This window comes from Pseudonocardia xinjiangensis (assembly GCF_050948425.1).
In the GTDB taxonomy this organism is placed as follows: domain Bacteria; phylum Actinomycetota; class Actinomycetes; order Mycobacteriales; family Pseudonocardiaceae; genus Pseudonocardia; species Pseudonocardia xinjiangensis.
On sequence record NZ_CP192009.1, the window covers coordinates 6936864 to 6990541 of the forward strand.

Below are 53678 nucleotides of genomic sequence, written 5' to 3' on the forward strand. Positions count from 1 at the left end.
AGCGCCTCGGTGAGCACACCGCACACGGTGCGCCGCCCCGGCTGGATCGCCCACCCGGAGAAGTCGGTGCCGTCGTAGGAGAGGTCTAGCCGGAACCTCCGCGAGTCGCCCGTCTCGCGCCCGCGAGTCGCCCCTTCTCCGGCGTCGAGCCGGCCTGGAACGCCCGCGAGCCCGCCGTCACGGAGGACGGCGGGCTCGACGGGGTGGTGCGGGTGCTGCGGAACTATCAGGACTCCTCGGTGGAGTCGTCCTCACGCTGCGACCGGGGCAGCTCGAACCCGGCGGCCTCGGCGGCCTCCGGGGTGGCGAACCAGACCTCGGGCACAGTGCTGTCGTAGGACGGCGACCCGGGCACGTGGTACAGCTTCGAGTTCTCGTTGCCCTTGATCGAGAACCCCTCCGGGGCCTCCGATGCGTCGTCCAGCGGGGCGTGGCTGCCCTCGCCGTACGGCGCGTCGGCGGTGGAGGTGCTCTCCTCCGCGTCGGTGGCCGTGGCCGTGGTGGTGGCCTCGGTCTCCTCGGCGGTCTCCTCGGCCGGAGCCGCGGCCGGGGTGGCCCGCTGCTGCGAGGACGCGACGCGGCGGGCGCGCTCGGCCTCGTCGGTGACCGTCTTCTGCTGGACCAGCTCGATCACGGCCATGGGGGCGTTGTCGCCCTTGCGCGGCAGCGTCTTGGTGATCCGGGTGTAGCCGCCCTCGCGGTCGGCGAAGAACGGGCCGATGTCGGCGATGAGCCGGTGCACGACCGTCTTGTCGCGGATCACCTTCTGGATCTCGCGACGGTTGTGCAGGTCGCCGCGCTTGGCCTTGGTGATCAGGCGCTCGGCGTAGGGCCGGAGCCGCCGTGCCTTGGCCTCGGTGGTGGTGATCCGGCCGTGCTCGAACAGCGCGGTGGCCAGGTTGGCCAGGATCAGCCGCTGGTGCGCCGGCGACCCGCCGAGACGGGGCCCCTTGGTGGGCTGAGGCATGGCTACAGCTGCTCCGTTTCTGCGTAGTCCTGGCCGTCGTCCCCGAAGGTCTCGGGGTCGAACCCGTCGGAGCCGTACTCGGCGGCCGCGGCCGACGGGTCGAATCCGGGCGGGCTGTCCTTGAGCGCGAGCCCGAGGCCGACGAGCTTCATCTTGACCTCGTCGATGGACTTCGCACCGAAGTTGCGGATGTCGAGCAGGTCGGCCTCACTGCGGCCCACCAGCTCACCCACGGTGTGGATGCCCTCGCGCTTGAGGCAGTTGTACGAGCGGACCGTGAGGTCCAGCTCCTCGATCGGCATCGCGAAGGCCGCGATGGTGTCGGCCTCCTGCGGCGACGGGCCGATCTCGATGCCCTCGGCGTCGACGTTGAGCTCGCGGGCGAGCCCGAACAGCTCGACGAGGGTCTTGCCGGCCGAGGCCAGCGCGTCCCGCGGGGTGATCGAGGGCTTGGTCTCGACGTCGAGCACCAGCTTGTCGAAGTCGGTGCGCTGCTCGACGCGGGTGGCCTCGACCTTGTAGGTCACCTTGAGGACCGGCGAGTAGATCGAGTCGACCGGGATGCGGCCGATCTCGGCGCCGGTGGCCTTGTTCTGCATGGCCGGGACGTAGCCACGGCCCCGCTCGACGACGAGCTCCACCTCGAGGCGGCCCTTGTCGTTCAGCGTGGCGATGTGCAGGTCCGGGTTGTGCACGGTGACGCCGGCCGGGGGCACGATGTCGCCTGCCGTGACCGGGCCGGGGCCCTGCTTGCGCAGGTACATCGTGACCGGCTCGTCCTCCTCGGAGCTCACGACGAGCTCCTTGAGGTTGAGGATGATGTCGGTGACGTCCTCCTTTACCCCGGGCACGGTCGTGAACTCGTGCAGCACGCCGTCGATGCGGATGCTGGTGACCGCGGATCCCGGGATGGAGGAGAGCAGGGTGCGCCGGAGCGAGTTGCCCAGCGTGTATCCGAAGCCCGGCTCCAGCGGCTCGATGACGAACCGGGAGCGGGTGTCGACGACCGAGTCCTCGGTCAGGGTGGGGCGCTGAGAGATCAGCATGGGTGGGTGCCTCCTTCAGGCCTGCGGCAACCGCTATTTGATGCCGCAGCAAGCCCCGGCCCCTCCCTACGGGACCGGGGGTGTCGAGCCGCTACTCGCGGACTACTTCGAGTAGAGCTCGACGATCAGCTGCTCGGTGACCTGCGTGTCGATCTGCGCACGCTCGGGCAGCTGGTGGACCAGGATGCGCAGGGTCGAGGGAACGACCTGCAGCCAGCCAGGGATCGGGCGGTCGCCCACGAGCTCCTTGGCGATGATGAACGGGTCGGTGCCCAGCGACTTCGGCTTGACGTCGATGACGTCGTACTGCGAGACGCGGTAGCTGGGGATGTCGACCTTGTGACCGTTGACGATGAAGTGGCCGTGGTTGACCAGCTGCCGCGCCATCCGCCGGGTGCGGGCGAGCCCGGCCCGGTAGACGACGTTGTCGAGACGCGTCTCGAGGATCTGCAGCAGGTTGTCGCCGGTCTTGCCCTGGCGACGGTTGGCCTCTTCGTAGTAGCGCCGGAACTGCTTCTCCAGCACGCCGTAGGCGAAGCGGGCCTTCTGCTTCTCCTGCATCTGCAGGAGGTACTCCGTCTCCTTGATCCGGATCCGGCCGTGCTGGCCGGGCGGGTAGGGACGGCGCTCGAACGCCTGGTCGCCGCCGACGAGGTCGACCTTCAGCCGGCGGGACTTGCGGGTCATGGGTCCGGTGTAACGAGCCATGTCTTGTTACTCCCTTTCCCTAGACCCGGCGCCGCTTGGGCGGCCGGCAGCCGTTGTGCGGCTGCGGGGTGACGTCGGAGATGGTGCCGACCTCGAGGCCGGCTGCCTGCAGCGAACGGATCGCGGTCTCACGCCCGGAGCCGGGGCCCTTGACGAAGACGTCGACCTTCTTCATGCCGTGCTCGGCGGCCTTGCGGGCGCAGTTCTCTGCGGCCATCTGCGCGGCGAACGGCGTGGACTTGCGCGAGCCCTTGAAACCGACGTGGCCTGCGGAGGCCCACGCGATCACGGCACCGGTCGGGTCGGTGATCGACACGATGGTGTTGTTGAAGGTGCTCTTGATGTGCGCGTGTCCGTGCGCGACGTTCTTCTTCTCCTTGCGGCGGACCTTCTTCGGTCCGGACGCGGAGCGGGTGCGGGGCGGCATTACTTCTTACCTGCCTTCTTCTTGCCGGCGACCGTCTTCTTCGGTCCCTTGCGGCCGCGGGCGTTGGTCTTGGTGCGCTGGCCGCGCACCGGCAGGCCCCGGCGGTGCCGGATCCCCTGGTAGCAGCCGATCTCGATCTTGCGACGGATGTCGGCCTGCACCTCGCGGCGCAGATCACCCTCGACGCGGTAGTTGTTCTCGATGTACTCGCGGAGGGCGGTGAGGTCCTCGTCGGTCAGGTCCTTCGACCGCAGGTCTCGGTCGATACCGGTGGCCTCGAGGATCTGGAGGGACCGGGTGCGCCCGATCCCGAAGATGTAGGTGAGCGCGATCTCCATCCGCTTGTCGCGGGGAAGGTCGACGCCGGCAAGACGTGCCATTCGGCGGGGTACTCCTCTGTTCTCATTGAGCCAGGTCTGCCCGACGCCCGTCCCGGACCGTTGTCGTCCGGGCCCCGGCCTGGTTCCGGGGGTGGACCGGGCCCGTGTGGCCCGGCAGGTGCGTCGGGTTCCTCTGTGTTGCCGTGGTGCTGTGGTGCTCCAGGGGTGACGCCGTCTGCGACGGCGGACACCCGTGATCAGCCCTGGCGCTGCTTGTGGCGCAGGTTCGAGGAGCAGATCACCATGACCCGCCCGTGACGGCGGATCACCTTGCAGTTGTCGCAGATCTTCTTGACGCTCGGCTGGACCTTCACGTCCGTCGCTCTCTCAGTTGTCGGTGCTGTTTCGACGTGACATCACGAGCTCCGTCACTGTCGGTCGTGACGGCGCAGGCTCCGTCACTTGTAGCGGTAGACGATGCGGCCGCGGGTCAGGTCGTACGGCGACAGCTCGACCACAACGCGGTCCTCGGGGAGGATCCGGATGTAGTGCTGGCGCATCTTGCCGCTGATGTGGGCAAGAACCCGGTGTCCGTTCTCGAGCTCCACGCGAAACATCGCGTTCGGCAAGGGCTCAACCACCCGGCCCTCGACCTCGATCGCCCCGTCCTTCTTGGCCATATCCTCCGCGTTCCGTGACAGGTGTGCGTACTCTCGGTTCCGTGCATGGGCACGTCGTTGCTCCGGGACCGTGGGGTGCGGGAGGCACGACGGAACCGGCGCCTATGGCGCGCCGAACTCCCAGTGTACGACCGTTGCGGACGGGCCCGCACATGGGGTACGCGCCGCGCCGCCACCGGCACCCGTTCAGGGCTGCCGGCGCCGCTCCCGCAGCCAGGTGGACAGCAGTACCAGCCCCCACGGGCCGACCACCCAGAGCCACCACGGGTACACGAACGACGCGGTGGCGACGCAGCTCATCGCCCAGATCGCGATCGTCGTGACGCTCGCGCCCGCCCAGCCGATCACGGCGCCGTGCCGGTCCCGGTCGAGCAACGCGTCCTGATCCCGGAGGGCAGGTGCCGGGGCGGCCGGAACCACCGTAGGGGGTGACGGCGGGCCGCCCGGGAGGTCGGCGGTGAGCGCGCGGAGATCCCCGTAGGTGCGCGCCGCCAGCGTGGCGGTGATGCGCTCGTCGAACTCCGCGGGATCGAGCCTGCCCTCGGCATGGGCCGCGCGCAGCCGGTCGAGCACGTGCTCACGGTCGGCGTCGCCCGCCCGCATGTTCTCGGGGCGCACGTAGGGCGAGCCGGGCTCTGCCGTCTCCTCCACGGTCCCATGGTGCTCCGCCGGACCCGGTGTGGCCACCGGTCGAGCGGCCCCGGACGGTGCGATCCCGGCAAATGACGCGCTCCGGGCACGGAGGGCCGGTTATCGTCGCGGTTCCGCCCGTTTCGAGCCGGTGTTGCCCTGAAGTCCGGTTCACGTTGTTCCCTGGAACGGTGATGACCGAACAGCCCACAGGATCCGCCGCCCCGGCCGGCCGACTGCCCCGCCCACTGCGTCCCTTCCGCCACCGCGAGTACCGCCTGCTGGTGACGTCGATGGCCGCCTCCCTGTTCGCGAGCGGCCTCTGGCTCGTCGCGATCGTCTACCAGGTCATCTCGATGGGAGGTGGCCCGTCCGAGCTGTCCGTCGTCGCTGCCGCGTCGAGCGTCGGGATGCTGGTCAGCGTGCTGATCGGCGGCGTGGCCGCCGACCGGCTGCCCAAGCGGGCCGTCATGATCGGGGTGGAGGTCGTCCGGATCGCCTCGGCAGGCGGGGCAGGCGCGCTCGCGGTCACCGGCGCGCTGCAGCTGTGGCACCTCGCCGCGATCGCGTTCGTCATGGGTGCGGCCGAGGCCTTCTTCTACCCCGCCTACTCGGCGATCCTGCCCACCCTGCTCCCCCCGGAGGAGCTGCTCGCCGCCAACGGCGTGGAGGGCACCCTGCGGCCGATCGCCCAGCAGGCCCTCGGTCCGGCGCTGGCCGGGGTGCTGGTCGGCGCGTTCGTCCCCGGGATGTCGATCCTGGTCGCGGCCGGGATCTACACGCTCGCCCTCGTCGCGCTGCTCGCCATGCGCGTGGCACCGGTCGCCACGAGCACGGCGGCGCCCAGCTCCGTGCTCGCCGATCTGGCCGAGGGCTTCCGCTACCTCTTCCGCACCGCCTGGCTCTTCGCCTCGCTGGCCTTCGCCTCGTTCTACGTACTGGTGCTCATCGGCCCGATCGAGGTGCTGCTGCCGTTCGCGGTGCGCGACCAGACCGGCGGCGGTGCGAGCAGCTTCGCGCTCGTCCTGGCCGCGTTCGGGATCGGCGGGGCACTCGGGTCGATCATCGTGTCCTCGTGGCGGCTCCCCCGCCGCTACCTGACGGCGATGATCCTGCTGTGGGGCGCCGGAGCGGCCCCGCTGATGCTGATCGGCATCACGCCGCACCTGTGGGTCATGGCCGCGGCGAGCTTCGCGGTCGGGTTCACCGGCGCGATGGCGATGGTCATCTGGGGCACGCTCCTGCAGCGCCGGGTCCCCCCGCACCTGCTGGGACGCGTGTCCAGCCTGGACTTCTTCGTGTCACTCGCCCTGATGCCGGTGTCGATGGCGCTCGCCGGGCCGGTCGGGGAGTGGCTCGGCGTCCCGATGACGTTCGTGCTCGCCGGTGCGATCCCCGTGTTCCTCGCGGTGGCGGCGATCGTCGGGTGGCGGCTGCCTGCCGACGAGATCGCCCATCCCCTCGACAGCCCCGCGGTCACGGCGTGAACACGCCGCAGGGGGCGTCGCGGACCCGAGCGGCGCAACCGGGGCGGCGCAGAACAGCCAGATGTGTCCAAAAGTCGCAAGACGGCGCAGAATCTCCCGCGCGGACGTCGACCGAAAGGAGGACGTCGGCATCTACTGCATCGACAACCGCGGCGATGGCGCCGCGGAGGGCGCGAGGAGAACTGATGGTCGCGATGCTGCGGAGCAGGAGCACCCGGTGCGGCGGGGCGCCCGGGGGAGGTGTCGCATGACGCTCACGGAGGCGCGGTCGCGCATGAACCCCCGCTCGGTGCTGATCTGGACCGTGGTGGCCCTGATCGGCGCCGTGGCCTGGGGCGTGCTGGCACTCTCCCGCGGGGAGGAGATCTCCGCGATCTGGCTGGTGGCGGCCGCGCTGGGGTCCTACGCCATCGCCTACCGGTTCTATGCGCGGTTCATCGTCAAGAAGGTGCTGCAGGTCGACGACAGCCGGGCGACACCCGCCGAGCGGCTGGACAACGGCACCGACTTCCAGCCCATGGACCGCCGGGTGCTGTTCGGTCACCACTTCGCGGCGATCGCCGGGGCGGGCCCGCTGGTCGGGCCCGTGCTCGCAGCTCAGATGGGGTACCTGCCCGGCACGATCTGGATCATCGTCGGCGTCATCTTCGCCGGCGCCGTGCAGGACATGGTCACCCTGTTCTTCTCGATGCGCCGCGACGGTAAGAGCCTGGGTCAGATGGCCCGTGACGAGATCGGCCCGATCGGCGGCATCGCGGCACTGATCGCCGTCTTCGCGATCATGATCATCCTGCTCGCCGTGCTCGCGCTGGTCGTGGTCAACGCTCTGGCGAAGTCGCCGTGGGGCACGTTCTCCATCGCCATGACGATCCCGATCGCCCTGTTCATGGGCTACTACATGCGCGTGATCCGGCCGGGGCGGGTGGTCGAGACCAGCCTGATCGGGGTCGCGCTCCTCCTGCTCGCCATCGTCGCGGGCGGCTGGGTGCAGGACTCGAGCTGGGCGGACGCGTTCACCCTCGACCCGCGCACCCTGGTGATCTGCCTGGTGATCTACGGCTTCGCCGCGTCGGTGCTGCCGGTGTGGATGCTGCTCGCGCCGCGCGACTACCTCTCGACGTTCATGAAGATCGGTACGATCGTCCTGCTGGCCCTCGGCGTGCTGATCACCGCACCGGTGCTGCAGAACCCGGCGGTCACCGAGTTCGCGATCAACGGCAACGGGCCCGTGTTCGCCGGGTCGCTCTTCCCGTTCGTGTTCATCACGATCGCCTGTGGCGCGCTCTCCGGGTTCCACGCTCTCATCGCCTCGGGCACCACGCCCAAGCTGATCCAGAAGGAGTCGCAGGTCCGGCTCATCGGCTACGGCGCGATGCTCATGGAGTCCTTCGTGGCGATCATGGCGCTGATCGCGGCGAGCATCCTCGACCCGGGCCTGTACTACGCGATGAACGCCCCCGCGGGGCTGCTCGGGACCACGGTGGAGTCGGCGTCGCAGGCGGTCAACAACCTCGGCTTCACGATCACGCCGGAGGCGCTCGCGGCGGCTGCCGCGTCCGTGCAGGAGAGCACCCTGGTCGCCAGGACGGGCGGCGCACCCACCCTGGCCGTCGGGATGTCGGAGATCTTCTCCGGCGCGTTCGGCGGCGACGCGCTCAAGGCGTTCTGGTACCACTTCGCGATCATGTTCGAGGCGCTGTTCATCCTCACCACGGTGGACGCGGGCACCCGGGTCGGGCGCTACATGCTCCAGGACACCCTCGGCAACGTGTACAAGCCGATGGCCAACGTGAACTGGAAGCCCGGCATGTGGTTCACCAGCGCCGTGGTCGTGGGCGCGTGGGGCTACTTCCTCTACGCCGGCGTCACCGACCCGCTGGGCGGGATCAACCAGCTCTTCCCGCTGTTCGGCATCGCCAACCAGCTGCTGGCCGCTGTGGCGCTGACGGTCTGCACGACACTGCTGATCAAGAGTGGGCGCGTGAAGTGGGCCTGGGTCACGGGCATCCCGCTGGCGTGGGACGCGGCGGTGACGCTCACGGCGAGCTACCAGAAGGTGTTCTCCCCCGACCCGACGCTGGGGTTCTTCGCGCAGCGGGACAAGTACGCCGCGGCGCTGGAGCAGGGGCAGGTGCTCGCACCGGCCAAGAACCTCGGGGAGATGCAGACCGTCGTCACCAACTCCACGGTCGACGGCGTGCTCGCCGCCCTGTTCGCGATCCTGATCATCATCGTGATCGCCAACGCGCTGGTCGTCTGGTACCGGGCACTGACCTCGCCGGAGCCGCTGCCCAGCACGGAGGCGCCCGCCGTCCCGTCGCAGATCGTGGCGCCGTCGGGGCTCATCGCCACGTCCGACGAGAAGCGCGCACTCGCCGGCACGGGAGACCGGACGTGACCACCATCGGGAAGGGCGCGATCTGGCAGGGGGTGCGCTGGTACCTGCGCGAGCTCACCGGGGAGTCGCAGTACGAGCGCTACCTCGAGCGGCACGCCAATGAGCACCCGGGCACGGCCCCGCTGTCGCGGCGGGAGTTCGAACGGCGCCGCATCGACGCCAAGGACGCCACCCCGGGCAGCCGCTGCTGCTGAGAGCAGCCGGCCCCCACTGCAGGAAAGCCACGTTCAGGCAACGTCGTTGCGTGAACGTGGCTTTCCTGCAACCAGGGGCCTCGCGCGGAGCTACAAAGCCTTCAGCTCCTCCGTCACCGCGGCGACGCTCTTCTTCGCGTCGCCGAAGAGCATCGAGGTGTTCTCGGCGTAGAAGAGCGGGTTGTCGATGCCGGCGAAGCCGCTGCTCATCGAGCGCTTCAGCACGATGACCGAGCGGCTCTCGTCGACGTTGAGGATCGGCATCCCGTGGATCGGCGAGCTCGGGTCGGTGCGCGCCGCGGGGTTGGTGACGTCGTTGGCCCCGATCACCAGCGTGACGTCGGTGCGGGAGAACTCGCCGTTGATGTCGTCCATCTCCTTGAGCGCGTCGTAGGAGACGTCGGCCTCGGCGAGCAGCACGTTCATGTGCCCCGGCATCCGGCCCGCCACCGGGTGGATGGCGTACTTGACCTCCACGCCCTTGGCCTCCAGCAGCTTGGCCATGTCCTTCACGGCGTGCTGGGCCTGCGCCACCGCCATCCCGTAGCCGGGCACGACGATCACCTGGGACGCGTACGCCATCTGGATCGCCGCGTCCGCGGCACTGGTGGACTTGACGGTGCGGTCGATGCCGTCGTCCGCACCGGGCAGCGTGGTGGTGCCACCGAACCCGCCGGCGACGATCGCCGGGATCGAGCGGTTCATGGCGGTGGCCATCAGGTTGGTGAGGATGGAACCCGACGCGCCCACGATCATGCCGGCCACGATCATGGCGGTGTTGTTCAGGGCGAGCCCCGCCGCCGCGGCCGACAGCCCGGTCAGGGCGTTGAGCAGCGAGATCACCACCGGCATGTCGGCGCCGCCGATCGGCAGCACCACCAGCACGCCGAGCACGGCCGCGAGCACCAGCAGCCCGATGATCCAGATCTGGGGCGCTCCGCCCATCCCGCCCACCACGGCGCACGCCACGGCGGCCAGCAGCAGGATCCCGTTGACGAACTGCTGCGCCTTGCCCAGGCCGATCGGGCGGCCCGGCAGGATCTCCTGCAGCTTCCCGAACGCGATCAGCGAGCCCCAGAACGAGATCGACCCGACGATGGCCGCGAACATGGACGCCACGACCACGTAGCCGGGCTCGTCGAGGAAGCCGGTGGAGGTGCGGAACTCCGACCAGGCGATCAGTGCCACCGCGCCGCCGCCGACGCCGTTGAACAGCGCCACCATCTGCGGCATCGCGGTCATCTTGACCGTGCGCGCCGACGGCACGCCCAGCGCAGCGCCGATCACGAGGCCCACGATGATCAGCACCCAGTTGTGCCGGACCTCCAGCAGGGTGGCCACCACCGCGATCGTCATACCGACCGCGGCGATCAGGTTGCCACGCACCGCCGTCTTCGGGCCGGTGAGGCCCATCAGGCCGTAGATGAACAGCGCGAACGCGATGATGTACAGAATCGGGACGAGCGTGTCCATCAGTGGCCCTTCCCGTTCGTGGCGACCTTGTCGGCGTCGGGCGCCTGCCGGGCCTCCGGCTTGGCCTTGAACATGCCCAGCATCCGGTCGGTCACCAGGAAGCCACCGATCACGTTGATCATGCCGAACGCGATGGCGATGACCAGCAGGATCTGGTCGATCACCGACGGGTTCTCCAGGTGGCCGAGCACGATCAGGCCGCCCAGCAGCACGATGCCGTGGATCGCGTTGGTGCCCGACATCAGCGGGGTGTGCAAGGTGTTGGGCACCTTCGAGATCACGGCGAAGCCGACGAAGCCGGCCAGCACCAGGATCGCGAGGTTCGCCAGCAGTCCGGTCTCCATCACGCATCTCCCCCGTTCACGGTGGCATCAGCCACATCGCGGGTGACGCAGGACTTTGCGAGCACCTCGTCGTTCCAGTCCGGTGCCAGGGCAACCGCACCGTCGTCGTCCTTCAGCATCAGCTCCAGCAACGCGGACACGTTGCGGGAGTACAGCTCCGACGCGTGCTCGGGCATCGTCGCGGGCAGGTTCAGCGGCGACGCGATGGTGACGTCGTGCTTGACGACGGTCTCGCCCGGCTCGGTCAGCTCGCAGTTGCCGCCGCTCTCCCCGGCCAGGTCCACGACGACGCTGCCGGGCCGCATGCCCTGCACCGCCGTGGCCGTGACGAGCGTGGGCGCCTTCCGCCCGGGGACGTTGGCGGTGGTGATCACGATGTCGAACCCGGTGATCGCCTCCTCCAGCCGCTTCTGCTGCTCGGCCCGCTCGTCCTCGGTCAGCTCACGCGCGTAGCCGCCCTCGCCGACCGCCTCGATACCGAGATCCAGCCACTGCGCACCGAGCGACCGCACCTGGTCGGCCACCTCGGGGCGCACGTCGTAGCCGGTGGTCCGCGCGCCCAGGCGCTTCGCCGTGGCGAGCGCCTGCAGCCCCGCGACTCCGACGCCCAGCACCAGCGCCGTGGCCGGCTTCACGGTGCCCGCCGCCGTGGTGAGCATCGGGAAGAACCGGGTGGACTTCTCCGCGGCCAGCAGCACCGCCTTGTAGCCCGCCACGTTCCCCTGCGACGACAGCGCGTCCATCGACTGGGCCCGCGAGATCCGCGGGATCGCCTCCATCGCGAACGCCTGCACGCCGGCGGCCTTCAGCGACGCGATCGTCTCGGCTGCGGTCAGCGGCGCGAGGAACCCGATGAGCGTGGTGCCCGGCCGTAGCCGTCCCACCTCCTCGGCCGTGGGGGGCGCCACCTTCACCACGGCGTCGGCCGACCACGGGTCACCGATCGTCGCTCCGGCCGCGATGTACAGCTCATCGGGAATCAGCGCGCCCAGGCCGGCACCGGCCTCGACGACGATCTCCACACCCCGCGACCGGAGTTTCTCGACGACCTTCGGCACCAGGGCGACACGGCGCTCACCGGCGGCAGACTCGCGAGGCACCCCCACGGTCGTGCGCCGCGGTACTGTGGATTCTGTATTCACAACACCGGAGCCTAGCCCAGGGATCGGGTAATCAGGAGATACCTGTGACGGGGTACGTACCGATTCGCGTCGATCGACCGATTCAGAGGCCCCGAGCGGTGCCGATAGCACCGGCCCGGCTGCCCCGGGAACACCGAACGTCACCCGTTCGGGGGTGAGGCCGACCGCGGATTCTCCGGCTCGTGAGAGCCCGAGGAGGAGCGACCCGTCCGCCGACGTCGCCGCCAACCGGCCTTCTCAGAGGCCTGGGTTCAGCTCAGCGGGAGCGTGAGGATGCGTGGCCCGTCGTCGGTGATGGCGACGGTGTGCTCCCAGTGCACGGCCCGGCCCCCGTCGGCGGTGACCACCGTCCAGCCGTCCTCGAGCTCACGGGTCTCCGGGTCGCCTGCCGTCAGCATCGGCTCCACGGCCAACGCCATCCCGGGCACCAGCCGCGGGCCCTGCCCCGGGTCGCCGAAGTTGGGCAGGAACGGATCCATGTGCATCGAGGTGCCGATGCCGTGGCCGCCGTACTCGGCGACGATCCCGTAGTCGACGCCGTCGCGCTTGGCCGCCTGCTCGGAGGCCACCTGGACCGCGTGCGAGATGTCGGACAGCCGGCCGCCCGGGCGCACGGCGTCGATACCGGCGTACAGCGCGGCCTCACAGGCCGCCGACAGGGCGCGATCCGCGTCGGAGACCGACCCGACCTGGATCGTCACCGCCGCGTCGCCGTGCCAGCCGTCGAGGATGGCGCCGCAGTCCACCGAGACGAGGTCGCCGTCGGCGAGCACCTGCGTGGCCGACGGGATGCCGTGCACGATCTGCTCGTTCACCGAGGCGCAGATCGAGGCGGGGTAGCCGTGGTACCCCAGGAACGAGGGAACCGCACCGGCGTCGCGGATGGTGTGCTCGGCCAGCGCGTCCAGCTCACCGGTGCTGACACCCGGTCGGGCCAGCTCGATGACGGCCGCGAGCGTGCCGGCGACCAGCGCGCCGGCGGCACGCATGGCCTCCAGCTCCCCCGGCGTCTTCAGCTCGATGTCCCGGCCCCGCCAGCGGTCCAGGATCCCCCGGACGCCGCTGCGTCCCCCGCTCATTGCGAACCTCTCATCTGGCGCGGAGCGCCTGGGCAACGCGATCGGTGATCTCCTCGACCGAGCCGACGGCGTCGACGCTCACGAGCCGGTCGCTGTAGTGGTCGAGGAGCGGCGCCGTCTCGTCGCGGTAGACCTGCTGACGGCGGCGGATGATGTCCTCGGTGTCGTCGTCGCGGCCCCGGCCCATGAGCCGGCGCACCAGCTCGTCCTCGGGCACCTGGAACTCCACCACGGCGTCGATCTGCTCGCCCCGCTCCTCCAGGAGCTCGCCGAGCGACGACGCCTGGCTCCGGGTACGGGGGAAGCCGTCGAGGATGAACCCCTTGGCCGCGTCGTCGTGGGTGAGCCGCTCGCGCACCATCGCGACGGTGACCGCATCCGGAACGAGCTCGCCCGCGTCCATGTACCGCTTCGCCTCGCGCCCGAGGTCGGTTTCTTCCTTCAGATTCGCCCGGAAGAGATCACCGGTGGAGATGTGGGGTACGTCCAGCCGCTCGGCGAGACGCACCGCCTGGGTGCCCTTCCCCGCTCCCGGCGGACCAACCAGAACGAGACGCACGCGACCGACCTCCTGAACTCGAACCCCACCACGACAAACCGATCGCCGACGCTAGCGAAGGAACCCGTCGTACCTACGCTGCATGAGCTGGCTCTCGATCTGTTTGACCGTGTCGAGCCCCACTCCGACCATGATCAGCACCGCCGTGCCACCGAACGGGAAGTTCTGGTTCTGGCCGCTGCCGGTGATGCCGAGGAAGAAGTTCGGCAGCACGGCGATGATGCCCAGGTACAACGAACCGGGGAGCGTGATGCGCGAGAGCACGTAGTTCAGGTACTCGGCAGTCGGCCGGCCGGGCCGGATGCCGGGAATGAAGCCACCGAACTTCTTCATCTCGTCGGCCCGCTCTTCGGGGTTGAACGTGATGCCGACGTAGAAGTACGTGAAGAAGATGATGAGAGCGATGTACAGAACGATGTGCACCCAGCTGGACTGGTCCACCAGGTACGTCTGCACGAACTGCTGGAAGCCGCCGCCGGTGCTCCCGGCCAACCGCGAGACGAGGTCGGGGAGGTAGAGCAGCGACGATCCGAAGATCACCGGGATGACACCGGCCTGGTTGACCTTGAGCGGCAGGTATGTGGAGGTGCCGCCGTACATGCGACGGCCGACCATGCGCTTCGCGTACTGGACGGGAATGCGGCGCTGGCCCTGCTCGACGAAGACCACGCTGGCGATGATCGCGAGACCGAAGACGCATACGCCGATGAAGACCAGTGCGCCGTTGCTCATGATGTTGGCGCCCTCGGCCGGGATCCGGGCCGCGATCGAGGCGAAGATGAGCAGCGACATCCCGTTGCCGACACCGCGCTCGGTGACCTGCTCACCGAGCCACATGATGACCGCGGTGCCCGCCGTCATGACGACGACGATGATCGAGAGCTGGTAGACGCTGGAGTCGGGGATGACCGGCAGGGAGCAGTTCGCGAACAGCTGCCCGCGATCGGCCAGTGCCACGATGCCCGTGGCCTGCAGGATGGCCAGCGCAATCGTCAGGTAGCGGGTGTACTGGGTCAGCTTGTTCTGACCCGACTGCCCTTCCTTCTTCAGCTGCTCGAACCGCGGGATGACAACGGTGAGCAGCTGGATGATGATGCTCGCGGTGATGTACGGCATGATGCCGAGCGCGAAGATCGACAGCTGCAGGAGCGCGCCGCCGGAGAACAGGTTGATCAGGGAGTAGACGCCGGAGTTCTCACTGCCCTCGACCTGCCGGATGCATTCCTGCACGTTGGGGTAGGACACCCCGGGCGACGGAATGGTGGCACCGAGGCGGTACACAGCCACGATCCCGAGGGTGAAGAGAATCTTCTTGCGGAGATCCGGCGTGGTCAGTGCCGACCGAAAAGCGCTGAGCACTCGGTGATCCTCCTGTACTGGTGGCCCGCTCCGGCGCGGACCCGCCCGGGCGGACAGCGCCCGCGAGCGTGGCGCGCACCCGGCCTGACGTGGAACCGGGCGGAGACGACTCTAACAGCGGCCGTGTCGCCCCCACGGCGCGGACCGGCGCAATGGCGCCGGTCCGCACCGAACGGGCACCGAACTACAGCTCGGTGACGGTGCCGCCGGCGGCCGTGATCTTGTCGCGGGCGCTACCGGAGAAGGCGTGCGCGCTCACCGTGAGCGTGACACCGTCGATGTCTCCGTTGCCCAGCACCTTGACCGGCTGGTTGCGCCGGACAGCGCCGGCCTCGACCAGCTCGTCCGGGCCCACCGTGCCACCGGAGGGGAACAGCTGGGCGAGGTCGCCCACGTTCACCACCTGGTACTCGACGCGGAAGCGGTTCTTGAACCCCTTGAGCTTGGGCAGCCGCATGTGCAGCGGCATCTGCCCACCCTCGAAACCGACGGGCACGTTCTTACGGGCCTTGCTGCCCTTGGTGCCCCGGCCTGCGGTCTTGCCCTTGCTGCCCTCACCGCGTCCGACCCGGGTCTTCGCGGTCTTGGACCCGGGAGCCGGGCGCAGGTGGTGGATCTTGATCGTGCTCATCAGGAGCCGACCTCCTCAACCGTCACCAGGTGGCGGACGGTGTGGATCATGCCGCGGATCTGCGGGGTGTCTGCCCGCTCCACCGACTGGCGGATCTTGCGCAGCCCCAGCGACTTGAGCGTGGCACGCTGGTTCGCCTTGACCCCGATGGTGCTGCGCACCTGGGTCACGACGAGCTTCGTGTCACTGGTCGGGGTGCTCTGCGCGGTGGCATCGCTCGACGTCGCAGCCATCACGACCTCGCACCCTGCGCCGCGGCGGCACGCGCACGCAGCATCTGGGCAGGCGCGACGTCCTCGAGCGGCAGACCGCGACGGGCCGCCACCTCCTCCGGGCGCTGGATCATCTTCAACGCGGCGATCGTGGCGTGCACGACGTTGATCGCGTTGTCACTGCCCAGCGACTTGGAGAGGACGTCGTGGATGCCGGCGCACTCCAGGACGGCGCGCACCGGACCACCGGCGATGACACCGGTACCGGGGCTGGCCGGACGCAGCAGCACGACGCCGGCAGCGGCCTCGCCCTGCACGCGGTGCACGATCGTGCCGCCGATGCGGGGGACGCGGAAGAAGTTCTTCTTCGCCTCCTCCACGCCCTTGGCGATCGCGGCCGGCACCTCCTTGGCCTTGCCGTAGCCGACGCCCACCAGGCCGTCGCCGTCGCCGACGATCATCAGCGCGGTGAAGCTGAAGCGCCGACCGCCCTTGACGACCTTGGCCACGCGGTTGATCGTGACCAGTCGCTCGATGTACGGGGTCTTGTCCTGGCCGCCCCCGCCGCGGCCTCCGTCGCGGCGGTCCCGGCGGTCGCCGCTGTTGCTGCGCTCGCCACCGGGCCCGGTGCTAGGGCCCCCGCCGTCACGCCGTGCGCGTCCCGGCATCAGAGGTTTCCTTCCGCTGTGTTGATTGTCCGACCGTGCAAGCAGGTCGTCTGTGTTCCATCCATCAGAACTCGAGCCCGCCTTCGCGAGCGGCGTCGGCCAGGGCCGCGATCCGGCCGTGGTAGCCGTAGCCACCCCGGTCGAACACCACGGTGGTGACACCGGCCTCGCGGGCGCGGGCGGCCACGAGCTCGCCGACCTTGGCCGCGCGGGCCTTCTTGTCGCCGTCGATGGCCCTGACGTCGGCCTCCATCGTCGACGCCGAGGCCAGCGTGTGACCGGCCAGGTCGTCGATGAGCTGCACGACGATGTGCCGTGCGCTCCGGTTGACCGCGAGGCGCGGACGCTCTGCGCTGCCGCTGACCTTCTTGCGCAGCCGGGCGTGCCGACGGGTGCGCGCGGTACGGCGCTTGCTCGACACCTGGGAAGCGGTGCGCTTCCTGGCGTTGGCGGAAATCGTCTCGGCCATGGTCACTTACCCGTCTTTCCGACCTTGCGGCGGATGACCTCGCCGGCGTAGCGCACGCCCTTGCCCTTGTACGGGTCGGGCTTGCGCAACTTGCGGATTTTGGCGCTGACCTCGCCGACCAGCTGCTTGTCGATGCCGGACACGGAGAACCGAGTGGGCGTGTCCACCTTGAAGGTGATGCCCTCCGGCGCCTCGATCGTGATGGGGTGGCTGTACCCGAGCGCGAACTCCAGCGAGGAGCCCTTCAGCGCAACGCGGTAACCGACGCCGTAGATCTCCATCTTCTTCTCGTAGCCGTTGGTGACACCGACGACGAGGTTGTTGACGAGGGTGCGGGACAGGCCGTGCATGGCCTTGTTCCGGCGCTCGTCGTCCGGTCGCTTGACGACGACCGTGCCGGTCTCGTCGCGCTCGATCGTGATCGGCTCGATCACGGTGTGTGACAGGGTGCCCTTGGGCCCCTTGACGGTCACCGTGCGGCCGTCGATGTTCACGTCGACGCCGGACGGAACGGCGATGGGCAGCTTCCCGATGCGGGACATGGTGTTAACCCCTCACCAGACGTAGGCGAGGACTTCTCCGCCCACGCCGTTCTTGTGCGCTTGCCGCTCGGTCTGGAGGCCGTTCGACGTCGAGATGATCGCGACGCCGAGGCCACCCAGGACCCGTGGCAGGTTGGTGGACTTCGCGTAGACCCGCAGCCCGGGCTTGGACACCCGGCGCAGGCCCGCGATGCTGCGCTCACGGTTGCGGCCGTACTTCAGCTCGATGACCAGCGACTTGCCGACCTCGGCGTCCTCGACGGTGTGCGACGCGATGTAGCCCTCCCGCTGGAGGATCTCGGCGATCGACACCTTGAGCTTGGAATGCGGCATGACCACGCGGTCGTGGTACGCCGAGTTGGCGTTGCGCAGACGCGTGAGCATGTCTGCGATCGGATCGGTCATCGTCATAGTGACGTCACTACTTTCCCGCCTGGTTCCCCGGAAGGCCTGTGGCGATTGTGGTGCACTTCGTGCTTGCGACTACTACCAGCTGCTCTTGTGCACGCCCGGCAGCTCGCCGGCGTGCGCCATCTCGCGCACGCAGATGCGGCACAGGCCGAACTTGCGCAGCACGGCACGCGGCCGGCCGCACCTCTGGCAACGGGTGTAGCCACGGACCTTGAACTTGGGCTTGGCCGCCGCCTTGATGATGAGCGCCTTCTTGGCCATCTCACGCCTCCCTGAAGGGGAAGCCGAGCCGGCGAAGCAGCGCCCGGCCTTCCTCGTCGGTCGTGGCCGTTGTGACGACCGTGATGTCCATGCCACGCGGCCGGTCGATCGAGTCGGGGTCGATCTCGTGGAACATCGACTGCTCGTTCAGACCGAACGTGTAATTGCCCCGCCCGTCGAACTGGTTGGGCGACAGGCCGCGGAAGTCGCGGATGCGGGGCAGCGCGATGGTCAGCAGCCGGTCGAGGAACTCCCACATGCGGTCGTTCCGCAGCGTCACCTTCGCCCCGATGGGCATGCCCTCACGCAGCTTGAACTGCGCGATGGACTTGGTGGCCCGGCGGACCTGCGGCTTCTGGCCGGTGATCGTGGCCAGGTCGCGGACCGCGCCGTCGATGAGCTTCGCGTCGCGGGCGGCGTCGCCGACACCCATGTTGACGACGACCTTCACCAGGCCCGGAATCTGCATGACGTTGCCGTAGGAGAACTCCTCGCGGAGCTGACCGGCGATCTCGTCGGAGTAGCGCTGCTTGAGACGCGGTGCCACTCGTTCAGTCGTGGTCATCAGATCTCCTTCCCGGAACGCCGGGAGACGCGGACACGCTTGCCCTCGTCGGTGGTCTTCTTGCCCACCCGCGTCGGCTTGCCGTCACCGTCGACCAGCATCACGTTGGAGACGTGGATCGCCGCCTCCTGGGTGACGATTCCGCCGGACTGCGCGCCACGCTGGTTCTGGCTGATCCGGGTGTGCTTCTTGATCCGGTTCACGCCTTCGACCAGCACACGGTCGCGGTCGGGGTAGGCCTGGATGACCTTGCCCTTCGCGCCCTTGTCCTTGCCGGCGATCACCTGAACGGTGTCGCCCTTCTTGATCTTCATGTCAGAGCACCTCCGGCGCGAGGGAGATGATCTTCATGAACCGCTTGTCGCGAAGCTCGCGACCGACGGGTCCGAAGATGCGGGTCCCCCGCGGCTCGCCGTCCGGCTTGATCAGCACGGCGGCGTTCTCGTCGAACCGGATGTAGGAACCGTCCGGCCGGCGCCGCTCCTTCACGGTGCGCACGATGACGGCCTTGACGACGTCACCGCGCTTCACCCCGGCAGCGGGGATCGCGTCCTTCACGGTGGCCACGATGACATCGCCGATTCCGGCGTAGCGCCGACCCGATCCGCCCAGCACCCGGATGCAGAGGATCTCCTTGGCACCGGTGTTGTCGGCGACGCGCAGCCGCGACTCCTGCTGGATCACTTCGCCTTCTCCAGGATCTCGACCAGCCGCCAGCGCTTGGTGGCCGACAGCGGTCGGGTCTCCATCAGCCGGACGCGGTCGCCGACGCCGGCCGTGTTGGCCTCGTCGTGCGCCTTGACCTTGCTCGTCCGGCGGATGACCTTGCCGTACATCGGGTGCTTCACGCGGTCCTCGAGGGACACCACGATCGTCTTGTCCATCTTGTCGGACACGACAAGGCCCTCTCGGACCTTGCGCTCCGCCCGCTCCACCGTCTTCGGCGGCGTCTTGCCTGCGTCACTCATGCCGCGCCCTCGTTGTCGTCACTCGGGGCGGCAGAGAGGCCCAGCTCGCGCTCGCGCATGATCGTGTAGATCCGCGCGATGTCGTGCCGGACGGTACGCAGCCGCCGGTTGTTGTCCAGCTGCCCGGTGGCCATCTGGAAGCGGAGGTTGAACAGCTCCTCCTTGGCCTCCCGCACGCGAAGCGTGAGCTCCTCGTCCGTGAGCTCGCGGAGCTCGGCGGCAGTCGTCGTCGAGGCGGCCATCAGATGTCACCACCCTCACGGGTCACGATCCGGCACTTCATCGGCAGCTTGTGGATCGCGCGGCGCAGGGCCTCGCGAGCGGTCTGCTCGTTGGGGTAGCTCATCTCGAACAGCACGCGGCCGGGCTTCACGTTGGCCACCCACTTCTCCGGCGAACCCTTGCCGGAACCCATGCGGGTCTCGGCCGGCTTCTTGGTGAGCGGGCGGTCCGGGAAGACGTTGATCCAGACCTTGCCACCACGGCGGATGTGCCGGTTGATGGCGATACGAGCCGACTCGATCTGCCGGTTGCTCACGTACGCAGGCTCGAGAGCCTGGATACCGAAGTCACCGAAGGTCACGCTGGTGCCGCCGGAGGCAGCGCCGGTGCGATGCGGCCGGTGCTGCTTGCGGTGCTTCACCTTGCGAGGAATCAGCATGGGTCAGCCCTCCCCACCGGTCTCGGCCGGAGTCTCGACCGTGGCGGTGGCGGTGGAGCCACCCGCCGACTGCTCGGCGGCGGCGCGCCCGGCCTCGGTGCTCGTGCCGGTGGTGCCCGACGCGCCCGAACGGCGGCGCTGCGGGCGCTCCCGGCGGGGAGCGCGATCGGCGCTGGGAGCCGCCGCGGCGACGCCCTCACGACGGCCGCCGACGATGTCACCCTTGTAGATCCACACCTTGACGCCGATGCGCCCGAACGTCGTGCGGGCCTCGAACAGGCCGTAGTCGATGTCGGCGCGCAGCGTGTGCAGCGGGACGCGACCCTCGCGGTAGAACTCCGAGCGCGACATCTCCGCACCGCCGAGGCGGCCGGAGCACTGCACGCGGATGCCCTTGACCTGCGGCGAGCGCATGGCCGACTGGATGGCCTTACGCATCGCGCGCCGGAAGGCGACGCGGTTGCTCAGCTGCTCCGCCACACCCTGGGCGACGAGCTGGGCGTCCGACTCGGCGTTCTTGACCTCGAGGATGTTGAGCTGGACCTGCTTCTTGGTCAGCTTCTCGAGCTGGCCGCGAATACGGTCGGCCTCGGCGCCACGGCGACCGATGACGATGCCGGGACGGGCGGTGTGGATGTCCACCCGCACGCGGTCCCGGGTGCGCTCGATCTCGACCTTGGAGATGCCGGCCCGCTCCATGCCCTTGGAGAGCATCTTGCGGATCTCGACGTCCTCCTTGACGTACTCGGCGTACTGCTTGTCGGCGTACCAGCGCGACTTCCAGTCGGTGGTGATACCGAGCCGGAACCCATGCGGGTTGATTTTCTGACCCATCAGCGGGTCCTCCCCTTCGCACCGCGTGCGCCACGGCCGGCCTTCGCCGGCTGCGACTCGACCTCGACGGTGATGTGGCTCGTGCGCTTGCGGATGCGGTACGCACGCCCCTGGGCGCGCGGCCGGATGCGCTTCAGCGTCGGCCCCTCGTCGGCGTAGGCCGCGGCCACCACGAGGGTGTCGCGGTCCAGATCGAGATTGTTCTCAGCGTTGGCAGCAGCGCTTGCGACCACCTTGAACAGCGGCTCGGCGGCGGCCTGCGGCGAGAACCGCAGAATGTCGAGAGCCTCCTGCACCGACCGGTCCTTGATCAGCGCGACGACGCGCCGGACCTTGGTCGGCGACATGTGTACGTACCGCGCCACCGCGCGCGCCCGAACCGGCTCGAGCGCGGTGGCAGGGCTCTGGCTGTCAGCCATGATTTCCTTTCACCCTTCCCTAGTCGCTACTCGAGCCGCTCAGCGCCTGCGCGCCTTGCGGTCGTCCTTGATATGGCCACGGAACGTCCGCGTGGGTGCGAACTCCCCCAGCTTGTGGCCGACCATCGAGTCCGACACGAACACCGGCACGTGCTTGCGGCCGTCGTGCACCGCAATCGTGTGGCCGATCATGTCGGGGATGATGGTGGACCGCCGGGACCAGGTCCGGATGACGGTCTTCTTGCCGGCCTCGTTGAGCACGTCCACCTTCTTGAGCAGGTGGTCGTCCACGAACGGGCCCTTCTTCAGGCTGCGCGGCATTGGTTACCTCCCTGCTCAGCGCTTCTTGCCGGTGCGACGGCGACGGACGATCATGGCGTCACTTGCCTTGCGGTGACGGGTGCGGCCCTCGGGCTTACCCGCCGGGTTGACCGGGTGGCGACCACCGGAGGTCTTACCCTCACCACCACCGTGCGGGTGGTCGACCGGGTTCATGGCGACACCGCGGACGGTCGGGCGCTTGCCCTTCCACCGCATGCGGCCTGCCTTGCCCCAGTTGATGTTGGAGTGCTCGGCGTTGCCCACCTCGCCGACGGTGGCGCGGCAGCGCACGTCGACGTTGCGGATCTCGCCGGACGGCATGCGCAGCTGCGCGTAGGGGCCGTCCTTGGCGACGAGCTGCACGCCCGAACCGGCCGAGCGGGCGATCTTCGCGCCACCGCCGGGGCGGAGCTCGATCGCGTGCACCACGGTGCCGGTGGGGATGTTGCGCAGCGGCAGGTTGTTGCCGACCTTGATGTCGGCCCGCGGACCGGCCTCGACCTTGTCGCCCTGCTTGAGCTTCGCCGGGGCGATGATGTAGCGCTTCTCGCCGTCGGCGTAGTGCAGCAGCGCGATCCGGCTGGTGCGGTTGGGGTCGTACTCGATGTGCGCGACCGTGGCCGGCACACCGTCCTTGTCGTTACGCCGGAAGTCGATCAGGCGGTAGGCGCGCTTGTGCCCGCCGCCCTGGTGCCGGGTGGTGACCCGCCCGTGCACGTTGCGGCCGCCCTTGCTGTGCAGCGGCCGGACCAGCGACTTCTCCGGCGTGGACCGGGTGATCTCGGCGAAGTCGGAGACGCTCGAGCCACGACGGCCCGGAGTCGTCGGCTTGTACTTGCGGATGCCCATCGGTCAGCCCCTCAGCTCGCCCGGCCACCGAAGACGTCGATCGAGCGGCTCTCCTCGGAGAGCGTCACGATCGCGCGCTTCGTGTCCTTGCGCTTGCCGTATCCGGTGCGGGAGCGCTTGCGCTTGCCCGGGCGGTTCAGCGTGTTGACGCTGAGTACCCTGACCCCGAACACCTTCTCCACGGCGATCTTGATCTGTGTCTTGTTCGCGTCCGGTCGGACGATGAAGGTGTACTGCCGCTCGTCGAGCAGCCCGTAGCTCTTCTCCGAGACCACCGGCGCGAGCAGGATGTCGCGCGGATCGGGGATCACTTGTCAGCCTCCTTGCGCTGCGACGACGGCTGCTGGAACCCAGCCGCCTCGGCCGCCTCGGCGGAGGCGAACCAGACCTCGGCCTCCGTGCGGGCGTAGAACGAGCTGCCCGGCACGTGGTAGAGCATCGAGTCGGCGTTGCCCTTGACCGGGAAACCCTCCGGCTGCGAGCCGTCGGCCAGCGGAGCGTGGCTCTGCGGTCCGTACGGTGCCTGCTCGTCGATGTCGGCGAGCTCGCTCTCGCGGGCCGAGGCCCGGGCACCGGACGCCCTGGTGGGCACCGCGATGGGACCGGCGAGGAAGGCGTCGAGCGCCTCCTGCGTGAAGACCACGACGTCGTTGACGAGCACGTCGTAGGTGTTCAGCTGGTCGGGCGCGATCACGTGGGCGGTGGGGAGGTTGCGCAGGCTGAGCCAGGTGACCTCGTCCTCACGCCCGACGACCACGAGGGCGCGGGTGTCGGCGTCGCCCGCCACTGCGGCCAGCGCGGTGCGCGCCGACTTCGTGGACGGGGTCTCCCCGGTGACCAGGGAGGTGACGACGTGCACCAGGCCGGCGCGGGCCCGGTCGGAGAGCGCGCCGCGCAGTGCGGCCGCCTTCATCTTCTTCGGGGTCTTCTGCGTGTAGTCACGCGGCGTGGGCCCGTGGACGACGCCACCGCCGGCGAACTGCGGGGCACGGGTGGAGCCCTGACGGGCCCGGCCGGTGCCCTTCTGGCGGTACGGCTTCTTGCCGCCGCCGCGGACCTCGCCACGGGTCTTCGTGTCGTGGGTGCCCTGCCGGGCGGCCGCGAGCTGGCCCACCACGACCTGGTGCATCAGCGGCACGTTGGCGGACACGTCGAAGACGTGCGCGGGGAGCTCGACGGTGCCGTCGGCCTTCCCCTCAGGGGTACGGATCTCGACACTGGTCATTACTTCGCACCACCCTTCGCGGCCGACTTGACGACGACGAGGCCGCCGCGGGGACCGGGGACCGCGCCCTTGATCAGCAGCAGGCCGTTGTCGGTGTCGACACGGTGCACCGTGAGGTTCTGCGTGGTGATGCGCGCGTTGCCCATACGGCCGGCCATCCGGACGCCCTTGAAGACGCGGCCCGGGGTGGCGCACCCGCCGATGGAACCCGGCGAGCGGTGCTTGCGCTGGGTGCCGTGGCTGGCGCCGAGGCCCTTGAAGCCGTGGCGCTTCATGACACCCGCGGTGCCCTTGCCCTTGCTGGTGCCCACGACGTCCACCACGGCGCCGGCGTCGAACACTGCCGCCGTGATCTCCTGGCCGACCGTGTACTCGCCTGCATCGGAGGTGCGCAGCTCGACCAGGTGCCGGCGGGGCGTGGTGCCCGCCTTGCTGTAGTGGCCGGTGCGCGGCTTGTTGACCTTGCGTGGGTCGATCGCCCCGTACGCGAGCTGGACGGCCTTGTAGCCGTCGCTCTCAGGGGTGCGGACCTGCGTCACCACGTTCGGGCCCGCCTGGACCACGGTGACCGGGACCACCCGGTTGTTCTCGTCGAAGACCTGGGTCATCCCGAGCTTGGTGCCCAGGATCCCGGTGATCTGCCTCTCGGTCATCTTCTCGGTCAGCCCTACTGAATGTTGACGTCGACGCTGGCCGGCAGGTCGATGCGCATGAGCGCGTCGACCGTCTTGGGCGTCGGGTCGAGGATGTCGATCAGCCGCTTGTGGGTGCGCATCTCGAAGTGCTCGCGCGAGTCCTTGTACTTGTGCGGCGAACGGATGACGCAGTAGATGTTCTTCTCCGTCGGCAGTGGCACCGGCCCGACGACCCGAGCACCCGTGCGCGTGACCGTCTCGACGATCTTGCGCGCGGAGGCGTCGATGGCCTCGTGGTCATAGGCCTTCAGCCTGATGCGGATCTTTTGTCCCGCCATGGTCGTCGGTCGTCCTCTTCTTCCTGCCGCTCATGTACGCGCGCTCCGGGTGGGGCACGCGTGGAGGAGCCCCGCCCTCCGTCGGTTGGGTCTCACCCCACGTGGCTCCGGTCCACGAGGTCGGGCGTGTCGCGCCCTACTCACAGACCAGTTCCCGGATCACCCGCGACCCCCGGGGGGTCGCTGTGCTCGAGGGTCGGCGTCCGGGGCCGGTGCGCACGGAAGTACCTCTCCGCGCGCACCGACGCCCTACGCACAACCCGTCAAGGATGCCACACGCTGGTGCGGCACCCTCGACCGGGGGGTCTTACTTGTTGATCTTGATGACCTGACCGGCGCCGACGGTCCGTCCACCCTCGCGGATGGCGAACTGCAGGCCCTCCTCCATGGCGATCGGCTGGATCAGCGAAACGCTCATGGTGGTGTTGTCGCCCGGCATGACCATCTCGGTGCCGCTGGGCAGCGTCACCACGCCGGTCACGTCGGTGGTGCGGAAGTAGAACTGCGGCCGGTAGTTGTTGAAGAACGGCGTGTGCCGGCCACCCTCGTCCTTGGACAGGATGTAGACCTGGCCCTCGAACTCCGTGTGCGGGGTGATCGAGCCGGGCTTCACGACGACCTGGCCGCGCTCGACGTCCTCGCGCTTGATGCCGCGGAGCAGCAGGCCGACGTTCTCGCCCGCGCGCCCCTCGTCGAGGATCTTGCGGAACATCTCGACGCCCGTGGTGGTGGTCTTGGTCGACTTCTCGCGAATGCCGACGATCTCCACCTCCTCGTTCACCTTGACGATGCCGCGCTCGATGCGGCCCGTGACCACGGTGCCGCGGCCGGTGATCGTGAAGACGTCCTCGACGGGCATGAGGAACGGCTTCTCGATGTCGCGCTCCGGCTCCGGGATGCTCTCGTCCACGGCGTCCATGAGCTCGAGCAGCTTGGCGCCCCACTCGGCGTCGCCCTCGAGCGCCTTCAGCGCCGAGACACGCACGATCGGGAGGTCGTCGCCCGGGTACTCCTGCGACGACAGCAGCTCGCGGACCTCCAGCTCGACGAGCTCGAGGATCTCCTCGTCGTCGACCATGTCGGCCTTGTTGAGCGCCACGACGATGTAGGGCACCCCGACCTGACGGGCGAGCAGCACGTGCTCACGCGTCTGCGGCATGGGGCCGTCGGTGGCCGCGACCACCAGGATGGCGCCGTCCATCTGCGCCGCACCGGTGATCATGTTCTTGATGTAGTCGGCGTGCCCGGGGCAGTCGACGTGCGCGTAGTGGCGCTTCTCGGTCTGGTACTCGACGTGCGCGATCGAGATCGTGATGCCGCGCTGACGCTCCTCGGGAGCCTTGTCGATCTGGTCGAACGCCGAAGCCTCGTTGAGGTTCGGGTACTTGTCGTGCAGAACCTTGGTGATTGCCGCCGTCAGCGTGGTCTTGCCGTGGTCGATGTGACCGATGGTGCCGATGTTGACGTGCGGCTTGGTCCGCTCGAACTTCGCCTTCGCCACTGGGGAATCCTCCTGGACTGGTGTACTTGTCCGCCGTGCTGACGGCAGGTATGTGGGGTGGTGCCGGTACGAGCCGCGGACGGTACCCGTCCGCGGCACGAGCCTCTTACTCGCCCGTGGCCTTGGCGATGATCTCCTTGGCCACGTTGGACGGAACCTCCGCGTAGGAGTCGAAGACCATCGTGTAGTTCGCCCGGCCCTGGGTCCGCGACCGCAGGTCGCCGACGTAACCGAACATCTCGGAGAGCGGCACCAGCGCCTTGACGACGCGGGCGCCCGCCCGCTCCTCCATGGCCTGGATCTGGCCACGGCGAGAGTTGAGGTCGCCGATCACATCGCCCATGTAGTCCTCGGGCGTGGTGACCTCGACGGCCATCATGGGCTCGAGCAGGGCCGGGTCGGCCTTGCGCGCAGCCTCCTTGAGAGCCATCGAGCCGGCGACCTTGAAGGCCATCTCGGACGAGTCGACCTCGTGGTACTGGCCGTCGAGCAGAGTCAGCTTGATACCGGTCAGCGGATAACCGGCAAGGATGCCGTACTGCATGGCGTCCTGGGCACCCGCGTCGACCGACGGGATGTACTCCCGCGGCACGCGACCGCCGCTGACCTTGTTGTCGAACTCGTACAGCGCACCGTCGGCCGTGTCGAGCGGCTCCAGCTTGATGATCACGCGGGCGAACTGGCCCGAGCCACCCGTCTGCTTCTTGTGGGTGTACTCGAACTTGTCCACCGTGCGGCGGATCGTCTCGCGGTAGGCCACCTGCGGCTTACCGATGTTGGCCTCGACCTTGTAGTCGCTCTTCATCCGGTTGACCAGCACCTCGAGGTGCAGCTCGCCCATGCCCGCCAGGATGGTCTGGCCCGAGTCCTGGTCCAGGTGGACCTGGAACGTCGGGTCCTCCTCGGCGAGCTTCTGGATGGCGATACCCAGCTTCTCCTGGTCGGCCTTCGTCTTCGGCTCCACCGCGACCTGGATGACCGGGTCCGGGAAGGTCATCGACTCGAGCACGATCGGCGCCTGCGGGTCGCTGAGCGTCTCGCCCGTGGTCGTGTCCTTCAGGCCGATGACGGCGTAGATGTGCCCGACCAGGGCCTCGTCGACCGGGTTCTCCTTGTTGGCGTGCATCTGGAAGATCTTCCCGATGCGCTCCTTGCGGTCCTTGGTCGAGTTGATGACCTGGGAACCCGCAGCGACCCGACCCGAGTACACCCGGATGTAGGTCAGCTTGCCGAAGAACGGGTGCGCGGCGATCTTGAAGGCCAGAGCCGAGAACGGCTCGTCCTTCGTGGGCTTGCGGCTGGCCGGGGTCTCCCCGTCCTGCAGCGTGCCCTCCACCGGCGGGAGGTCGTACGGCGACGGCAGGTAGTCGATCACCGCGTCGAGCAGGGGCTGGACGCCCTTGTTCTTGAACGCGGAGCCACAGATCACCGGGTAGGCCGCACGGTCGTTCACGATCTTGCGGATGCCGTGCTTGATCTGCTCGACGGTGAAGTCCTCGCCGCCGAGGTAGGCCTCCATCAGGGAGTCGTCGGTCTCGGCGACGGCCTCGACCAGCTGCAGCCGGTACTCGGCCGCCCGCTCGGCCAGATCGGCCGGGATCTCCTCGATCGTGTAGTCCTCGCCGATGGCGACCTCGCCGCGCCAGGTGAGCGCGCGCATCTGGACCAGGTCGACGACACCGATGAAGTCGTTCTCCGAGCCGATCGGCAGCTGCAGCGGCAGCGGCTTCGCGCCCAGACGGTCCTGGATCGTCTGCACGGTGAAGTAGAAGTCCGCGCCGAGCTTGTCCATCTTGTTGACGAAACAGATGCGCGGGACGTCGTACTTGGAGGCCTGTCGCCAGACCTGCTCGGACTGCGGCTCGACCCCTTCCTTGCCGTCGAAGACCGCAACAGCGCCGTCGAGCACCCGCAGGTTCCGCTCCACCTCGACCGTGAAGTCGACGTGACCGGGGGTGTCGATGATGTTGATCTGGTGGTCTTTCCAGAAGCAGGTGGTGGCGGCGGAGGTGATCGTGATGCCGCGCTTCTGCTCCTCCTCCATCCAGTCCATCGTGGCCGCACCGTCGTGCACTTCACCGATCTTGTAGTTGATCCCGGTGTAGTACAGGATCCGCTCGGTGGTAGTGGTCTTGCCGGCGTCGATGTGAGCCATGATGCCGATGTTGCGGACCTTCGTCAGGTCCGTGAGCACGTCCCGTGCCACTGTTAGCTCGCTTCCCTCAGCAGGTTGGCGCGGACGATCGGCCCGTCACCAGCGGTAGTGGGCGAAGGCTCGGTTGGACTCCGCCATCTTGTGCATGTCCTCGCGCCGCTTCACGCTGGCGCCCAGTCCGTTGCTTGCGTCGAGCAGCTCGTTCATCAGCCGGTCGACCATCGTCTTCTCGCGCCGCTGCCCGGCGTAGGACACCAGCCAGCGCAGGCCCAGCGTGGTCTGCCGGACGGCACGGACCTCGATCGGCACCTGGTAGGTGGCGCCACCGACACGGCGGCTGCGCACCTCGAGGGCCGGCTTCACGTTGTCCAGCGCGCGCTTGAGCGTGACCACCGGGTCGGTGCCGGTCTTCTCCCGGGTGCCCTCCAGCGCGGCGTAGACGATGCGCTCGGCCAGCGAGCGCTTGCCGTCCTGGAGGACCTTGTTCACCAGCTGGGTGACCAGCGGCGAGCTGTAGACCGGGTCGGAGACCAGCGGCCGCTTCGGAGCAGGACCCTTACGGGGCATCAGCTCTTCTCCTTCTTCGCGCCGTAGCGGCTGCGGGACTGCTTGCGGTTGCGGACACCCTGGGTGTCGAGCGAACCACGGATGATCTTGTAGCGAACGCCGGGAAGGTCCTTCACCCGGCCACCACGCACCAGCACGATCGAGTGCTCCTGCAGGTTGTGACCCTCACCGGGGATGTAGGCCGTGACCTCGATCTCGCTGCTGAGCCGCACGCGCGCGACCTTGCGCAGCGCGGAGTTCGGCTTCTTGGGCGTCGTGGTGTACACGCGCGTGCACACCCCGCGGCGCTGGGGGCTCCCCTTGAGCGCTGCGGTCTTGGTCTTGCCGACCTTGTCCTGACGGCCCTTGCGGACCAGCTGCTGGATCGTGGGCATGAACCGTCTGCTTCTTCCCGTCGGTGTGCTCTGTCGGTGCTGGTGGTGCGTGCTCGTGCCATTCGCGGGAAGAGGCCGATTCACACCGGCCGCCCACCCCCGAGGTCGGGCGTGTCCCAAGATCGGACGTACTGCTGCCCGGGCACCGAGCGATGAGATCGGGGACCTCACGAGGGGCCGGGGGGCCCACGGACCCGGCGGACCGTTCTCGCACGTCGTGCGGGATCGGCGACCACAGGGCACGCAGATCGGCCCGACCGTGGTCGAGCGCAAGACAACAGAGTACCCGCCCCACAGGAAGGGGGTCAAAACGGGTCCTCGTCGGCGCCCTGCCGGTAGGAGCAGGGTGCCGCAAGGTGACGCGCCCCGCAAGAGGACGCGCCCGCTCGCCGCTGGGAAACCCCCGCTCGCCGCAACCGCGCAGCGGCGGAGATCCCCCCGTACCGGTTAGCACAACGCCCGCGCGGAGCCACTGATTCCCGCGGGGCCGGCACGGCCGGCACGAGCGCGCACGGAATGCCGTGGATGTGAAGCTCGAGCCGCGCCGGGGCTGCGGCGCATCCTGCCCGGAGGGCGACCGTGTCGTTCAGAGCGTCGTTCAGAGCCGCAACGGCGTCACCACGTCGTCCGGGTACAGGCTTACGGCTATGACGTCACTGCGTCATAGCCGTGTCACTGCGTCGTCGACGTCACCGCGCGCTGAGCGGGCGCAGGTCGATCCAGTGCTCCTCGACGTAGTCGAGGCACGACCGGCGGTCGGACTCGCCGTGCACCACGCGCCAGCCGTCGGGCACGGCGATGCGGGCGGGCCAGATGGAGTGCTGGTCCTCGTGGTTGACGAGCACCAGGAACGTGCCGTCGGGGTCGTCGAACGGGTTCATGAGCGGCTCCTCAACGGGGATCGGACTCCGGCCGAGACCTACCGTCTGCGGCCTGAATCCTAGGAGCGACCCGCCTCGGCATGGAGTCGCTGAAACATGCGACGCAGGGCCGGGCGTTCCCGGCGCCGCCGGGGGTGCCCGCGGCGCTGATGCCTCGTGCGGCGACGTGCCGCCACGTCACTCGGGGCGCAGGGTCACGGGAGCCGGCCCGAGCGCTGCGGGAGAAAAGCTCGTCACCGTCTCCGGCACCCGCCAGTCCGGGTCGTCGAACAGGCTGAGGATCTGCTTCAGCGTCAGGTCGGGTGCATGCAGGATCTCGGCCAGCCCATCGAGTTTCGGGGCGAGCTCCTCGGCGTCGACGGTCTCGTCGTCGAGCAGGCCCCACACGTCCCAGAGCACCATCTCGTGCTTGTTCAACGCCGCGAGGTCCTGCACGAGGTTGTGCGTCAGCTGTGGCCAGCTCCGCAGGAACCGCTCCTTGCGGTTCGGCGACACCACGAACCGATCCGGATCCAGCAGGCCGGCGCGGCACTGGGCCCATGCCTCCGGCCCGGTCAGGAACAGCTCCCTCGGCACGTCCAGGACGTCGACCGCATCGTGCTCCGCGAACTGGGCGTCGACCAGCCGCCAGCGGGCCTCGTCCCGGTCCCACACCTCGCCGACCACATGATCCATCGCCCACTCCGGTTCCAGGTACATCGAGAACCCGACGCGGGCCCTGGCCGGTATGCCGTGGTGCCGGGCCAGCGCGACCAGCAGGAGGGTGGAGTCGCGGCAGCAGCCCACCACGCGGTCGGTCGGTGCGCGATCACCGCCGAGTGGCGCGGGATCCAGCTCGTGCAGCCGGGCGAGCAGGGCGTCGGCATAACGCTCGTCGATCTCGGCAATGCGTCCGGGAGCGAAGCCGTGCTGGGTGATTTCGCCCCGGGCCGTGTAGTGGAACACCAGGCCGGAGGCCGCTTCATGGATACCGGGCAAATCGGACCGGACGTCGTCGAGCCACCATGCCATCGCCCGCGGATCGGTGAAGCGACTCTGAGGGGTGTAGAACGTCGCCGCGGTCTCCGTCACCCAGCCGTTCTACGAAATTGGGCGCCGAGTGTCAACCGACGACTCGGCGATTCGCGTCCGCCCGGCGGTGTGTCGGCCCGGTCCCCGAATCGGCGAACAGATCGCTCGTCCTTATCGGAGCAATTGTTCGGCGCGCGCCCTCGCTTCGATATCCGCGATGACGGCCCGGGCCGACTCCGGGTCCTCGGTGACCGCGGTCGCGGCGAAGATCGGCGTGGACCGGCTCAACCCACGTACCGCCGTGGGCACTGCCGTGACCCCCTGCGACCACAGTTCCTCGAAGAACGGACGGATGTGTGCCGCATACGAGATGGGACCGCCCTCCGGTCGCACAGGGATGCTGTCGTGGGAATGCGCCACCAGACCTCGGGACTCGCCACCCCGATGAGCCACCAGCGCGATGGGATGCATGGCGCCACTGCGGCGCGCATTGATTTCGGTGACGTACAGTTCGCGATCACGGTCGACAATGCAGTCCGCGCACAACCAACCTCGGAAGCCGAGAGCGTGAGCGGCCGCACCGACGGCATTCCCGAGAGCGCAGAGCCGATCCGCGACGTCGGGTGGCACGAACCGCGCACCCACCGAGACCGACAGATAACGCTTCACATCGACGGTCATCGTGCTCAACACGACCGTCTCGACGCCGTCGTCGGCGACCCGGACGTCGACGGCGGGGCAGCCCGCGTCCTCCGCATGCCCGATGTAGGGCTGCACGAACACGGGGAACGTGTGCAGGAAGTGGTCGTGGTAGACGTTGCCCCAGAAGGCGTCCACCTCGTCGCGATGCACGACGATCGACCCGTCACCGCTGATGCCGTGCATGCTCTTCACGATCGCGCGGTCACCGTGGGCGAGCACGGCGCCCAACGCGCCCTCGAGCTCCTCCGGCGTGGTCACCGTGATACCGCCCGGCACCCGGAACCCGGCCACTCTGCCGGCCAGGTCCAGACAGCTCAGCTTGTTGTCCAGGTAGAGGCTCGACCAGTAGTCCTGCTTCGCAGGGCCGTCGAGCTCCACATCGACGCCCCAGGCCTCCACCGCAGCCAGCAGCTGGTACACCCCTGGCGTGGCGCCGAAACACAGGATCCGGGTACGGCGGTCGCCCAGTGCTGCACGCAACCGCGCCAACGCCGAGTCGTCCGCCAGCAGATCCGCGATCAGTCGGCCCGTGCGAGGCACCGGGCTGACGACCGGCGGCCGCTCCACACCCAGCACCCGGTGAACGTCGGCGAACCAGTCCGCATCGACGCCGCCGGGGAGGACGAGGACCCGGGGCGCGACGCTCCAGAAGACCGCCTGGTCCGACAACATGTCCCCGTTGCCGACGAAGCTCCGCTCCACCTCCTTCCGCGGTCGCGCCGAGAAATTCCGAAGATTAAATTCTGAAACGTTCGGGACAATGAGCTCGACCGAGTCCGACATGCCGTGAAACCCTGCCAGACCGGCTGCCGCCGGAGTAACTGAGCACTCGGGTATGGCCGTTCGTTCGGACTTTCCGTTACCATAGCTTTCCCGCGAGCCATTCGGCCACTATCCTCCGCATCAGGCAATTCCGGTGACGATTCCACAGGACCGCTAAGGAGGACGTGACTTGGATACGGAGTTCGGGCCACCGCTCGACGACATGGCCGTCCTCGGTCGAGACCTGACCAAGCGGTTCGGGGAGTTCACCGCCGTGGACGCGATCAACATCGATGTGTATTCGGGCGAGTGCTTCGGACTCCTCGGACCGAACGGGGCCGGGAAATCCTCCACGATGCGGATGCTGAGCTGCATCTCGCAGCCGACCAGCGGAGCGCTGACCGTACTGGGGACGGACCCCCGCCGGGAGGCGGCCAGAATTCGCGGCAGGCTGGGCATCGTGCACCAGGAGAACAACCTCGACCTTGACATCAAGGTGGTCGAGAACCTGACCACGTACGCCCGGTACTTCGGATTCTCCAGGTCCGAGTGCCGGCGGCGCGCGGCGGAGATGTTGGAGTTCGCCCAGCTCGAGCAGAAGGCCGTGAGCAAGGCTGGGGAACTGTCGGGCGGCATGCAACGGCGGTTGGCGATCGCCCGAGCACTGGTCAACTCCCCCGAGATGGTTTTCCTGGACGAACCGACGACCGGCCTGGACCCACAGATGCGGCATGTGGTGTGGCAGCGCCTGCTCGAGCTCAAGCAGAGGCGCACGACGCTCGTCGTGACCACCCACTACATGGAGGAAGCGGAGCAGCTCTGCGACCGGATCGTCATCATGGATCACGGTCACATCGTCGCCGAGGGCACACCGCAGATGCTCATCAAGGAGAACGTCAGCCAGGAGGTCGTCGAGCTGTGGTTCTCCGAGACTCCGACCGAAGAGACCGCCGCCCCGCTGAAGGGCATCAGTGAGCAGTACGACGTACTGGCCGACCGCATCGTGCTCTACGTGGCGAACGGCGAGGAAGCGGCGAAAGAGGTACACCGCCGTGGACTGTCGCCGGAACGACTGACGATTCGCAGGAGCACCTTGGAGGACGTGTTCCTGCGCCTGACGGGACGGACGCTGGCGGAGTAACCATGGCGAACCCAACGATCACGGTCCTCGAGCGCCACATGCTTCTCTATCAACGGCTGTGGCGGGCGTCCGCATTCTCGCTGTTCATACTTCCGGTCCTGTTCCTCACCAGTATCGGCCTGGGTGTCGGCGGCTACATCCACCAGGTCGACGGGCATGACTATCTGCAGTGGATCACCCCGGGTCTGATTGCCTCGACGGCGTTCCAGACCGGCGCGAACGAATCGACCTACGGCGTGTTGAGCGAGTTCGAGTGGGTGGGTGGGATCAAGGCCATGCGCTCGACGCCGGTGCGCATACAAGACATGATCCGAGGCTGGCTGATCTATGTCCTCATCGCGACCGAACTGGCCGTGGCCGCCTTCCTCATCGTCATCTGGCTGGCCGGCGCGCTGACTCCGGGTCTGGCCATCTCCGCGCCCTTCGTCTGCGGTGCCGTCTCCCTCGCCATCGCGACGCCGACAACCGCCTTCTCGGCGGCGATCAACGACCAGGACTGGTTCCTGGTGCTGGCCCGGTTCGTCATTCTGCCGGCCACGCTGTTCTCCGGCGTGCTGTTCCCGATCAGCCAGCTTCCCGCCTTCATCCAACCGCTCTCGTACCTCTCACCGCTGACCCACGCCGTCGAGCTCATGCGCGACTTCGCCTTCGGGACAGCCACCCCGATGACGGTGGCACTGCATTTCGCCTACCTCCTGGCCTGGATAGTCGCCGGCTGGTTCCTGGCGAACATCACCTATCGCCGGCGCCTCACGGATTGATTCTGGAGCCATGGTCACCACTGACGTCTCGACTCCGGTCCCGACCGCGCCTCGCGTCTCGGCGGCACGCGTCGGCGCCGTACTGGAGTACTTCTTCACCTACAGCTTCCGCACCAGGGAAGCGCTGACGCTGCTCGGCGTCATCTGGCTGACCGCCGTCACCGAACCGGTGCTCTACCTGCTGGCCATGGGCCTCGGGGTCGGCAGCCTCATCGACAGCACGATCCCGGTGGACAGCCATCAACTGAGCTACATCCAGTTCGTGGCCCCGGCAATGCTGGCGGTGTCCTGCATGTCCGGCGCGATCTCGGCGTCGATATTCAGCTTCTACACCCGGCATCGGCATCTCGGCATGTTCACGATGATCTCGACCGCCGCGGTCAGCCCGGCCGAGGTCGTCGTCGCGGACTGGCTCTGGGAGATCATCCGGGTCACGATGCTCAGCGCGATCTTCGTCGCTGTCATGGTCGTGGCGGGGGTCGTCGGCGTCGGCAACGCCCTCGTCGCGTTCGTGGCGACGATCCTGGTCATCGCCGCCTTCGCGGCCGTGGGCATCGGCCTCAGCACCCTCCTGCGCGGATGGCAGGACTTCGACATCATCACCGTGGCCCAGACCGTGCTCTTCCTGTTCTCGGGCACGTTCTTCCCGATCCAGCAGTACCCGGAGTGGCTGCAGGTGATAGTTCAGCTCAGCCCGCTCTACCAGTCGATCGCACTTCTCCGGGCGCTGACGATCGGCGACTTCGGGATGGCCCTGGTCGTGCCCATCGGTTACCTCCTCCTCATGGTCGTGGCCGGGCTCTTGTTCTCGGTACGGCGGCTGGGCCGGGATCTCGGCAGATGACGCGAAACATATCGAAACCGCTCCCGACAGGAGGACCGATGCTTCCTTTCGTCAGTTCGCTGGACGAGCTGGAGAGCTGCGCCCCGCGGCACGTGCTGCTGCTGTACTCAGGCGGCGTGGACGGCACCTATCTGCTGCAGTGGCTGGCGCGCCGCAACATCGAGGTGTCGGCCCTCCAGGTCCGCTTCGGCGATGCCGGCGAGGTGGATTCCGACGTGGCGAAGTGGCGCGCGGCCAAGTTCGGGGTGAGCCTGCACGCCGTCGACGCCTCCCGCGAGTTCTTCACCGACTTCCTGCCCGCGGCGATCCATGCGGATGCCTATTACCAGGGCCAGTTCCCGGTGGGCTCGACCCTGACCCGGCCGCTCATGGCCAAGGTTGCGGTGGATGCGGCCCGGCAGCTCGGCTGCGACGCCGTGGCACACACGGCCACCTACACGCAGAACAGTTCGCTGCGGCTCAGCGGCTCGATCGCCGCTCTCGACCGGGACATCGTCATCGCCGCGCCCTTCCTGGGATCACAGGTCCCGCGCGACACCAAGGTGGAGATGCTGCGCGAGGCCGGCATCTCCTTCGAAACGGGAATCTACAGCGTGGACGCGAACCCGTGGGCCCGCGTCATCGAGTCCGGACCGCTGGAGAATCCGGAGAACATCCTCGACGAGACCGTCTTCACGTTGACGCGCGACATCGACGACTGCCCCGATGGTGGCGTCGAGATCGACATCTCCTTCGACCGCGGCCTGCCGTTCGAGATCGATGGTCAAGCCACCCCGCTGAGCGATCTGGTGTCGACGCTGAACGCGCTCGGCGGCCTGCACGGCATCGGACGCTTCTCCGGTCTGGAGGACCTCCCGTTCGGCGTGAAGAACCACGAGGTCCGCGAAGCGCCGGCGGCAGCGGTGATCACGACCGCGCACCGCGCGCTGGCCAACGCGGTGTTCGGCATGCGGGAGTTCTCGGTCCGCGCGACGCTCGCCCAGGAATGGACGAACCTGGTCGTGCACGGCGGTTGGTACGGACATCTGGCACAGAGCTTGGCGCAGTGCCTGGCGAAGCTGGACGAACCGTTGACGGGAACGGTCCGGCTGCGCCTGGCCCGGGGCACGATGCAGGTGCTGCGGCTCCGGTCCGAGCACGGGCTCTACTACTCGCGTTTCCGCGAGAACTTCGACCAGTGGATGAGCGAGTACTCCTACGGCCCCTGGCTGACCCACTCCACGATCACCGATGCGGTCCGTAGTGGACGCAATGGGCGGTGAGACCCGGGTCGTCGATCTCAGCCACGTCGTCGTGGCCGGGATGACCACCTATCCGGGGCTGCCGGGTCCGGAGATCACCGACCATCTTTCGCGCGCCGACTCCCGCGGCCGGTACGCGCCGGGCACGGAGTTCCAGATCGGGCGCATCTCGATGGTCGCGAACACCGGGACGTACCTGGACACACCGTTCCATCGGTTCGGCGACGGCGCCGACCTGGCCGGAGTGCCGCTGTCGGGCCTGGTGGATCTGGACGGGGTCGTGATCCGTGCCGAACGCCGGGCTGTCGGCGCGGCGGACCTGTCCCCGTACCGGGCTCTGATCCCCGGCCGGGCGGTTCTCGTGCACACCGGCTGGGACCGGCACTGGGGCACCGTCGAGTACGCCGATCCGGGCCATCCGTATCTCACGGCGGAGGCCACCGAACTGCTCGCCGCACTCCGGCCCGCCGTCGTCGGCATCGACTCGGTGAACGTCGATGACATGGCTGACCTGTCCCGGCCGGCGCACACCGGGCTGCTGGCGGCCGGTATCCCGATCATCGAGCACATGACCGGACTCGATCGCCTGCCGGACCGGGACTTCCGGTTTCATGGCGCGCCGATCGCCGTCGCCGGGATGGGGACCTTTCCCATCCGGGCGTATGCACTGGTGGGTCGGCGCGAGTAGCAGCAGTGCCTGCTCGCCCGGCGGACTCAGCCCATGGATGCGTCCGGCGAGCTGCCTGCCGGTGCGGTGGAGAACCGGGCATGACGGATCGCGGCCGCGACCTCGCGGACGGTGCCGGTGAGCAGCTGCGCGGGCCCCGGCTGGGCACCGAGGGTCTGCAGGCACTCGTCGAACAGGATGAACGCCAGCATGGAGTTGCCCCCGAGCTGGGTGAAGGTGTCCAGAACGCTGACGGAGTCGGTCGCCAGAACCCTGCGATAGATGTCGACAACGGCCGCCTCGAGATCGTCCGCGGGCGGAACGAACCCGTGTTCGCGGTCGGTGCGGTCCTGCCATGCCGCGACCAGCGCCCGGTTGTCGATCTTGCCGTTGACGTCGGTCAGGATTCGTGGCATCGGCACGAGCTGTTCGGGCCGCATGTGGCCGGGCAGGAACCGGGCCGCGAACCGTTCGATCGCACCGAGGTCGAGCTCGTCGACGGCGGTCCCGGCGGCGGGCACCACGAAGGCGAGCAGCCGGACCGGGGTGTCGTGCGCGATGACCGCGCAGTCGGCGACCGCCGGATGGCTGGCCAGCACCGACTCGATCTCCCCTGGCTCGATGCGCAGCCCACGGATCTTGATCTGCCGATCGATCCGTCCGAGGTGTTCCAGGACGCCGTCCATCCGGTACCGGCACAGATCACCGGTGCGGTACATGCGGGACCCGGGCGGACCGTAGGGATCGGGGACGAACCGCTCCGCGGTCCGGGCCGGTGCTCGCCAGTACGCCTGAGCAACACCGATCTCGCCACCGATGTACGCCTCGCCGGGCATGCCGACCGGCACCGGTTCGAGGTCTTCGTCCAAGATCCGGACCCGGAAGTTGGTGGCCGGGCGGCCGAGCGGCACAGGTGTTCCCGGCTCGTCCGGCAGCGGCATGTCGGTGACGCTGTTCGCCTCGGTGGGCCCGTAGCAGTTGAGCAGCGTGGTGCCGGGCAGGGTGGCGTAGAAGGTGTCCCGGATCCGGGGGGTCACCGGCTCACCGCCGCACAGCGTCCAGCGCAGGCGGGTCCGCTCGGCCGAGATCTGCTCCAGGAACGGGCTCATCACGGTCGGCGGCAGGAAGATGATCGACACCGGGTGGCTCTCGACCAGCCGCGCGAGATGACGCGGGTCCCGGTGCTCGCCGTCCCGGCAGATCACCAGGCACGCGCCGTGGTAGAGCGGCCAGAAGATCTCCCAGATGGAGACGTCGAATGCGGCCGAGGTCTTGAACAGCGCACAGTCGTCGGGCTCGAACGGGTATCTGGCTTGCATGTAGGCCAGGTTGGCCAGCGCGCCGGCGGTGGGGTAGGCGACACCTTTCGGACGGCCGGTGGTACCGGAGGTGTACAGAATATGAAGAAGCCCCGCCGATGAGGCGGCGACGATCGGATTGGTGGCGGCGCAATCGTCGTGCTCGCGCTCGGCATCGACGAGGTGCCACGAGCCGTCAGGAATTCGGTGCCGGCCGGCCGCATCGGTCAGAATGTGCGTCGGCGCGGTGTCGTCGAGTATGTACGCGAGGCGGGCGTCAGGCAGTTCGGTATCCAGCGGCACGTAGGTGGCGCCGGTTTTCACCGCCGCGTAGATCGCGACGATCTGATGGATGCCGCGGCGCAGGCAGATGCCGACGCGGGTGCCGGGGCCCACGCCCTGCCGGATCAGGAAGTGCGCCAGCCGGTTCGCACGCGTGTTCAGCTCCCGGTAGCCGACCGCGGTGCCGGACTCGTCCAGCAGCGCGACGGCGTCGGGGGTGCGTTCCGCCTGTTCCTCGAACGGCTCGGCCATCGTGCGGTGCCGGATCTCGGGCCGCCGGTACCGGTTGAGGCCGTGCAGGATCCGCTCGCGCTCGGCCGCGTCGATCAGGGGAAGCGTGGCCATCCGCGCGTCGGGATCACGCGCCAGGCCCGTGAGCAGCTGCACGAACGTTCGCGCCCAGCACAGAGCGGACGGGGCGTCGGCCGAGCTGACCATGCTCTCCGCATACAGGCACGTGCCGTCCTGCGAGACCACGATCGTGACGTCGACGCGCTGGTCGATGGTCTCCGCCGGAGCAGGCGCGTTCCGCAGCTCACCGGCCCGGCACAACGCCGCACGGAAGCTGCCGTCGAGATCGGCGGGCACCGGTGTGGTGGCCTCGCGGTGTCCCTGGACCACCCGGACCCGGCGGGTGGAACCGAGCCGGGACAGCCGCTGCGCCAGCACCGTCGCGCCGATCGACAGCCCGACGAAGTCCTCCGTCCGTGCGGCCACGGCCAGGCGGTGCACCCGGCCGAGCAGGTCCGCCGGGATCGCGACGGGACCGGCGCATTCCGGAGGGGCCGTCACGCCCCCGTCGCCATTCGACTCGAGACGCGGGGCGGCCGGCGCGGCTGGCGGGGCGGATGGCGATGCTGTCGCGGTGGTGGAGTCGGGTGTCATGAACGCTCCAAGGGGCCGGGCTCCTGGTCCTCGAGGGACAAAGCGACGCTTCCAGATTCCTCTTGTCCCTTCGAAATTTCCTGTCCCGCATTCAGTGGACAGCGCGCGGACGACCTGCGCCGCGGCGCCACGTCACCTGATCACGTGACTGCCGTTTCATAATCGCCGGAATTTAACGTCGGCCCCGGCAATTGGCAGCTGCCGCCGCAGTGGGTCCGATCGGGAAGGCGATGCATGGAAACCGTGACGCGATCGGTGGCCGACAGGCCGGAAACTCTGTTCCCCGTCGACCTGATCCGTGCACGGGCCCGAGCCGCCGGGCACCAGGAGGCGCTGGTCGACGAGCGCGAGTCGCTCACCTACGCCGCGCTGATCGACCGGGTCGACGCGTTGGCGGGGCGGCTTCACGCGGCCGGTGCCGAGCCGCAGCACCCCGTGGCGGTGCTTCTCGAGCGCTCGGCCGACACGGTGATCGCCATGCTGGCGGCGCTCACCGCCGGTGTCGCCTACTGCCCGCTGGACGTCACCGCCCCCGACGCGCGCACGGCGGCGATGGTGGCGCGCCTCGGCTGCCGGGTGGCGGTCGCCGACCCGGCCGGCGCGCAGCGGCTGCCGACCGGAGTCACCGTCGTCGATCCCGCCGGTCCCCCGGAAGCTTTCCAGCCGACGCCGGTGGACCCGGACGCGCTGGCGTACGTGATGCACACCTCGGGATCCACCGGCGTCCCCAAGGCCGTCGGGATGCCCCATCGCGGCCTGTCCCGGCTGATCTCCTGGCAGCTCGCCAGCGGTGAGACCGGGCTGCGGACACTGCAGTTCACCGCGACCTCCTTCGACGTGACGTTCCAGGAGGTGCTGTCCACCCTGGCCGGGGGCGGCTGCCTGGTGGTGGCGTCCGAGCACGTACGCCGCGATCCCGCCGCGCTGCTGGATGCGATCGTGCGCCACCGGATCCAGCGGTTGTTCCTGCCGTATGTCGCCCTGCAGCTACTGGCCGTCGAGGCCGGCCGCCGAGGGGTGGCCCCGGACTCGCTGCGGTACGCCGTGACGGCAGGCGAGCGGCTGATCGTCACCCCGGCCATCCGCGACCTGTTCGCCGCCATGCCCCACTGCCGGCTGGACAACCACTACGGCCCTACCGAGGCGCACCTGGTCACCAGCCTGACCCTGCCCTCCGACCCGACCGGGTGGCCGGAGATACCGGGCATCGGCACGCCGGTGGGCGGAGTGGTCTGCCGGGTGCTGGACGGGCAGCTGCACGACCTGTCCGACGGAGGCGTCGGCGAGCTGTACGTGGGCGGTACCGGTCTGGCCCAGGGGTACCTCGGTGACCCCGCCCAGACCTCGGAACGGTTCATCGCCAGCCCGTTCGACGCCGGTGAGCGGCTGTACCGCACCGGAGACCTGGTTCGCGTGGCCGCCGACGGCCAGTACGAGTTCCTCGGCCGCGCCGACGAACAGCTCAAGGTCCGCGGCTTCCGCGTCGAGCCGGGTGAGGTGGAGCAGGCCCTTCTGCACCACCCGCAGATCGACGCGGCCACGGTCGATCTGCGCGAGGTCGCCGACGGCGTGTCGGTCCTGGTCGGCTACGTGCAGAGCCATGGCGCGGTCACGCACCGGGACATCACCGAGCACCTGCGCGGCCTGCTCCCCGCCTACATGGTTCCGGCACGGTACGTGCACGTGGCGGCGCTGCCGCGGACCGCGACGGGCAAGGTCGACCGGCGCGCCCTCGCCGAGCTGGAGCTGCCTGCCGCACCCGAGAACACGCCGGTCGCGGACACGGCCTCGCTCACCGAGACCATCACCGACATCTGGGCCCGGGTCCTCGGCCACGACGAGTTCGCCGGGGACGACGACTTCTTCGATGTCGGCGGCGACTCGCTGCTGGCCACCTGGGTGGTGGCCGAGCTCGGGCAGCTGCTGGGCCGGCCGGTCGACCTGTCGCTGCTGCTGGACTACACCACGGTCGACGAGCTGGCCGACGCGCTGGGCTCGACCTCGGCACCGCGACCCCGGCACCAGTCGTCGCAGGTCATCACGCTCCGGCCCGGCCCGTCCGGCCGTGGCGTCTACTTCGTGCACCCGCTCGGCGGCGAGCTGCTGGGCTACCGGGAGCTGGCCCATGCCTCCACCGCGCCCGCCCGGCTGCTCGGGATCGGGTGGACGGGCGACCCGCCGGAGTTCGGCAGCACGCTGACGGAGATCGCGCGGACCCACGTCGAGCAGCTGCGCACCGTCGAACCGGACGGCCCGTACTGGCTGGCCGGCTGGTCGTTCGGTGGCGTCCTGGCCTACGAGATGGCGCAGCAGCTGCGCGCCACCGGGGCCGGTGTGGAGTTCCTCGGCCTGTTCGACGCCAACCCGGTCATCGACCCGATCACCGGGCTGCCGATGGCCGAGACCCCGTTCCTGCACATGCTCGACACCGTGGCGGCCCGGCTGGACGACCCGGCCACGACCGACGCCGAGCTGGTCGAGCTGACGTCCGGACCGACCTGGCTCCAGCTGATGGGCGCGCCCATCACGGCGAAGGCGTCGAGCGCGTACCTGCGCAAGGTGCTGGACACCGCGCGGGCATGCATGAACGCGGCGATGCGGTACGAGCCCCGACCGTATCCCGGCCCGGTTCATCTGTTCGATGCCGCCGGAGCCGAGCCGGAACTCCGCGCGACGTTGACCGCCGCCATGCGGCACCTGTGCACCGGTCCGCTGACGGTCATTCCGATCACCGGCGAGCACTCGACTTTCATCAGGGGAGAAAACGTCGCCGAGGCGGCGGCGCGGCTCGACGCTGCGCTGGAACGGGTCGGCGCGGAAGGGAGCACGCAGCATGGATCTTGAGGACAACGCAAAGACATTCGCCGAACAGGGGTACATCGGGCCGTTCACCCTGTTCGAGCCCGACGAGATGACCGCCTTCTGGAAGGAACAGCGCAAGGCGCTGCTCAACCCGGAGGCCAGCGCGCGCAAGGTTTTCGACAACCCGGTGAACTACGACCGGCACCTGGACATCCCCGGCCTGAGCAAGCTCATCACCGAACCGGAGATCGTCCGCCGGATGCAGGAGCTCATCGGCCCGGACATCCTCTGCTGGCGCACCGAGTTCTTCCCGAAGAACCCGGGCGACGCGGGCACCGGCTGGCACCAGGTGGAGACGTACGCGATCGGTGAGACCAGCAAGGGCATGCTCGACGCCACCGAGCATTCGCCGGGCATCCCGACGGAGCTGACCTGCTGGGTCGCGTTCACCGAGGCGGCGAAGGAGAACGCCTGCATGAAGGTGATCCCCGGTAGCCACCGCAAGTGGCGCTACGACGAGCACGCACCGATGAAGTGGAACAACGCCGCCAAGAACAACTCGTTCTTCGGCTACAACTACGACGACATCAAGATCGACAAGAACTGGGACCCGGAGCAGGAGGACGTCCGCTACCTGGAGATGCGGCCCGGTCAGTTCTTCATCTTCACCGCGCGCTGCATCCACGGCTCCACCCCCAATGTCAGCCGCCGCCAGCGCATGGGCTTCGCCATCCGCGTGGTGCCCACCCACGTCCGGGTCTACGGCGGCATGACCGAGTTCGACGAGTTCGGCCACCACTTCGAGCTCGACCGGCACGGCTGTGTCCTGGTGGCGGGCGAGGACCGGTACGGGCTGAACCGAATGGCGCACGAGAACGCCTGGGGCGAGCCGTTCACTCCAGTGGGAGAGGGAAGCGTGGTCCGATGAAAACGCAGTACGTGGCAGACATTCCGCTCGACGAGGAGCGGCTGGCGAAGGACCTCGCGCAGGCGGAGTCGTTCCGCTACTCCGAGGCCTACAGCAACTACCTCATCGGCGGCCCGTGGAAGAACGCCATCCTGTGGGCCGCGGGCGGGGACGTCGGTAGCGGGCTGGTCACCGAGTACACCTACGACCAGCGGCCGACCTTCACCGAGTACGGAACTCAGCTCCCCTATCTCCAGGAGCTCATCTCGGATCTCGCCGATCTGGACCGGCTACAGTTCGTCCGGCTGGTCGAGGTCACCGACAGCGTGATCATGCCGCACCGCGACTACCTCGAGTTGACCGACGTGCCCGAGGACGCGAAACCGGCTCACCGGATGCACATCCCGCTCGTCACGCACGACAGCTGTTTCTTCAGCGCGGACAACGTCGTGTACCGGATGCGGACGGGCGAGGTCTGGTTCTTCGACGCGGCGCAGATCCATTCGGTGGTGTCGCTGACCCGCACTCCGCGCATCCATCTGATGCTCGACTTCGCCGATCGGGCGGGCACCGGGCCGCTGGTGAACGTGGCGCAGGCCGAGACCGACGACCGGATCCCGGCCCGGTCCCGGGTGGCGCGGCCACCACTGCCCGACTCGCACCGCGCCCACCTGCTGCAGCTCGCGGACCTGCTGACGATGGACAACTTCGGAGAGATCTTCAGCATCGTCATCAAGACGCATTTCCGCTGGGACGGCGGCGAGGACTTCGCCTGGAACACCATCACCGAGCTCGCCCGCGCCAGTAAGGACCGGGCCGTGTTGCCGCACGCCCAAGAACTGATGAGCTACTTCACCCTCGATCGATCCGACAGCAAGGAGTAGTAAGCAGAATGACCACGATGCTAACGGTCGGCGACCGACTCGACGCCAGCCCGGTGTACCAGCGATTCCGCGAGCACCGGTTCTTCGCGGGCGTCGACAACGCCGAGCTCACCAAGGAACAGGCCACCATTCTCATCGAGCAATGGTGGCACCCTCTCCACTACTTCCCGACGTTCCTCGCCCGCTGCGTATCCGTCCTGCCGGATATCGCCGCCAAGAGCGCGATCACCCGGATCCTGAACCAGGAGGCGGGCGGTGGCAAGGCGACCCGGGCCCACGAGGTGATCTACGTCGACTCGATGCGCAAGTGCGGATTCGACGCCGAGCGGGTCACCGGGACCGCGCCGTACCCGGAGACCGCCGCATTGGTCGAGGGATACCGCCGGACCTCGGAGGCGCCGGAGAGCGCGCTCGGATCCATCTTCGCCACCGAGAACACCGACCTGCTCATGGTGTCCAGCATCGGCAAGGCCGTCGAGCACGCCACCGGCGTCACCGACAACGCGTGGGTCACGATCCACGTGCAACAGGAACCCGACCACGTCGACCAGGCCAACCACGCGCTGCTCACCGGGATGACCGCCGAGCAGGAGGACGTCGTTCTGCGCTCGGCCGATGAGATGTGGGAGCTCTGGACGGCGTTCTTCGACCGGCTCGCCACAGAGACCGGCGTCCGCGTCTGATCGAGGTGGGTGTCATGGACGACGTACGGGCCAGCTACCTCCGTTTCCCCGGCTGGACACAGCACTTCTGGACGTGGCAGACGGGCCGGGCGCTGCCGGGGCAGAAACCCCTCATCCGGCATACCTGGGCCACCTACCTGGCCATGACACTCACCGTCTTCCTGACCGGCCTGACCGTGTCCACGCTCGCCGTGACCTTGATGTTCCCGTGGTGGTACGTCGCGCTGCTGGTGGGCTGGCTGCTCACGGTGCACGGGGAGCGGCTCATGGTCCTGGTCATCGCCCACCAGGCGCTGCACCGGCGGTTCTCGGGCAGCAAGCGATGGGACGCGTTCTGGGGTGAGGTCGTCACGGTGCTGTCGGTGTTCCACACCTTCCGTGACTTCAAGGAGGAGCATTTCGACAACCATCACCGCCGGGAGATCTTCGCCACCGAGGCCGACCCGCCGTTCCAGTCGCTGGAAGCCCTCGGCTTCCGGCCGGGACTGAGCAGGACGACCCTGTGGCGCCGCGCCTGGGTGGTGTTCCTGTCGCCGGCCTTCTACTGGAACGGGTTCGCCGCCCGTCTCGTCAGCAACCTCAAGGGCGGGCCCGTGCGCCTGCTCGCGATCACCGCGTGGATCGGCTGGTGGCTGTCGCTGCCGTTCTGGTTACCGCACGGCTGGCTGGCGCTGCTGCTGGCATTCGTGGTGCCGGTCATTCTGTTCGCCCAGCTCAGTGCACTGCTGGATCGCATGGGCGAGCACGAGTGGCTGGCGCCGCGCGACCCCGACCTGGGTCACCGGTTCTACACCGCGGCCAACACGTCCGCCAGGTTCTGCGGGTCGGCGGTTCCGGCCCGCGGCGACGGCGCGCTGGCGGGGCTGCGGTGGGCGGCGGCCACCCTCTGCTACCACCTGCCCTCGCGGCTGCTGGTCGTGGTCGGTGACCTGCCGAACCACGACTACCACCACCGGTATCCCTCGACACCGGAGTGGACCACGGTCGCCTACGCGCGCCAGCGGGACATCGACACGGGTCCGGAAGGGCCGCCGTACCGGGAGGTCTGGGGCATGGGCGCGGCCATCGATCTGATGTTCCGGAGCTTGTCCACCCGGGAGGAGGACCGCGGGAATGCGCCATCACATCGTTGACACGTTCGCCGACGCGCAGTGCGCGGGCAACCCGGCCGCGGTAGTCCAGGTCCCGGAGTTCCCCGCCGGCACCGAGATGCAGGCGACCGCGCACCGGATCGGGCTGCCGACAACGGCTTTCGTGGTACCGAACCGGGCCGCGGAGTACCGGGTGCGCTGGTTCACCCCGTACAAGGAGATCAACCTGTGCGGGCACGCGACGATCGCCAGCGCGCGGGTGCTGTTGACCGGCAGCGACGTGACCCGGTTGACGTTCGTCTCCGCCAACGGCGTGCTGCACGCGGAGCGGCTCGACGACCTGATCGCCATCGACCTGCCCACCTCGTCGCTGACCGAGTGCGCCCCGCCGCCCGGCTTGCTCGACGCGCTCGGCACGGATGCCGTGACCTGCGCGGTGTCGGGCGACGACGTCCTGATCGAGGTCGAGTCGCCCACGACGGTGGGGTCCCTGCGCCCGGACTTCGCGGCGCTGGCCGCCCAGCCCTTTCGCGGTCACATCGTGACCGCGCGCGGCGGCGACGGGGTGGACTTCGTCTCCCGGACCTTCTTCCCGGCCCTCGGGGTGAACGAGGACCAGGTCTGTGTCACCGCGCACTGCAAGCTCATCCCGTACTGGGGGCGGCGGCTGGGCCGGGACCGGCTCACCGCGGTGCAGCTGTCCGAGCGCGGCGGCCGGCTCGAGCTGCGCGACGCGGGCGACCGGGTCCAGGTGCTCGGCACGGCGGTGCTTCGCGACGGGGTCCACGACGACCGCGCACCACAGCTCGAAGGGCTGACCGGGTGACCGCGCACCCGGCCGCGGTCCTGCTACTGGACCTGGTGGTGATCGCAGGCGCGGCCCGGATACTCGGGCTGCTGGCTCGACGGCTGGGCCAGCCGGCCGTGATCGGCGAGATCCTCGGCGGGATCCTGTTGGGGCCCACCCTGTTCGGGGGTGCGCTGACCCGCACGCTGTTCCCGGCCGAGGTCCAGCCATGGCTGACCATGCTCGCCAACGTCGGCGTCGCCGTCTTCATGTTCCTCGTCGGTGTGGAGCTGGATCGGAACCTGCTGCGCGGCCAGGGCCGCATCGCTTCCGGCGTGGCGCTCTGCGCCATCGTCCTGCCGTTCGCGCTGGGCGGTGTGCTGGCGTTGTACCTGCTCGGCCACCATCCCAGCACCAAGCAGCCGGCATTCGTCCTGTTCCTGGGAACCGCGATGGCGATCACCGCGTTCCCGGTACTGGCCCGGATCCTGACCGACCGGGGGCTGCTCGCGACACCGATCGGCGCGCTGGCGCTGGCCTGCGCGTCCATCGACGACATCCTGGCCTGGTCGCTGCTCGCCGTGGTCACCGCTCTGGCCGGCGCGGCCGCGGGCCTGTGGCAGGTGCTGCTGGTCGTGCCGTACGCCGCGGTTCTCCTGCTCGTGGTTCGGCCGGTGCTGGCCCGGTCGGCCGCGCGGGCGGAGACGGCCGGGTGGACGAGGCGTCCGGTCTCCGGCCGGATCGGCGCAGCCGGGGTACTGGTCATCGTGGCGGGCGGGCTGTGGCTGTCCGCGGAGGCGACCCAGTGGATGGGTCTGCATCTGATCTTCGGCGCCTTCCTGTTCGGCGTGGCCATGCCACGCGATCACGGTGCGCGGCTGCGCGCGTGGACGCAGCGGTGGGTCGGCCGGACCTGCTCGGTGCTCCTGCTCCCGATCTTCTTCATGGTCGCGGGAACCAGCGTCGACCTGTCGAAGGTCGACGGGACGGCGCTCCTCGACCTGGGGCTGATCCTGCTCGTCGCGATCGGCGGCAAGGGGCTCGGCGCGTTCGCCGGCGCGCGGCTCAGTGGAGTGCAGCCACGCCACTCGGCCGTACTCGCGATCCTCCTCAACACCCGGGGACTCACCGAGCTCATCGCGTTGACCGTCGGTCTGCAGCTGCACGTGATCGACACCGGGCTCTACTCGCTGATGGTCGTGATGGCACTGGTGACGACCGCCATGACCGGAGTCCTGCTCCGGTTCGTCTACCCCGAGAAGCGGGCCCGCGCCGACATGGCGCCCCGGACCACCATCGCCGAGTCGGAGGCGCTGTCATGACCGTCATCGGGGCGGGCGCCTGGCTCCCGCGGAAACCGTCTCCCACAGCGGCCGGGCGGGTCTTCTGTCTCCCCCACGCCGGCTACGGCGCCGCGGTGTTCGGCAGCTGGCCCGAGCGGCTGCGTGGCGTCGAGTTCCTGCCGGTCGAGCTGCCGGGACGGCTGACGCGCTTCACCGAACCGATGCCGGGCTCCTTCGGTGAGCTGGCCCACCACATGATCGACGGCCTCGGGCCCTACTTCGACGTCCCGTTCGCCTTCTTCGGTCACTGCTGGTCGGGGCTGATCGCGTACGACGTGACCGTCCAGCTCGAGGCCGCGGGCGGGGCGTCGCCGACTCATCTGTACGTGTCGTCGCAAGTGGCCCCGCAGGACGGTCCGGCCGGGCGGATGCTGGACATGGACGACGCAGACCTGGCCGCGGAGCTGGAGTCCACGATCCGCAGCCAGGGCAAGGAGCCCCACCGCGAGCTGGTGGCCGTCTACCTCGCGATGTTGCGCGCCGACGTCGAGCTGAACCGGCGCTACGTCGTGCCCGAACCCCGGCGCGTGACCTGCCCGGTCACGGCCATCGGCTGGACCGACGACGACGAGGTCCGACCCGACCGGATGACCGGCTGGTCGGCGTGCGGCGACACCACCTTCGAGCTGTTCGAGGGCCGCCACGAGCGGTTCCTCGACGCGCCGCCGGAACTGCTCGAGACGCTGTGCGCGGGTATCCCCACCCGCGTCTGACCCCGGTCCACCCACGGGTCCGTGCCGGCGCGGCGGGGACCACGGTTGCCGCCGCAGCCATCTCGGGGAGCTGAAGCCCCTACCTTCGGAAGGAGACGAGTCGTGACCGGGAAGGTAGCCGTCGTCGATCGCATCCCGACCTTTCGCGCCGGGTTGGCGGCCGTCCTCGAACAGGGCGGTTTCGAGGTCGCCGAGCCGGAACCTCCCGAGTTCCGGACGTCCTACGACCAGTTCGACGCCGCGGTGGTGACCATCCATGCCGCGGACATGCACACCATCCGCGCGCTGCTCGCGGAGTTCCCGGAACTGATCGTGGTGGCGGTCCTGGTCTCGCCGGCGATCGAGGACTTCTGCGGCGCACTGCGCGCCGGTGCCCACGGCGGGGTGCAGTGGGACTCCACGCCCGACGAGATTCTCGCTGTGGTGCGTGCGGCCCTCGCCGGACAGTCCCTGCTCCCGGCTCCGATCGTCCGGGCACTGGCCGAGTCGTCCGTGGAGCGCCCCGAGGGGGGGACCCTGCGCGAGGACGAGATCCGCTGGCTGCGCGCCATCGCCAGGGGAACGTCGGTCGTACGCCTCGCCCGCAACGAGGGGTACTCGCAGCGTGAGATCTTCCGCCGGCTCTCCGACCTCTATGCCCGCATGGGCGTGCGCAACCGGCACGAGGCGATCGCACTGGCCAGTCGGTGGGGGTTGCTGATGCCGGCACCCGAGCCGGCGGTGGAGCACCGCACGACGGTGCTCCAGCTGCGCCAGACCAACTAGTGCGGTGGCCGCCGCACTAGCTGTACAGGTGCGACCCGACCGCCGAACGCACTGCCGCACATACGGTCTCCGCGGCCTCCCGGGCGCCCGGCAGGAAGTCCACCATGGCGAGAAAGGCGTGGAACAGGCCATCGGCCCGGTAGACCTGTACCGGCACGCCGGCTTCGGCCAGCCGTGACCCGTAGGCTTCGCCCTCGTCCCGAAGCGGGTCGTACTCCGCGGTGAGCACCATCGCGGGCGGCAGATCGGCGAGGTTCTCCGCGCGCAGCGGCGACACGTACGGATGCGCCGCCTCGACGGGCTCGTTCAGATACTGCTGTTCGAACCAGCGCAGGTGCGCTGCCGTCAGGTAGTAGCCCTCCGCGTTGTCCCGGCGTGACGGCAGGTCGGCCAGGAAGTCCACCCACGGGTAGAGCAGCAGCTGGAACGCGACCGGCGGTCCGCCGCTGTCGCGGATCCGCAGGCAGGTCACCGTCGCCAGGTTCGCGCCCGCGCTGTCCCCGGCAGCGACGATCCGCCTCGGATCACCGCCCAGCGACTCCGCATGCCTGTGCGCCCAGGACATCGCGCGGTAGGCGTCCGCGACGGCGGCGGGGTACTTGTGTTCGGGCGAGAGCCGGTAGTCGACGGAGATCACGATCGCCGGGACACCGGCGGCGAGGATCCGGCAGAGGCCGTCATGGGTGTCCAGGCCACACAGGACGAAGCCACCGCCGTGGAAATAGACGATCACCGGATGCGGCCCGGTCTGCGCAGCCGGCCAGTAGATCCGCACCGCGATATCGGGGGGCCCGGCTATCACCCGGTCCTCCACCCGGGGCAGTCGCGGCGCCGGTGGCTGCTTGACCTGGTTCAGCATCCGCCGGGCCGCCGCGGCGTCGGTGACCCCGGCGCCGATATCGGGATAGGACGCCGTCATCAGCTGCAGAACCGCATCAGTCTGTGGATGGAGTGCCACGACCATCTCCTCCGGTCACAGGCCGTCGATGATTCCGAACTTCATGGCCGTGACCACGGCCGTGGTCCGGTTCGGCGAGCCGAGCTTCAGCAGCAGGCTGCCCACCAGACGCTTCACGCCGTGCTCGGAGATCCGCAGCCGGCGCGCGATCTGCTTGTTGCTCAACCCCTCGGCGAGCAGCGCGAGGGTCTCGTTCTCGCGGGCGGTCAGGGACACCGGGCGCAGATTCCCCGATTGGGCTCCGACCCGGCCGAGAAGCTGCCGCGTGAGTACCGTCGGCATCGGGATCTCCCCGCTTCTCATGCGCCGCAACGCATCGTGCAGCGACCGCGCCGACAGCTCCTGGCGCAACAGGAACCCGTCCACCGGCAGGTCCGCCAGCGGCCCGGGGTCGGCGGCCTGCGCCTCATCGATGAGCATGAGCACCTTGGGCCGGATCTCGTGGCGCCCCAACGCCCGCAGCCGATGCGCTTCGCCAGAGGTCAGAATCAGGACATCGATCTTGACGGAGCGCAGCAAGCGCTCCACCTCGATCCAGTCCGGGCACTGGTGAATGGCATCCACGGCGGGCAGGCGGCGCAGTACGACCGCCAGTTCCCGGCGCAACACCTCGTTCTCTGCAAGCAGCGCGTACACCAATTGTCCGGACACTCCGGCGCGGGCGTACTCGATAGAAACCTCAGTCATCGCAGTCCCCTGTCAACAATTCTCGGCCCCTGGCAGCGAGCAGCGCTGCGGTCGCTGAAAATTAATTTAACAGGCGATGACGGTGCTTGACCGTGCTTATATCCCGGCTGGTCGAGACCTGCTGACGGCATGATGCTGCCGCATCAGCTGTCACGCCCGTGCCAACAGTTCCGCCTCCACCCGGGGCACATCAACCGTACAGATCGACAGGTACCGTAACACCGGGTCGTAATCGACCAGAACCACCCGCTGGCCCGTCCCGGTCCACTGCTCGAGGCCGCCGGCGAGTTCCGACCACACCCCGGTGCAGGGCAGATCTGCAGGCGCCCACCGGATCGGGAAATCCTCGGCGAGTTCGGGATCGACGCCGATTCCGGCGATCGTCGTCATCGGCGTTCCGGACGCGGCGAGACCCCGCAACTGCTCGGCCGCCAGCCGGCGCACGTCACCGGCCGCCACGTCGGCGACGTTCCGGACCGCCATCGGACCGAGCGCACCGTCGGGTGCCAGCACCACCGCGACCGCCGAATCGCGACCCGGCATCCGCGTGCCCTCCGGCAACCGGTCCTCGGCGCCGTTCCACAGGAAGCTCTGATCCAGAGAGATCACCATCGCCCGGCGGAACGCTGCGTCCCTCGCGTACTCACCGGCGATCCGGATCGCGGTGAACGGCGCGGTGACACCCTGCTCGGACAACGCGAAGGACAAGGGGTTTCCCGCGAGCACGTCCGACAGGTAGCAGGCAGGCCGCGTGGGCCTGGAGTCCGGCGTGGAATGTGCGATGAGCGCGAGGTCGAAGGCTTCGCCCGGCTGCGCCGCCGTGGGCAGGATCGCGGTGACCATATCGGTGAACGAGTTCGGCGCCGCGGCCGTGAAGTACTCTTCGTGAAAGGGCTTCTCGAACTGTCCGGCCAGATCCGCGAAGTAGCTGACGAACTCAGCGCTGTAGGGCTCACCACGGCCGAACAGCCGCCGCTCGATGCGTGCCAGCCGCAAGGTCGGCGTGCCGGCAACCGGGGGCGCGGCGGACGGTGCGGGGTACATGTCGCCTATCCTTTCAGCTGATCGAGGGCATACCCGACGAGTGAACCGACGGTCTCGAAATGCTGCTGCTCGAGGGTGTCGTCGTCGAACTCGATTCCTGTTTCGTCCTCGATCCGCATCAGCAGTTCCAGCGCGCTCGTCGAGTCGAGCCCCAGATCGTCGAACAGTCGCGTGTCCCACTCCAGCCGGTCGGGCGAGACCTCGACCATGGCGGCAATGGTGGCGACGACCTTGTCGCTGATCGCGGCCTGGTTCACGGCCTGGTTCATCGTTTCAGTTCCTTCGGTTGGCGGAATCGGTCGGACGACTCGGCACTGTCGATCGCCGAGAAGTCGTGCAGATGCTGTTGCCGCAGCAGATCCTCGGCGCGGTCCCGGTCCCGGACCAGATGGGGCCGACCACCATGGACCAGGACCTCCGCCGGGGCGCCGTGGCCGAGGAACAGCACGGGTGAGGCGGTCGGGCCGTAGGCGCCGGATCGCAGCACACCCAGCAGGTCACCGGGCCGTACCGGGGGCAGGGCCACGTCCTTGGCCAGGGTGTCGTTGGGAGTGCACAACGGCCCGGTCACGGTCCAGCGCTCGGTCGGTTCCTCCGCCCGGTCGAGCAGCCGCATCGGGAAGTTCCGCTTCACGAACGAACCGATACCGACCGCGGCCATGTGGTGGTGGGTACCGCCGTCCGTGATCGCGAACTGCTGCCCCAGCGAGGTCTTCACATACCGGACCCGCACCACATACGTGCCGGCAAGCGCGGTGAGGTACCGGCCGAGCTCCATCACGAGCCTGGTCAGGGGACTGGCCGCGGCGAACTCCGCGATGACCGGCTCGAGGCCCGCCGCCAGCACCGAGGGATCGATGTCGCGCTCGCCGTCGAAGTACGCCACTCCGAGGCCACCGCCGATGTCGACCAGCTCCAGCTCGAACTCCAGCCGGGCCGACACCCGTCGAGCCAGCTCGAGTATGCGTCGGGTGTTCTCGATGACGACGTCCTCGGCGAGGATGCGCGTGCCCATGTACACGTGCACGCCCATCAACCGGACACCCGGGAAGCGCTGCGCCACGTTCCCGAGCTCGTCGAGCTGCGCCTCGTCGATGCCGAACTGCCGGGGCTTGCCGCC

General features: G+C 68.8%; 66 protein-coding genes (2 of these 66 cut by a window edge). 17 read left to right on the forward strand and 49 right to left on the reverse strand.

Going from position 1 to position 53678, the window contains the following annotated elements; genetic code table 11:
- The 9 genes from truA to ACQPZA_RS32690 form a co-directional block, all read right to left on the reverse strand.
- A protein-coding gene (truA, locus tag ACQPZA_RS32650; protein ID WP_433283089.1) for a tRNA pseudouridine(38-40) synthase TruA crosses the window boundary here: on the reverse strand, positions 1-230 show its start. Its footprint begins 700 nt before the window's first position; only the first 230 of its 930 coding nucleotides appear in the window; its start codon is at positions 228-230; its stop codon lies beyond the left edge, outside the window.
- The gene (gene rplQ / locus ACQPZA_RS32655) at positions 227-967 is read right to left on the reverse strand and encodes a 50S ribosomal protein L17, sunset domain variant (protein WP_433275932.1); all 741 of its coding nucleotides are present in this window, start codon (positions 965-967) and stop codon (positions 227-229) included. The genes truA and rplQ overlap by 4 nt, the downstream gene beginning before the upstream one ends.
- Positions 968-969: 2 nt before the next feature.
- Positions 970-2013, reverse strand: a complete 1044-nt coding sequence (locus ACQPZA_RS32660) for a DNA-directed RNA polymerase subunit alpha (RefSeq protein ID WP_169394188.1) — start codon at positions 2011-2013, stop codon at positions 970-972.
- A gap of 102 nt (positions 2014-2115) precedes the next feature.
- The gene (gene rpsD, locus ACQPZA_RS32665; RefSeq protein ID WP_169394189.1) at positions 2116-2721 is read right to left on the reverse strand and encodes a 30S ribosomal protein S4; all 606 of its coding nucleotides are present in this window, start codon (positions 2719-2721) and stop codon (positions 2116-2118) included.
- Between the two features lie 19 nt (positions 2722-2740).
- The gene (rpsK, locus tag ACQPZA_RS32670; protein ID WP_169394190.1) at positions 2741-3148 is read right to left on the reverse strand and encodes a 30S ribosomal protein S11; all 408 of its coding nucleotides are present in this window, start codon (positions 3146-3148) and stop codon (positions 2741-2743) included.
- Complete coding sequence (gene rpsM, locus ACQPZA_RS32675; RefSeq protein ID WP_169394191.1) at positions 3148-3528, reverse strand: 30S ribosomal protein S13; 381 nt, start codon at positions 3526-3528, stop codon at positions 3148-3150. The genes rpsK and rpsM overlap by 1 nt, the downstream gene beginning before the upstream one ends.
- A gap of 197 nt (positions 3529-3725) precedes the next feature.
- A complete protein-coding gene (gene rpmJ / locus ACQPZA_RS32680) occupies positions 3726-3842 on the reverse strand; it encodes a 50S ribosomal protein L36 (protein WP_169394192.1) in 117 nt (38 codons plus the stop codon).
- A gap of 84 nt (positions 3843-3926) precedes the next feature.
- Positions 3927-4148, reverse strand: coding sequence for a translation initiation factor IF-1 (gene infA / locus ACQPZA_RS32685; RefSeq protein WP_028929190.1), 222 nt, complete (start codon positions 4146-4148; stop codon positions 3927-3929).
- Positions 4149-4334: 186 nt separating this feature from the next.
- Complete coding sequence (locus ACQPZA_RS32690; protein ID WP_312858916.1) at positions 4335-4799, reverse strand: DUF1707 SHOCT-like domain-containing protein; 465 nt, start codon at positions 4797-4799, stop codon at positions 4335-4337.
- A 173-nt stretch (positions 4800-4972) separates the two neighbouring features.
- On the opposite strand from ACQPZA_RS32690, the gene ACQPZA_RS32695 reads away from it, so the two are divergent.
- From ACQPZA_RS32695 to ACQPZA_RS32705, 3 genes are all read left to right on the forward strand, one after another.
- Positions 4973-6265, forward strand: a complete 1293-nt coding sequence (locus tag ACQPZA_RS32695; protein WP_433275937.1) for an MFS transporter — start codon at positions 4973-4975, stop codon at positions 6263-6265.
- Positions 6266-6512: 247 nt separating this feature from the next.
- Positions 6513-8663 carry a carbon starvation CstA family protein gene (locus ACQPZA_RS32700; RefSeq protein ID WP_433275938.1) on the forward strand — a complete coding sequence of 717 codons (2151 nt, stop codon included), beginning with the start codon at positions 6513-6515 and terminating at the stop codon, positions 8661-8663.
- Positions 8660-8857 (forward strand): YbdD/YjiX family protein, encoded by a 198-nt coding sequence (locus ACQPZA_RS32705; RefSeq protein ID WP_433275940.1) that lies wholly within the window; start codon positions 8660-8662, stop codon positions 8855-8857. The genes ACQPZA_RS32700 and ACQPZA_RS32705 overlap by 4 nt, the downstream gene beginning before the upstream one ends.
- 90 nt (positions 8858-8947) lie before the next feature.
- On the opposite strand, the gene ACQPZA_RS32710 is transcribed toward ACQPZA_RS32705, so the two are convergent.
- The 34 genes from ACQPZA_RS32710 to ACQPZA_RS32875 form a co-directional block, all read right to left on the reverse strand.
- Positions 8948-10330 carry an NAD(P)(+) transhydrogenase (Re/Si-specific) subunit beta gene (locus tag ACQPZA_RS32710; protein ID WP_169394195.1) on the reverse strand — a complete coding sequence of 461 codons (1383 nt, stop codon included), beginning with the start codon at positions 10328-10330 and terminating at the stop codon, positions 8948-8950.
- Entirely contained in the window at positions 10330-10674 is a 345-nt protein-coding gene (locus tag ACQPZA_RS32715) for an NAD(P) transhydrogenase subunit alpha (RefSeq protein WP_169394196.1), read from the reverse strand. Before ACQPZA_RS32715 ends, ACQPZA_RS32710 begins: the two co-directional genes overlap by 1 nt.
- Positions 10674-11774, reverse strand: a complete 1101-nt coding sequence (locus ACQPZA_RS32720) for a Re/Si-specific NAD(P)(+) transhydrogenase subunit alpha (protein ID WP_433275943.1) — start codon at positions 11772-11774, stop codon at positions 10674-10676. The genes ACQPZA_RS32715 and ACQPZA_RS32720 overlap by 1 nt, the downstream gene beginning before the upstream one ends.
- A gap of 293 nt (positions 11775-12067) precedes the next feature.
- Entirely contained in the window at positions 12068-12895 is an 828-nt protein-coding gene (gene map / locus ACQPZA_RS32725; protein WP_169394198.1) for a type I methionyl aminopeptidase, read from the reverse strand.
- A gap of 10 nt (positions 12896-12905) precedes the next feature.
- A complete protein-coding gene (locus ACQPZA_RS32730) occupies positions 12906-13454 on the reverse strand; it encodes an adenylate kinase (protein WP_169394199.1) in 549 nt (182 codons plus the stop codon).
- Positions 13455-13505: 51 nt separating this feature from the next.
- Complete coding sequence (gene secY, locus ACQPZA_RS32735) at positions 13506-14813, reverse strand: preprotein translocase subunit SecY (RefSeq protein WP_169394200.1); 1308 nt, start codon at positions 14811-14813, stop codon at positions 13506-13508.
- A 184-nt stretch (positions 14814-14997) separates the two neighbouring features.
- Entirely contained in the window at positions 14998-15444 is a 447-nt protein-coding gene (gene rplO / locus ACQPZA_RS32740; protein ID WP_433275946.1) for a 50S ribosomal protein L15, read from the reverse strand.
- Entirely contained in the window at positions 15444-15677 is a 234-nt protein-coding gene (rpmD, locus tag ACQPZA_RS32745; protein ID WP_169394202.1) for a 50S ribosomal protein L30, read from the reverse strand. Before rpmD ends, rplO begins: the two co-directional genes overlap by 1 nt.
- Positions 15677-16324: a 30S ribosomal protein S5 gene (gene rpsE, locus ACQPZA_RS32750; protein WP_169394203.1), complete on the reverse strand. Its 648-nt coding sequence runs from the start codon at positions 16322-16324 to the stop codon at positions 15677-15679. Before rpsE ends, rpmD begins: the two co-directional genes overlap by 1 nt.
- Before the next feature lie 64 nt (positions 16325-16388).
- Positions 16389-16793, reverse strand: a complete 405-nt coding sequence (gene rplR / locus ACQPZA_RS32755; protein ID WP_169394204.1) for a 50S ribosomal protein L18 — start codon at positions 16791-16793, stop codon at positions 16389-16391.
- 2 nt (positions 16794-16795) lie between these two features.
- The gene (rplF, locus tag ACQPZA_RS32760) at positions 16796-17335 is read right to left on the reverse strand and encodes a 50S ribosomal protein L6 (protein ID WP_169394205.1); all 540 of its coding nucleotides are present in this window, start codon (positions 17333-17335) and stop codon (positions 16796-16798) included.
- A gap of 12 nt (positions 17336-17347) precedes the next feature.
- Positions 17348-17746, reverse strand: a complete 399-nt coding sequence (rpsH, locus tag ACQPZA_RS32765) for a 30S ribosomal protein S8 (RefSeq protein WP_169394206.1) — start codon at positions 17744-17746, stop codon at positions 17348-17350.
- 75 nt (positions 17747-17821) lie between these two features.
- On the reverse strand, positions 17822-18007 hold the full coding sequence (locus ACQPZA_RS32770; RefSeq protein ID WP_169394207.1) for a type Z 30S ribosomal protein S14: 186 nt from the start codon (positions 18005-18007) through the stop codon (positions 17822-17824).
- Between the two features lies 1 nt (position 18008).
- Positions 18009-18572, reverse strand: a complete 564-nt coding sequence (rplE, locus tag ACQPZA_RS32775) for a 50S ribosomal protein L5 (protein ID WP_169394208.1) — start codon at positions 18570-18572, stop codon at positions 18009-18011.
- On the reverse strand, positions 18572-18886 hold the full coding sequence (gene rplX, locus ACQPZA_RS32780) for a 50S ribosomal protein L24 (RefSeq protein WP_169394209.1): 315 nt from the start codon (positions 18884-18886) through the stop codon (positions 18572-18574). Before rplX ends, rplE begins: the two co-directional genes overlap by 1 nt.
- A gap of 1 nt (position 18887) precedes the next feature.
- Positions 18888-19256 (reverse strand): 50S ribosomal protein L14, encoded by a 369-nt coding sequence (gene rplN, locus ACQPZA_RS32785; protein WP_169394210.1) that lies wholly within the window; start codon positions 19254-19256, stop codon positions 18888-18890.
- The gene (gene rpsQ / locus ACQPZA_RS32790; RefSeq protein WP_433275950.1) at positions 19253-19540 is read right to left on the reverse strand and encodes a 30S ribosomal protein S17; all 288 of its coding nucleotides are present in this window, start codon (positions 19538-19540) and stop codon (positions 19253-19255) included. Before rpsQ ends, rplN begins: the two co-directional genes overlap by 4 nt.
- The gene (gene rpmC / locus ACQPZA_RS32795; RefSeq protein WP_169394212.1) at positions 19537-19782 is read right to left on the reverse strand and encodes a 50S ribosomal protein L29; all 246 of its coding nucleotides are present in this window, start codon (positions 19780-19782) and stop codon (positions 19537-19539) included. The genes rpsQ and rpmC overlap by 4 nt, the downstream gene beginning before the upstream one ends.
- The gene (gene rplP, locus ACQPZA_RS32800; RefSeq protein ID WP_169394213.1) at positions 19782-20201 is read right to left on the reverse strand and encodes a 50S ribosomal protein L16; all 420 of its coding nucleotides are present in this window, start codon (positions 20199-20201) and stop codon (positions 19782-19784) included. The genes rpmC and rplP overlap by 1 nt, the downstream gene beginning before the upstream one ends.
- Before the next feature lie 3 nt (positions 20202-20204).
- Positions 20205-21035 carry a 30S ribosomal protein S3 gene (gene rpsC / locus ACQPZA_RS32805; RefSeq protein WP_169394214.1) on the reverse strand — a complete coding sequence of 277 codons (831 nt, stop codon included), beginning with the start codon at positions 21033-21035 and terminating at the stop codon, positions 20205-20207.
- On the reverse strand, positions 21035-21454 hold the full coding sequence (gene rplV / locus ACQPZA_RS32810) for a 50S ribosomal protein L22 (RefSeq protein WP_169394215.1): 420 nt from the start codon (positions 21452-21454) through the stop codon (positions 21035-21037). The genes rpsC and rplV overlap by 1 nt, the downstream gene beginning before the upstream one ends.
- Before the next feature lie 39 nt (positions 21455-21493).
- Positions 21494-21775: a 30S ribosomal protein S19 gene (gene rpsS / locus ACQPZA_RS32815; protein ID WP_169394216.1), complete on the reverse strand. Its 282-nt coding sequence runs from the start codon at positions 21773-21775 to the stop codon at positions 21494-21496.
- Positions 21776-21790: 15 nt separating this feature from the next.
- Positions 21791-22624 carry a 50S ribosomal protein L2 gene (rplB, locus tag ACQPZA_RS32820; RefSeq protein WP_169394217.1) on the reverse strand — a complete coding sequence of 278 codons (834 nt, stop codon included), beginning with the start codon at positions 22622-22624 and terminating at the stop codon, positions 21791-21793.
- An 11-nt stretch (positions 22625-22635) separates the two neighbouring features.
- Positions 22636-22935 (reverse strand): 50S ribosomal protein L23, encoded by a 300-nt coding sequence (gene rplW, locus ACQPZA_RS32825; RefSeq protein WP_169394218.1) that lies wholly within the window; start codon positions 22933-22935, stop codon positions 22636-22638.
- Positions 22932-23849 (reverse strand): 50S ribosomal protein L4 sunset domain variant, encoded by a 918-nt coding sequence (gene rplD / locus ACQPZA_RS32830; protein ID WP_169394219.1) that lies wholly within the window; start codon positions 23847-23849, stop codon positions 22932-22934. The genes rplW and rplD overlap by 4 nt, the downstream gene beginning before the upstream one ends.
- Positions 23849-24502: a 50S ribosomal protein L3 gene (gene rplC / locus ACQPZA_RS32835; protein WP_169394220.1), complete on the reverse strand. Its 654-nt coding sequence runs from the start codon at positions 24500-24502 to the stop codon at positions 23849-23851. The genes rplD and rplC overlap by 1 nt, the downstream gene beginning before the upstream one ends.
- Positions 24503-24516: 14 nt before the next feature.
- Positions 24517-24822: a 30S ribosomal protein S10 gene (gene rpsJ, locus ACQPZA_RS32840; protein ID WP_040804197.1), complete on the reverse strand. Its 306-nt coding sequence runs from the start codon at positions 24820-24822 to the stop codon at positions 24517-24519.
- 307 nt (positions 24823-25129) lie between these two features.
- On the reverse strand, positions 25130-26323 hold the full coding sequence (gene tuf / locus ACQPZA_RS32845) for an elongation factor Tu (protein WP_169394221.1): 1194 nt from the start codon (positions 26321-26323) through the stop codon (positions 25130-25132).
- A 106-nt stretch (positions 26324-26429) separates the two neighbouring features.
- On the reverse strand, positions 26430-28529 hold the full coding sequence (gene fusA, locus ACQPZA_RS32850) for an elongation factor G (protein WP_169394222.1): 2100 nt from the start codon (positions 28527-28529) through the stop codon (positions 26430-26432).
- 45 nt (positions 28530-28574) lie between these two features.
- Entirely contained in the window at positions 28575-29045 is a 471-nt protein-coding gene (rpsG, locus tag ACQPZA_RS32855) for a 30S ribosomal protein S7 (protein WP_169394223.1), read from the reverse strand.
- Positions 29045-29419, reverse strand: coding sequence for a 30S ribosomal protein S12 (gene rpsL, locus ACQPZA_RS32860; RefSeq protein WP_094926672.1), 375 nt, complete (start codon positions 29417-29419; stop codon positions 29045-29047). Before rpsL ends, rpsG begins: the two co-directional genes overlap by 1 nt.
- A gap of 689 nt (positions 29420-30108) precedes the next feature.
- Positions 30109-30300, reverse strand: a complete 192-nt coding sequence (locus ACQPZA_RS32865; RefSeq protein WP_433275958.1) for an MbtH family protein — start codon at positions 30298-30300, stop codon at positions 30109-30111.
- A 177-nt stretch (positions 30301-30477) separates the two neighbouring features.
- Positions 30478-31371: a transglutaminase-like domain-containing protein gene (locus tag ACQPZA_RS32870; RefSeq protein ID WP_433275960.1), complete on the reverse strand. Its 894-nt coding sequence runs from the start codon at positions 31369-31371 to the stop codon at positions 30478-30480.
- Between the two features lie 111 nt (positions 31372-31482).
- Entirely contained in the window at positions 31483-32796 is a 1314-nt protein-coding gene (locus tag ACQPZA_RS32875; protein WP_433275962.1) for a hypothetical protein, read from the reverse strand.
- A gap of 202 nt (positions 32797-32998) precedes the next feature.
- Here ACQPZA_RS32875 and ACQPZA_RS32880 point away from each other — a divergent pair, with 202 nt between their 5' ends.
- Genes ACQPZA_RS32880 through ACQPZA_RS32900 form a run of 5 tightly spaced genes read left to right on the forward strand, consistent with a single transcriptional unit; the run spans position 32999 to position 37450 of the window.
- Positions 32999-33916: an ABC transporter ATP-binding protein gene (locus ACQPZA_RS32880; protein ID WP_433283091.1), complete on the forward strand. Its 918-nt coding sequence runs from the start codon at positions 32999-33001 to the stop codon at positions 33914-33916.
- A 2-nt stretch (positions 33917-33918) separates the two neighbouring features.
- On the forward strand, positions 33919-34677 hold the full coding sequence (locus ACQPZA_RS32885; RefSeq protein ID WP_169394226.1) for an ABC transporter permease: 759 nt from the start codon (positions 33919-33921) through the stop codon (positions 34675-34677).
- A gap of 10 nt (positions 34678-34687) precedes the next feature.
- Positions 34688-35521 carry an ABC transporter permease gene (locus ACQPZA_RS32890; protein ID WP_169394227.1) on the forward strand — a complete coding sequence of 278 codons (834 nt, stop codon included), beginning with the start codon at positions 34688-34690 and terminating at the stop codon, positions 35519-35521.
- A gap of 38 nt (positions 35522-35559) precedes the next feature.
- Positions 35560-36783 carry an argininosuccinate synthase domain-containing protein gene (locus ACQPZA_RS32895; protein ID WP_433275964.1) on the forward strand — a complete coding sequence of 408 codons (1224 nt, stop codon included), beginning with the start codon at positions 35560-35562 and terminating at the stop codon, positions 36781-36783.
- The gene (locus tag ACQPZA_RS32900; RefSeq protein ID WP_433275966.1) at positions 36773-37450 is read left to right on the forward strand and encodes a cyclase family protein; all 678 of its coding nucleotides are present in this window, start codon (positions 36773-36775) and stop codon (positions 37448-37450) included. The genes ACQPZA_RS32895 and ACQPZA_RS32900 overlap by 11 nt, the downstream gene beginning before the upstream one ends.
- Positions 37451-37476: 26 nt before the next feature.
- Here ACQPZA_RS32900 and ACQPZA_RS32905 read toward each other — a convergent pair whose 3' ends face one another.
- Positions 37477-39801 (reverse strand): non-ribosomal peptide synthetase, encoded by a 2325-nt coding sequence (locus tag ACQPZA_RS32905; RefSeq protein ID WP_433275968.1) that lies wholly within the window; start codon positions 39799-39801, stop codon positions 37477-37479.
- 327 nt (positions 39802-40128) lie between these two features.
- Here ACQPZA_RS32905 and ACQPZA_RS32910 point away from each other — a divergent pair, with 327 nt between their 5' ends.
- From ACQPZA_RS32910 to ACQPZA_RS32950, 9 genes are all read left to right on the forward strand, one after another.
- Positions 40129-42738 carry an amino acid adenylation domain-containing protein gene (locus ACQPZA_RS32910; protein WP_433275970.1) on the forward strand — a complete coding sequence of 870 codons (2610 nt, stop codon included), beginning with the start codon at positions 40129-40131 and terminating at the stop codon, positions 42736-42738.
- Complete coding sequence (locus tag ACQPZA_RS32915) at positions 42728-43624, forward strand: chlorinating enzyme (RefSeq protein WP_433275972.1); 897 nt, start codon at positions 42728-42730, stop codon at positions 43622-43624. The genes ACQPZA_RS32910 and ACQPZA_RS32915 overlap by 11 nt, the downstream gene beginning before the upstream one ends.
- Positions 43625-43635: 11 nt before the next feature.
- Positions 43636-44487: an aspartyl/asparaginyl beta-hydroxylase domain-containing protein gene (locus ACQPZA_RS32920; RefSeq protein WP_433275974.1), complete on the forward strand. Its 852-nt coding sequence runs from the start codon at positions 43636-43638 to the stop codon at positions 44485-44487.
- Between the two features lie 8 nt (positions 44488-44495).
- Positions 44496-45170 (forward strand): TenA family transcriptional regulator, encoded by a 675-nt coding sequence (locus ACQPZA_RS32925; protein WP_433275976.1) that lies wholly within the window; start codon positions 44496-44498, stop codon positions 45168-45170.
- Between the two features lie 14 nt (positions 45171-45184).
- A complete protein-coding gene (locus tag ACQPZA_RS32930) occupies positions 45185-46303 on the forward strand; it encodes a fatty acid desaturase (protein WP_433275978.1) in 1119 nt (372 codons plus the stop codon).
- Positions 46284-47087: a PhzF family phenazine biosynthesis protein gene (locus ACQPZA_RS32935; RefSeq protein WP_433275980.1), complete on the forward strand. Its 804-nt coding sequence runs from the start codon at positions 46284-46286 to the stop codon at positions 47085-47087. Before ACQPZA_RS32930 ends, ACQPZA_RS32935 begins: the two co-directional genes overlap by 20 nt.
- Entirely contained in the window at positions 47084-48370 is a 1287-nt protein-coding gene (locus ACQPZA_RS32940) for a cation:proton antiporter (protein WP_433275982.1), read from the forward strand. Before ACQPZA_RS32935 ends, ACQPZA_RS32940 begins: the two co-directional genes overlap by 4 nt.
- Positions 48367-49104 carry a thioesterase II family protein gene (locus ACQPZA_RS32945; RefSeq protein ID WP_433275984.1) on the forward strand — a complete coding sequence of 246 codons (738 nt, stop codon included), beginning with the start codon at positions 48367-48369 and terminating at the stop codon, positions 49102-49104. Before ACQPZA_RS32940 ends, ACQPZA_RS32945 begins: the two co-directional genes overlap by 4 nt.
- A 102-nt stretch (positions 49105-49206) precedes the next feature.
- Complete coding sequence (locus ACQPZA_RS32950; RefSeq protein ID WP_433275986.1) at positions 49207-49869, forward strand: hypothetical protein; 663 nt, start codon at positions 49207-49209, stop codon at positions 49867-49869.
- 16 nt (positions 49870-49885) lie between these two features.
- On the opposite strand, the gene ACQPZA_RS32955 is transcribed toward ACQPZA_RS32950, so the two are convergent.
- From ACQPZA_RS32955 to ACQPZA_RS32975, 5 genes are all read right to left on the reverse strand, one after another.
- On the reverse strand, positions 49886-50827 hold the full coding sequence (locus tag ACQPZA_RS32955; RefSeq protein ID WP_433275988.1) for an alpha/beta hydrolase: 942 nt from the start codon (positions 50825-50827) through the stop codon (positions 49886-49888).
- 15 nt (positions 50828-50842) lie between these two features.
- Positions 50843-51514 carry a response regulator transcription factor gene (locus ACQPZA_RS32960; RefSeq protein WP_169394241.1) on the reverse strand — a complete coding sequence of 224 codons (672 nt, stop codon included), beginning with the start codon at positions 51512-51514 and terminating at the stop codon, positions 50843-50845.
- A 150-nt stretch (positions 51515-51664) separates the two neighbouring features.
- The gene (locus ACQPZA_RS32965) at positions 51665-52558 is read right to left on the reverse strand and encodes a hypothetical protein (protein WP_433275990.1); all 894 of its coding nucleotides are present in this window, start codon (positions 52556-52558) and stop codon (positions 51665-51667) included.
- 5 nt (positions 52559-52563) lie between these two features.
- Positions 52564-52827 (reverse strand): acyl carrier protein, encoded by a 264-nt coding sequence (locus tag ACQPZA_RS32970; protein ID WP_169394243.1) that lies wholly within the window; start codon positions 52825-52827, stop codon positions 52564-52566.
- Positions 52824-53678, reverse strand: partial view of a type III PLP-dependent enzyme gene (locus ACQPZA_RS32975; protein WP_433275992.1) — the 3' portion only. The gene runs 465 nt beyond the window's last position; 855 of the gene's 1320 nt are visible here — the last part of the coding sequence; its start codon lies beyond the right edge, outside the window; it ends in the stop codon at positions 52824-52826. The genes ACQPZA_RS32970 and ACQPZA_RS32975 overlap by 4 nt, the downstream gene beginning before the upstream one ends.

Bases quoted from the DNA above. Each gene is read 5' to 3' on its own strand.
- ACQPZA_RS32945 (WP_433275984.1), top strand. From the start codon at position 48,367: ATGACCGTCATCGGGGCGGGCGCCTGGCTCCCGCGGAAACCGTCTCCC.
- map (WP_169394198.1), bottom strand. From the start codon at position 12,895: ATGAGCGGGGGACGCAGCGGCGTCCGGGGGATCCTGGACCGCTGGCGG.
- rplR (WP_169394204.1), bottom strand. From the start codon at position 16,793: ATGGCCGAGACGATTTCCGCCAACGCCAGGAAGCGCACCGCTTCCCAG.
- ACQPZA_RS32660 (WP_169394188.1), bottom strand. From the start codon at position 2,013: ATGCTGATCTCTCAGCGCCCCACCCTGACCGAGGACTCGGTCGTCGAC.
- rpsC (WP_169394214.1), bottom strand. From the start codon at position 21,035: ATGGGTCAGAAAATCAACCCGCATGGGTTCCGGCTCGGTATCACCACC.
- ACQPZA_RS32960 (WP_169394241.1), bottom strand. From the start codon at position 51,514: ATGACTGAGGTTTCTATCGAGTACGCCCGCGCCGGAGTGTCCGGACAA.
- ACQPZA_RS32910 (WP_433275970.1), top strand. From the start codon at position 40,129: ATGGAAACCGTGACGCGATCGGTGGCCGACAGGCCGGAAACTCTGTTC.
- ACQPZA_RS32965 (WP_433275990.1), bottom strand. From the start codon at position 52,558: ATGTACCCCGCACCGTCCGCCGCGCCCCCGGTTGCCGGCACGCCGACC.
- ACQPZA_RS32970 (WP_169394243.1), bottom strand. From the start codon at position 52,827: ATGAACCAGGCCGTGAACCAGGCCGCGATCAGCGACAAGGTCGTCGCC.
- rplO (WP_433275946.1), bottom strand. From the start codon at position 15,444: ATGAGCACGATCAAGATCCACCACCTGCGCCCGGCTCCCGGGTCCAAG.
- rpsD (WP_169394189.1), bottom strand. From the start codon at position 2,721: ATGGCTCGTTACACCGGACCCATGACCCGCAAGTCCCGCCGGCTGAAG.
- rpsJ (WP_040804197.1), bottom strand. From the start codon at position 24,822: ATGGCGGGACAAAAGATCCGCATCAGGCTGAAGGCCTATGACCACGAG.
- rplF (WP_169394205.1), bottom strand. From the start codon at position 17,335: ATGTCCCGCATCGGGAAGCTGCCCATCGCCGTTCCGTCCGGCGTCGAC.
- ACQPZA_RS32865 (WP_433275958.1), bottom strand. From the start codon at position 30,300: ATGAACCCGTTCGACGACCCCGACGGCACGTTCCTGGTGCTCGTCAAC.
- rplC (WP_169394220.1), bottom strand. From the start codon at position 24,502: ATGACCGAGAGGCAGATCACCGGGATCCTGGGCACCAAGCTCGGGATG.
- rpsH (WP_169394206.1), bottom strand. From the start codon at position 17,746: ATGACGATGACCGATCCGATCGCAGACATGCTCACGCGTCTGCGCAAC.
- rplV (WP_169394215.1), bottom strand. From the start codon at position 21,454: ATGGCTGACAGCCAGAGCCCTGCCACCGCGCTCGAGCCGGTTCGGGCG.
- infA (WP_028929190.1), bottom strand. From the start codon at position 4,148: ATGGCCAAGAAGGACGGGGCGATCGAGGTCGAGGGCCGGGTGGTTGAG.
- ACQPZA_RS32715 (WP_169394196.1), bottom strand. From the start codon at position 10,674: ATGGAGACCGGACTGCTGGCGAACCTCGCGATCCTGGTGCTGGCCGGC.
- ACQPZA_RS32885 (WP_169394226.1), top strand. From the start codon at position 33,919: ATGGCGAACCCAACGATCACGGTCCTCGAGCGCCACATGCTTCTCTAT.
- ACQPZA_RS32915 (WP_433275972.1), top strand. From the start codon at position 42,728: ATGGATCTTGAGGACAACGCAAAGACATTCGCCGAACAGGGGTACATC.
- rplX (WP_169394209.1), bottom strand. From the start codon at position 18,886: ATGAAGATCAAGAAGGGCGACACCGTTCAGGTGATCGCCGGCAAGGAC.
- ACQPZA_RS32930 (WP_433275978.1), top strand. From the start codon at position 45,185: ATGGACGACGTACGGGCCAGCTACCTCCGTTTCCCCGGCTGGACACAG.
- rpsK (WP_169394190.1), bottom strand. From the start codon at position 3,148: ATGCCGCCCCGCACCCGCTCCGCGTCCGGACCGAAGAAGGTCCGCCGC.
- rpmC (WP_169394212.1), bottom strand. From the start codon at position 19,782: ATGGCCGCCTCGACGACGACTGCCGCCGAGCTCCGCGAGCTCACGGAC.
- rpmD (WP_169394202.1), bottom strand. From the start codon at position 15,677: ATGGCTGCGACGTCGAGCGATGCCACCGCGCAGAGCACCCCGACCAGT.
- ACQPZA_RS32900 (WP_433275966.1), top strand. From the start codon at position 36,773: ATGGGCGGTGAGACCCGGGTCGTCGATCTCAGCCACGTCGTCGTGGCC.
- ACQPZA_RS32700 (WP_433275938.1), top strand. From the start codon at position 6,513: ATGACGCTCACGGAGGCGCGGTCGCGCATGAACCCCCGCTCGGTGCTG.
- ACQPZA_RS32880 (WP_433283091.1), top strand. From the start codon at position 32,999: ATGGCCGTCCTCGGTCGAGACCTGACCAAGCGGTTCGGGGAGTTCACC.
- ACQPZA_RS32895 (WP_433275964.1), top strand. From the start codon at position 35,560: ATGCTTCCTTTCGTCAGTTCGCTGGACGAGCTGGAGAGCTGCGCCCCG.
- ACQPZA_RS32875 (WP_433275962.1), bottom strand. From the start codon at position 32,796: ATGTCGGACTCGGTCGAGCTCATTGTCCCGAACGTTTCAGAATTTAAT.
- rpsE (WP_169394203.1), bottom strand. From the start codon at position 16,324: ATGCCGGGACGCGCACGGCGTGACGGCGGGGGCCCTAGCACCGGGCCC.
- rplQ (WP_433275932.1), bottom strand. From the start codon at position 967: ATGCCTCAGCCCACCAAGGGGCCCCGTCTCGGCGGGTCGCCGGCGCAC.
- rplP (WP_169394213.1), bottom strand. From the start codon at position 20,201: ATGCTGATTCCTCGCAAGGTGAAGCACCGCAAGCAGCACCGGCCGCAT.
- rpsG (WP_169394223.1), bottom strand. From the start codon at position 29,045: ATGCCCCGTAAGGGTCCTGCTCCGAAGCGGCCGCTGGTCTCCGACCCG.
- rpsS (WP_169394216.1), bottom strand. From the start codon at position 21,775: ATGCCGCGCAGCCTGAAGAAGGGCCCGTTCGTGGACGACCACCTGCTC.
- rplE (WP_169394208.1), bottom strand. From the start codon at position 18,572: ATGACCACGACTGAACGAGTGGCACCGCGTCTCAAGCAGCGCTACTCC.
- rpsQ (WP_433275950.1), bottom strand. From the start codon at position 19,540: ATGAGTGACGCAGGCAAGACGCCGCCGAAGACGGTGGAGCGGGCGGAG.
- rplB (WP_169394217.1), bottom strand. From the start codon at position 22,624: ATGGGCATCCGCAAGTACAAGCCGACGACTCCGGGCCGTCGTGGCTCG.
- rpsM (WP_169394191.1), bottom strand. From the start codon at position 3,528: ATGGCACGTCTTGCCGGCGTCGACCTTCCCCGCGACAAGCGGATGGAG.
- ACQPZA_RS32695 (WP_433275937.1), top strand. From the start codon at position 4,973: ATGACCGAACAGCCCACAGGATCCGCCGCCCCGGCCGGCCGACTGCCC.
- rplD (WP_169394219.1), bottom strand. From the start codon at position 23,849: ATGACCAGTGTCGAGATCCGTACCCCTGAGGGGAAGGCCGACGGCACC.
- ACQPZA_RS32935 (WP_433275980.1), top strand. From the start codon at position 46,284: ATGCGCCATCACATCGTTGACACGTTCGCCGACGCGCAGTGCGCGGGC.
- ACQPZA_RS32710 (WP_169394195.1), bottom strand. From the start codon at position 10,330: ATGGACACGCTCGTCCCGATTCTGTACATCATCGCGTTCGCGCTGTTC.
- ACQPZA_RS32890 (WP_169394227.1), top strand. From the start codon at position 34,688: ATGGTCACCACTGACGTCTCGACTCCGGTCCCGACCGCGCCTCGCGTC.
- rpsL (WP_094926672.1), bottom strand. From the start codon at position 29,419: ATGCCCACGATCCAGCAGCTGGTCCGCAAGGGCCGTCAGGACAAGGTC.
- ACQPZA_RS32770 (WP_169394207.1), bottom strand. From the start codon at position 18,007: ATGGCCAAGAAGGCGCTCATCATCAAGGCGGCGGCCAAGCCCAAGTTC.
- ACQPZA_RS32925 (WP_433275976.1), top strand. From the start codon at position 44,496: ATGACCACGATGCTAACGGTCGGCGACCGACTCGACGCCAGCCCGGTG.